Consider the following 54,383-nt stretch of genomic DNA (forward strand, 5'->3'; position numbering starts at 1 on the left):
GATGTACTGCTTGGCCCAGTAGAGCTCGTTCTCCGGCAGGCCCTTGGGGATCCACAGCCCGTCCGTGTCGAACTTGGCGCCTTCCTCCGGCACCACCCAGGCGAGGTCGATGCCGTTCTTCTTGGCCTCGCGTGCATTGGTGGAAATGGTGCAGGCCGCGTCGATCTCGCCCTTCTGGAACCAGGTGGTGAAATCGGGATCCTCGCCCAGCAAGGGCTGCTGCTCCTTCACCTTGGCGATGAAGTCCCAGGCGGCCTGCATGTTGGCCGGAATGTCCTCCAGCTTGCCGCCGCCGGCGACCTGGGCGGGGAAATGGAAGCCGATACCGTCATTGTAGAGCGCGATGCGGCGCTTCAGCTTGGGATCGAGCAGGTCCTTCCAGGATTTGGGCGCCCCGTTCGGGAAAGCCGACGGCCTGTAGGCCAGCACATAGACATAGCCATAGGTGTTGACGATCGGATAGCCGTCGAGGCCGACGGGCTTGGCGAGCTCGGTGGTGTTCTTGAGGTTGGGCAGATCGGACAGATCCTCGGTCACGCCGCGCAGCGCCGATTTGGTGGCGTTGGTGGTGGTGTCCCAGTTCACATGGATCGGCGGGGTGCGCTTCTGCGCCACGGCCGCCCAGAGCTTGGGCTGGATCTCGTTGTCCTCGGTCAGATCGTGGCGCACGGCGATGCCGGTCTTCTTGGTGAAGCTGTCCGAGACACCCGCCTTCAGGGCGTCGACCCAGCTGCCGCCCCAGGCGCGCACGATGAGTTCGGAGGGCTTTTCGGGCTCGTCGGCCATGGCCCGGCCCATGCCAAAAGTGGCCGAGGCGCCGGCTGCCAGCATCGAAGCGAGCAGGGTACGCCGGCGGATTTGCGCTGACAGGAACTGATCGTGTGACATCACTGGTTCTCCTCTGGATGGACCTTCTCGGGTCACTTTTTCACTTTTTGAAGATTCACTTCTTGAAGATTTGCATATCCTTGGCATTCCATCCCAGGCTGACGGTCTCGCCCGGGGCGAATTGCTGGTGGGCGACGGGATCGTGATCGAAGACCCGCAGCAGCGCGTCGCCGAGGGGCGAAACCCGTATTTCGTAGACGATGCGCTCGCCCTCGAAGATGGAATCCTCGACCACGCCGTCCACGATGGTTTCGAGGCCCTGGAGCCTCTCCGCGTTCGAAGCGATCCGGATCTGCTCGGCTCTGACGGCACCCTGGCAGGCCTCGCCGGGTACCGGCGGGACTGCGGGATTGGCTGATGTGCCGACCAGGCTGCGTCCCGCGCTGGTGAAGGTCAGGGTGGAGCCGCTCGCGGCACCGGCCACGCCTTCGATGAAATTGGTGACGCCGATGAAATTGGCGACGAAGGGGTTGGCCGGCGTCCGGTAGGTGTCGAGCGGACGGGCCTTCTGCTGGATCTGGCCGCCATCCATCACGATGATCTCGTCGGAGACCACGAGGGCCTCGCGCTGGTCGTGGGTGACGTTGATGGTGGTGACCCCGAGCTCCTTCTGGATGCGGCGGAATTCGAGCTGCATCTCCTCACGCAGCTTGCGGTCGAGCGCCGCCAGGGGCTCATCGAGCAGCAAGAGGTCGGGCTCGAACACCAAGGCGCGGGCGATCGCCACACGCTGTTGCTGGCCGCCCGACAATTCGTTGATGCGGCGCCCGCCATAGCCGCCCAGGCGCACCAGGTCGAGGTAACGCTCCACCTTGGCGGCGATGCCGCGGGCGTCATGGCGGCGCATCTTGAGGGGGAAGCCGACATTCTCGGCCGCCGTCATGTGCGGGAACAGCGCCAGTTTCTGGAACACCATGCCGATGGCCCGCTTGTGCGCCGGCACGGCGCTGACGGGCTGGCCGTTGATGAAGATCTCGCCCCTGCTCGGCGCATCGAAGCCGGCCACCATGCGCAGCAGCGTGGTCTTGCCCGAGCCGGAGGGGCCGAGAATGGTGAGGAACTTGCCCTTGGGCAGATCGAAGGAGGCGCTTTTGACCGCATGGACGTCGCCGAAGATCATGGCGACATCCTTGACGGACACGGCAAAGGGGCTCGTTCCGCCGGACGGGCTGATACCGAGGGGCGCAGATTCCATTTCGTTCCCCGTCTTCCCAAGCCGCCGCGCCCAGTCCCGCAGATCGATCTCACGGCAGCATGAACCTGTCTATACAGCTACATACAAATACGGTCAACGCAACATGCGTAATTCTTGCCCGGCTTGACATTCTGGCTAATTATTGTGCAGTGCACGAAGGTCGGGGTTGAGATGGCGATTGCGCCGAGCAGAAGTCAGGCAACAAGTGCGCCCGTCATCCCCGGCGGGGGCGAAGACCCCTTCCCCTCACCCTCTCTCGCTGCGCTCGCGAGCGGTTCGGCCGGGGATGACAGCTTCAGAGCAGCTTACTTATTCTCCCGAGCTTCCCTAGATCGAGGCGAGATAGCCGCCGTCGACCGGGATGCAATGGCCGGTGACATAGGCCGAGGCGTCCGAGCACAGGAACACCGCGACGCCTGCGACATCAGCCTGCTCGCCGAAACGGCGCTGCGGGATCTTCGCCAGCATCTGCCCCTGCCAAGCTTCGTCTTGGTAGAACACCTCGGTCATGGCCGTGCGGAAATAGCCGGGCGCGATGGCGTTCACCCGGATGCCATGACCGGCCCATTCGGCGGCGAGGGCATGGGTGACGCCGAGCAGGCCGGATTTGGAAGCGCCATAGGGAACCGCGGTGGGAATGCCGACGAAGGAGGTGAGGGAGCACAGATTGACGATAGCGCCCCCTTGCGCCCCGGCCATGATCCGGCCGGCGGCCTGCGCGCAGAAGAAGGCGCCCTTGAGATTGGTGGAGACGATGCCGTCCCACAGGGCCTCGTCCACCTCGAGGGAGGGGCGGACACTCTCGACGCCGGCATTGTTGACCAGGATGTCGAGGCCGCCGAGGGCTTCGGCGGCTTGGCCGATGACGGCCCTGCAGTTCTCGACGTCGGCGACGTCCTGCGCGAGGGCGATGCAGCGCTGTCCGGACGCTTCGACGAGGCTGCGGGTCTCGTCGAGATTGCCGAGCGCCCGCGCCGTCACGGCGACATCGGCGCCCGCTTCGGCCAGGGCGAGGGCGATGGTCTGGCCGATGCCGCGGCTGGCGCCCGTGACGACGGCGCGGCGGCCGGAGAGGTCGAAAATCGGGCGCGACATGGTGCTCCTCTCGCCATCGGGAAATGCCAATGCCGGCTGCTCTGCAATCGGGGCGGTGAAGGCTATCTTAATTTGATCAGACAGAATCGCGCAGATCGCAAGGTGCCGAGGCTTCTGGGCTAGGGCAATCGTTCAGCTTGAGCATTGTTGAAAGTAACCGATACGCCATCTTTGTCATGCCCGGGCTTGACCCGGGCATCCAGAAGCCCGCGATTTCGACGCATGGAGGAGAGGTTGGATTGCCGGGTCAAGCCCGGCAATGACAAACGTTGAGCCGATTCGCTGTTGTTAGGGAAGCGTTTGCCAGGTTCTGCCGGCGGCCTATAGTTCGGGCCAATGACACCGTGATGATCCGGGAGGAACAGATGGATTCGACGGAACTGCGCGCCATGCAGGCGCCGATCAAGGAGCGCTATCGCGCCGACCCGAAGACGGCCTTGATCACCTTGAAGGCCAAGGGCTCGATCGATGGCGAGGGCATTGCCTGCAAGGTCGAAACCGGGCGGGCGCTGGCGACCGCCGGCCTGCATCCGGCGACCGGCGGATCCGGGCTGGAACTGTGCTCCGGCGACATGCTGCTGGAAGCCCTGGTGGCCTGTGCCGGCGTGACGCTGAAATCGGTGGCGACGGCGATCGACCTGCCCCTGAAGGCCGGCCAGGTCAGCGCCGAGGGGGACCTCGATTTTCGCGGTACGCTCGGGGTCGACAGGGAGGCGCCGGTCGGCTTTGCCGAGATCCGGCTTCGCTTCGATGTCGACAGCGAGGCACCGCAGGAGCGGCTCGACCAATTGTTGAAGCTGACCGAACGCTACTGCGTGGTGTTCCAGACCATCAAGAACGGCCCGAAGACGAGCGTGTCGCTGCACCGGATGGCCTGAGGCGTCGGGCTGCTCGGGGGAGGCGTTCCCATGACCCAGTGACGGTTCCGGCGGTTGGCGGTCAATTAATTATATTAAGTCTATAAATTTAGTTGACATTATGTCGGCGACCATGTGTGCTTCGGTCAGGCCTCGACAGACGGGCCAAATCAAAGCTGGACCGACACGATGACGACGATATCCTCCACCCCGCTCGGGCGCCGCTCGCTACTCAAGATGGGCTCGGCCCTGGCTGCCGCCGCAGCCTTCGGCAGCGCCGCCCGGGCCGATGATACTGCCAAGCCTGAAGCGGGATTGCCCTCCCTCAAGGGCAAGACCATTGCGATCAGCGTCGCGGGCACCGACCATTTCTTCGACCTGAAAGCCTACCAGGCCCAGGTCGAGACCGTGAAGGAACTTGGCGGCACGCCGATCGGGCTCGATGCCGGACGCAACGACAAGACACTGGTCAGCCAGCTGCAGACCCTGGTGACGCAAAAGCCCGATGCGGTGATCCAGACGCTCGGCACCCTGTCGGTGGTCGATCCCTGGCTGAAGAAATTGCGCCAGGCCGGCATCCCGGTCTTCTCCGTCGACCTGCCCTCGACCAACGTCATCAACACCGCGACCTCGGACAATTTCTCCCTGGGTGCCCAGCTCGCGCTGCAGCTGGTCTCCGATATCGGCGGCAAGGGCAATGTCGTGGTATTCAACGGCTTTTCGGGCGTTCCGGTCTGCGAGATCCGCTACACCCAGTTGCGCAACGTGCTGAAATATTATCCCGAGGTGAAGATCATCCAGCCCGAACTGAGGGACGTCATCCCCAACACGGTGCAGGACGCCTATGCCCAGATCACCGCTTTGCTGAGCAAATATCCCGACAAGGGCTCGATCTCGGCCATCTGGTCGGCCTGGGACATTCCCCAGCTTGGCGCCACCCAGGCCCTGATCGCCGCGGGGCGCAGCGAGATCCTCACCTATGGCGTCGACGGCACGCCCGAGGTGCTGGCGCTGGTCAAGGATCCCAAGGCGCCGGCCGGCGCGGTGGCGGCCCAGCAGCCCTCGGTCATCGGCCGCCAGGCGGTCCTGAACCTCGCCCGCTATCTCAACGGCGATACCACGCTGCCCTCGCAGACCTTCTTGCCGGCCGTGATCGCCAACAAGAAGAACGCCGCCGAGGTGCAGAAGCAGCTCGGCCAGGCTTGATCGACGAGTATGCCGGTCGCCCCGTATCTGACCGACCCCGCAGGGTGCCCTCGTTGACACCATCCTGCCCAGCCACCCCATCCGAATGACGGATGGGGTGGCTCTTCCTCGTGGCCCGTGCCGCATTTCCTTGAGCAAGGGCTGAGCCGGCCGGTGTGCCGGCGAGGCTGACCAGTGATCGACGCCATGACCTCACCCCCTCCCGTTCTGGCCATGCGCGGCCTCGTCAAGACCTTCGGGCCGACTCGGGCCCTCGACGACGCCTCGCTCGTGGTCGCGCCCGGCACCGTCCACGGCCTGGTCGGGCAGAACGGCGCCGGCAAGTCGACCCTGATCAAGGCCTTGGCCGGTCTCGTCAGCCCGGAAGCCGGCAGCATCGAATTCGAGGGCCGGCCGCTCGATCATCTCTCGCCCAAGAAGGCCGAGCAGCTCGGCATCGCCTTCATTCACCAGGACCGGCTGCTGGTGCCGACCGCAACCGTTGGCGAAGCGTTGTTCCTGGGGCGCGAAGCCATGGCATCGCGCCTCGGCGTCTGGCAGGCGAGCCTGCAGCGCCGGGCCGACGAGGCCCTCAAGCATTTCTTCGGCATCACTTTGCCGCGCGGCGCGCTCATCCGCGACCTGTCGACCGCGCAGCAGCAGATCGTCCAGATCACGCGGGCGCTGCTGGCCAAGCCTCGCCTCATCATCTTCGACGAGCCGACGGCGGCGCTCGCCAAGCGCGAGGTCGAGAGCCTGTTCGCCGCCATCGCGCAATTGAAGGCGCGCGGCCTCACCAGCATCTACATCTCGCATTATCTCGCCGAGATCGAGCGCATCTGCGATGTCGTGACCATCATGCGCAATGGCCGGGACGTCGCCCATCTCGAGCCCTCGCGCACGACGATCGGCGAGATCACCCGCCTGATGGTCGATCGCGACGTCAAGGACCTCTTCCCCAAGCATCGCGCCGAGCGCGGCAGGCCCGTGCTGTCCCTTGCCGGCCTTGGCGCGCCGCCGGCCTTTGCCGATGTTTCGCTGACCGTGCATCGCGGCGAGGTGGTCGGGCTGACCGGGCTGCTCGGCTCCGGAGCCAAGGAGCTCGTCCAGGCCCTATTCGGGCTGCGGCCCACGCGGGCAGGCACGATCGAGGTCGACGGTCGCGTGCGGCGGCTCTCCAGCCCGGTGGCGGCGGCGCAGGCGGGTCTCGCTCTGGTGCCGGAGGATCGTCGCGCCCAGGGCGTGGCGCTCGGCCTCTCCATCCGCGAGAACGCCACCCTCGCCAGCCTCGGCCAGATCACGCGTCTGGGCTGGCTCGACCGCGCCGGCGAACGTTCGACGGTGTCCAGGCTGATCGAGGCGCTCAAGATCAAAGCCAGCAGCCAGGATGCAGCCGTGCGCACCCTCAGCGGCGGCAACCAGCAGAAGGTGGTGATCGCCAAATGGCTGGCCCGCCGCTCCGACGTCTATGTTCTCGACGAGCCAACGGTCGGGGTCGACGTCGCGGCCAAGGCCGAGATCTATCGCCTCATCGCTGAGCTTGCGGAGAAGGGCGCGGGCATCCTGCTGCTTTCGGCCGATCTCGACGAGCTCCTGGGCGTGTGCGACCGGGTCCTGGTGATGCATCGCGGCGGCGTGGTCGGCACCTATGAGACCTCGGCAACATCGTCCGACCAGCTGCTGGCCGCGGCCCTGACGGGCGCCGATCCCGGGGAAGGAGCCAGCCATGCCGCATGAAACCCTGGAGGCGATCGCCGCGGCGACATCGGCCTCGATCCACCCCGAGCCCCATGAAGCCAGGGCCCGCACGGGCTGGCGCGATCTCGCGGGCGGCGCCGGGACGCGCCTGGTCCGGGCCGGAGGTCTGCTGTTCTTTCTGGCCGTGATGGCCTTCTTTGCCGTCAACGTGCCCTCCTTCGTCTCGCCCGCCAATATCGGCCTCATCCTGTCGCAATCGGCGGTGCTGGGCATCTTGGGGTTCGGCCTGACGCTGGTGCTGATCACCGGCGGTTCGGATGTGATCGCCGGCGGCATCGACCTCTCTTTGGCCGGCACGCTCGGGCTTTCGGCCGCCGTTTTCGCCGTGCTCAACCAGGCCGGCTTCCCGGACCTTGCCTGCGTGGCGGCCGCGCTCGGCGTCGGCCTCCTCGTCGGCCTGGTCAATGCGCTTGCCGTGGTCTGGCTCAGGATCCTGCCTCTGCTGGCGACGCTGGCCGCCATGAATGTCTGCGCCGGGCTCGAACTGGTGGTGACCGAGAACACCACCATTCCCGCGGCGTCACCGCTGATCGACTGGCTCGGCCTGCCCGGACCGCTCGACATTCCCGTGCTTGGCTGGCTGCTCCTTGCACTGTGCGCGGTCCTGGCCGTGCTGCTGCATCTCACGCCCTTCGGTCTGCGTGCCTATGCGGTGGGCGGACATCGCGAGGCGGCCAAGGCCGCCGGCATCGCCGTCAACAGCTATGTCGCACTGTCCTATCTGGCCAGCGGGCTGCTGGGCGGGCTGGCCGGCGTCGTGTCTGCAGCCTTCCTCAACGGCGCGACCGGCGGTTCGGGCGACATGCTGCTGCCGGTGGTGGCAACCGCCTTTCTCGGCTTCATGTTTTCGCGCCGGCTGCTGCCGACCGTGGCCGGCACGTTGCTCGCCGCCGTTTTCCTGGGCGCGCTCACCAACGGCTTCCAGCTCCTCCATGTCTCGACCTACTGGGTCAACGGCATCGAGGGCGTGCTGATCCTGGCCGTCGTCGCCGCCACCGCCAATCTCGCACGCAGGAGGGCGACATGAGCGCCGTTGGGGCCGAAGGGCCGCGCATCCGGCCGGCATTCGACCTGCTGCGCTTCGGCATTCCGCTGGCGCTCGTGCTGGTGGTGGCCGTCTTCTCCGTGCTGGCCCCGGGCTTCCTGACGCTCGGCAACATCACCGGCGTGCTGGTCAACAATGTCGCGCTGACGGCCATCGTCGCCATCGCCATGACCCTGACGGTGGCCTCGGGCGGCACGGATCTGTCGGTGGGCACGGCGGTGGATCTCGGCAGCCTCGCCTTCGTCTCGGCGGTGTCCTCGGGCCAGCCGGTGGCGCTCGCCTGCCTCTATGGCGTCGGCGCGGGCATCGGCACCGGGCTCTTCAACGCCGTCCTGATCGCGCGGCTGTCGATCACGCCGTTCCTGGCGACCCTCGGCACGCTGTTCATCGGGCACAGCCTGCAGCAGCTCACCACCGATGGCGGCAATCCCGTCTATGTGCCGGCCGGCAGCATACCGCCCGCGCTCGCCTTCATCGGCCATGGCACCATTCTCGGCGTGCCGGTCTCGCTGCTTCTCGTCGCGGTGCTGGCACTCGGCGCCTGGCTCCTCCTGGAGAAATCGAGCTTCGGCCGCACCGTCCTCGCCGTCGGCACCCAGGAGGAGGTCGCGCGCTATTCCGGCCTGCCGGTGCGGCGGATCCTGGCGATCGTCTACATCCTCTCCGGGGCCGTCGCCGCCGTGACGGGCATCCTGCTCTCCTCCAACGTCAACGCCTATGTGCCCTATTCGGGCAATGCCTATCTGCTCAACGCCATCGGCGCGGCCTTCATCGGCACCTCGCTCAGCCGCAACCGGCGCGCCAGCATTGCCGGCACCATCCTCGGCGTGCTGCTGTTCGGCTTCGTCTCCAACGGCCTGCTCCTGATCGGCTGGAACTTCTACTGGCAGCAGGTCGGCGCCGGTGTCCTGATCTTCCTCGCTTTGCTGCTGGCCTTCGCCGGCCGGCGCGAGAATTGAGGGCCTCGATCGAGCCGGTCTCTCTCCTGCTTAGATCATTCAATCATATCCGGCTTCCCGACCATGTCGGATGGCGAGAATCACGACTTTGTCTCCATCGTATCGGTAGAGGGCCACATAACCATCGCGGCCGAAATTGATGACGAGCTCTCGCTCTTCGGCATCCTGGATCGGTCGCCCTATTTCAGGATGAGCCGTAAGCGTCTGAATGGTCTGGATGATTGCCGTTGCGGCTCGTTTGCCCGCCATTTGGTTTTTGGAGTGCAGGAAAGCCCGTAGCCTTTCGAGATCGCGAAGGGCAGCGGGCGAGAAGATTACCTGTGGCATACAGGCGAGGCTTTCTCGTCATCCGTGCCCCATGTTTCCAGCCAAGCCGCGACCTCTTCCCCGGTTACATGCAAGCCGGTTGCCTGGTACTCGTCCCAAGCCTTGCGAGCGTCGTCGTAGAACGCCTGGCGTTTTTCTTCACGCTCGACATATTGATGGATTGCTTCCTTCATCAGCCAATGCGGCTTGCGATGCCGAGCATCGGCCAGCCGTTGGAGGCGATCCTTGACCTTGGAATCCAGCTTGATGCTGGTCGTGGCGGAAGCGGGTGGCATTGAGGCACCTCATATGGGTGTTACATGGTGTTACCATATCGGAATTTGGTGCTCCGCGCCATAGTGACCGATCAGCTGCTGCCAAACTTGGATGCGCGATCCTAGCCCCCGCCAAGCGCCGTCGCGAGGGCCAGCACATGGTCGCGCGTCAGGGCGGCGAGGGGCAGCGGGCCGGGTGCCTTGGGATCGACCCAGGCGATCTCCTCGATCTCGGCGGTGGCGGCGACAGGCTCGGCGATGTCGAGGCGGAAGATCTCGGCCTCCACCATCCTGTTGTCCTCATGCGCCGCCGGGGCTTCGAACCGGCCGAGATAGACGGGGTGTGCTGGATCAACCGTGAGGCCGATCTCCTCGGCGAGCTCGCGGCACAGGGCCTGGCGGGGCTGCTCGTCGGGCTCGATCTTGCCGCCGGGCTGCATGAAGGCCGATGTCCCTCGTTTTCTGACCAGGAGTGTCATACCGTCGGGACGGACGATGACGGCGGCTGCAATACGAATCGCATCGGAGGAGGGCATGGCGCCATCCTAGGCGATATCCCGGCAGCCATCCATATTTTGGGAGATCCGGGGTGGAGGATGAAGGCCAGGCCGATGTCATGACGGGGCGCGGCGATGCGTAACCTGCCGCTCGGCGTGCTGCGCACCTTCGAGGCGGCGGCGCGCCATGAAAGCCTGACCCGGGCCGCCGGCGAGCTCGCTTTGACCGACAGCGCCGTCAGCCACCAGCTGCGGCGGCTGGAGGAGGCGCTGGGCTATCCGCTCTTCCACAAGGCTGGGCGCGGCGTGGTGCTCACCGATGCCGGCCGGATCTTCGCCAAGACGGTCTCGGCCGCGCTGCAGGACATCACCAACACGGCGCTGCGCCTGTCGGAGGCGGACCAGGATGGCGGGCGCATCGGCATTGCCTGCCCGCCGATGTTCGCCAGCGGCTGGCTCGCCAAGAACCTCGCCGATTTCTGCCAGGACCACCTTGCCGTCGAATGCCATATCAAGCTCACCGAGAACCACCGCATCCATGAGCTGGTGGATGCCGATATCGGCATCGTCTTCGGCGCCGGCGGCTGGGACGACAAATGGTCGGCGCAGCTCGCCCATGTCAGCATCATGCCGGTCTGCAGCCCGACCTTGTTCCAGCGCATCGGCCGGCGCATCACCAGCCCGCTGGAACTGCGCAGCGCCATCCTGCTGCACTGGGACGACGGCGCCGAATGGCGGCGCTGGCTCTCCGAGGCCGGCGAGCGCGATTTCAGCCCCTATAGCCGCCACCTCTATTGCAGCGATCTCGGCATGGCGATCGACCTCGCCATCAACGGCACCGGCGTCGCCCTGGCCAGTGACACGCTCTCGGGCGCGGATGTCAGGAGCGGCACGCTGCTGCGGCCCTTCTCCACCGCCATCGACGCCTTCGGCGGCTGGTATGTCGTCTCCACCCATGCCGGCCTGCAGCGCTCCGGCGTGCGGCTCTTTCTGCGCTGGCTGCTGGCGCGCTTCGGCAAGGATGCCGCCGCCTGGCAAATCGGTTGACTGGGTGGTGTACAGTTGAGATCTCTTCAGGAATTGGCCGGATAAGCCACTCGGCTATGCCTCCTTCGCAGGCAATCTGCCCGGGGAATGCACAATAGATGAAATGACGTCATCTATTTGATGATCAAATATCAATTGCCCCAGGCTGGCCTTCTGATTTTATGAGCACCGTCGCGATTGGACGGACAAGTCCGGCGCTGGAGAGGGGTCTTGGTGGCGGACGAACGCGGCCGGATTGGGAAGAAGCATGCACAAGCTGGCCGTGGACGGTATCCGCAAATCCTATGGCAAGGTCGAGGTCCTCAAGGGCGTCTCCCTCCAGGCCGCGGCCGGTGACGTCATCAGCATCATCGGGGCCAGCGGCTCGGGCAAGAGCACCTTCCTGCGCTGCATCAATTTCCTCGAGCGTCCGACCGCCGGCAGTATCGTCATCGACGGCGAGGCGCTGAAGACGGTCAGGGACGGCGACGGTTTCCTCAGGGCCACCGACAAGAGGCAGCTCCAGCGCATGCGCAGCCGCCTCGCCATGGTGTTCCAGAATTTCTGCCTGTGGTCGCATATGAGCGTGCTCGACAATGTCATCGAGGCGCCGATCAGCGTGCTCGGCGTCTCCAGGGCGGAGGCCACCGAGCGCGCCAGGGCCAATCTCGCCAAGGTCGGCCTCGGCCAGGAGGTGCTGCAGCGCTATCCGGCCCATCTCTCCGGCGGCCAGCAGCAGCGCGTGGCGATCGCCCGGGCCCTCAGCATGAACCCCGACGTCATGCTGTTCGACGAGCCGACCTCGGCGCTCGATCCGGAACTGGTGAGCGAGGTGCTCAAGGTCATGCAGGCCCTCGCCGAGGAGGGCCGCACCATGATCGTGGTGACGCATGAGATGGGCTTTGCCCGCCATGCCTCCAGCCGCGTCGTCTTCCTGCACAACGGCGCCATCGAGGAAGAGGGCCCGCCCGAAGCCGTTTTCACCGATGCCCGCAGCGACAGGCTGCGGCAATTCCTTGCCGGGCGTCTGCAGCATTAGCCGCAGCGGCCTGGCCAAAGCTGGTGGAAAACCGGCTCCCATAACCACAAACCCCATCCCGAGAGACCCATCATGAGCATTCGCATCAGAAACGCCGTCGCCGCCCTCCTGCTCGGCCTTGCCGCCTCCGGCGCCCAGGCCCTCAGCGCCCAGGCCGCCGACAAGATCAAGATCGCCACCGACGCCACCTTCCCGCCCTTCGAATCGATCGACGCCAACGGCAAGCTGGTCGGCTACGACGTCGAGCTGATGCAGGCGATCTGCGAGGCCGCCAAGCTCGACTGCGACATCTTCAACGCCGCCTGGGACGGCATGATCCCCGGCCTGATCGACGGCAAATATGACGCGCTGATCTCCCAGCTCACCGTCACCGAGAAGCGCCGCAAGGTGATCGCCTTCTCAGACATCTACAACCACCCGATCTTCCGCTTCGTGGCCAAGAAGGGCGCCTCCTTCGAGTTCACGCCCGAGGGCATGGCCGGCAAGACCATCGCGGTGCAGACCGGCACGCCGATGGACGCCTATGTCACCAGCCACTTCCCCAAGGCTGTGATCAAGCGCTACGACACCGGCAGCGCGCCCTATCTGGAGCTGAGCGCCGGCCGCGCTGAACTCCATATCAGCTACCAGGCCCAGATCAGCGCTAGCTTCCTGAAGTCGGATGCCGGCAAGGATTACGAGCTGGTCGGCCCGCAGCTCACCGGCAAGGATGCCAAGGAGTTCGGCGAGGGCGTCGCCATCGCCATCGGCAAGAAGAACACCGCTTTGGTGGCCGAGATCAACAAGGGCCTCGCCATCCTCAGGGACAACGGCACGCTCAAGGCGCTGGACGCCAAATATTTCGGCGAATGACCGGACATGATCCTCGATTTCGTCCGCACGATCCTGGCGGCAGGGGCGATCACCCTGCTGCTTGCCTTCGCCTCGCTGGTGGTGGCCGTCCTCCTCGGCCTCGGCGCGGCCCTGTGCAAGGTCTCGCGCCATAGGACGCTGGCGGCCATCGCGGGGATCTATACCTTCGTGGTGCGCGGCATCCCTGATCTCGTCATGATGCTGCTGGTCTTCTACAGCCTGCCCTCCTTCATCGGCCAGGTCGGCGAATGGCTCGGCTTCGACATCCAGGTCGAATTCTCCCCGCTCGGGGCCGGCATCGCCACGCTCGGCCTGATCTTCGGCGCCTACATGACCGAGACCTTCAAGAGCGCGCTCCTCAACATCCCCCGCGGCCAGATCGAGGCGGCGGAGGCCTATGGGCTCGGGCGCACCCGCATCTTCACCCGCATCGTGCTGCCGCAGATGATCCGCCTGGCGCTGCCCGGCTTCACCAACAACTGGCTGGTGCTGGTCAAGGCGACGGCCTTGGTCTCCCTCATCGGCCTGCAGGACGTGATGTTCCGCGCCAAGGGGGCCGCCGAGGCCACCGGCAAGCCCTTCACCTTCTACCTGGTCGCCGGCGGCTTCTATCTCGCCATCACCATCCTCTCCATGCTGGTGCTGGCCTGGCTGGCGCGGCGCTACGAGCTCGGCACAAGGAAGCTGGCGCCATGAACTGGGACGTCATTGCCGAGAATCTCGGCCTCTATGCCGAGGGTGCCCAGTTGACGCTGGTCCTCACCGTGGCGTCCCTGGCGATCTCCTTCTGCCTTGCCATCCCGCTTTCCTTCGCGCGCAACAGCGCCAACCGGCTGATCCGCAGCCTGGTCTTCGCCTATACGCTGGTGTTCCGCGGCACGCCGCTGCTGGTGCAGCTCTTCCTGATCTATTTCGGCCTCGCCCAGTTCGAGCTGGTGCGCGCCAGCCTGCTCTGGCCCTGGCTCTCCAGCCCGCTCGTCTGTGTGCTGATCGCCTTCGTGCTCAACACCACCGCCTACACCACCGAGATCTTCGCCGGCGCGCTACGCCACATCCCGCCCGGCGAGGTGGAGGCCGCCACCGCCTATGGCATGTCCGGCTGGACGCGGGCGCGGCGCATATTGGTGCCGGCGATGCTGACCAGGGCGCTGCCGCTCTACGGCAACGAGACCATCATGATGCTGCACGCCACCTCGCTCGCCAGCACCGTCACCTTGCTGGAGACCACCGGCGTCGCCCGCATGATCACGCTGAACTACTACATCCAGTTCGAGCCCTATGTCGCGGCCGCGATCGTCTACCTCGTCCTGACCTTCGTCCTGGTCGGCGCCTTCCGCCTCGTCGAGCGCCGCTGGGCCGGCTACCTCGACGTCCGCCCGTCCTGAGGCTCGCCGCCGGCCATCCCCCGCTTTTCCAACCCGATGCCGCCCGCGGGCGGCCCGCATAGAGGATCTCCATCATGAACCAGAAAGCCGATCTCGGCGCGCTGTTCGGCGCGGCAGCCGATACGCTCACCTTCCTCGGCCTGGAGGAATGCCGCGACCTTGCCACGCTCGCCGCCCCGATCGCCCTGATCGGCGCGCCTTGCGCCACGCCCTACCGCTCCGTCGGCGCCTATTGCCGCAACGCGCCGGATGCCCTGCGCCGCGCCACCGCCGCCTTCACCGCCAATGTCGACCGCCACGATTTCGACAATGGCGGCAAGGTCTTCCCGGAGCCGCGCCTGCGCGCCGTCGATTGCGGCAACCTGCCCTATGACGAGAATGACGGGGCCGCCAACCGCGCCGCCATCGCCGCCGCCGTCAAGGCCATCCGCGCCCGCGGGGCGGTGCCGATCGTGCTGGGGGGCGACGATTCCATCCCCATCCCCATGCTCGAAGCCCTGGGGGCGGAGGCGGGCGCCCGCTACACCATCCTGCAGATCGATGCCCATATCGACTGGCGCGAGGTGCATATGGACGAGCGCCTCGGCCTCTCCTCCACCATGCGCCGGGCGTCGGAAATGCCCCATATCGAGCGCATCATCCAGGTGGGCGCCCGCGGTATCGGCTCGGCCGCGACCAGCGACTATGAGGATGCGCTGGCCTGGGGCGTCAAATTCGTGCCGGCCCATGACCTGCACCGCCAGGGCGTCGAGGCCGCGCTCGACCTCATCCCCGAAGGCAGCCGCATCGTCATCTGCATCGACGCCGACGCCCTCGACCCGGCCTTGGTGCCCGGCGTCATCGGCCGCGCCCCGGGGGGCCTCACCTATTACCAGCTGGTCGACCTCATCAAGGGCGCCGCCCGCCGCGGCCGCATCGAGGCGATGGACTTCGTGGAATTCATGCCCGAGCGCGACGTGGACGGCATCGGCGCGCTGACCTTCGCCCGGGCGATCACCACGGCGCTGGGGGTGATCGCGCGGCAGCGGGCGTAAGGGAAGAAGGCGGCCGCCGGCGGGGAGCCGGCGGCAACCGTCTAGCCCCCGGCGTTGCGCATGAACTCGCCCGCGGCGGCCAGCGCACGCCGGCCGTCTTCCAGGCCGGCGTTCCAGAGCGGCCAGGCGTGGATCATATGCGGCCAGATCTCGAGCCGCACCGGCACATCCGCGCTGCCGGCGGCCTCGGCAAGCCGCGTGGCGTCCGACAGCAGCGTCTCGGCCGAACCGACCTGGATCAAGAGCGGCGGAAAGCCGCGCAGGTCGGCGAACAAAGGCGAGATCAGTGGGTCGCCAGGGTCCGTCCCCGCCGGGACATAGGCGGCGGCAAGCTCCTCCAGATAGGCCTTGTGGATGATCGGATCGATCGTGCCCTTGCCGGCGAGCGTCGCGCCCGACATTGTGAGATCGGTCCAGGGCGAAATCACCCAGGCGCAGCGGGGCAGGGGCTCGCCGGCGGCGCGCAGGCGGCCGATCAGGGCCAGAGTGAGATTGCCGCCCGCACTGTCCCCGCCGACCGCGATGTCTTCGGCGGCGATGCCCTGCCGCCGCAGGAAGCGCCATGCCGCGAGGGCGTCCTCGTGCTGGGCCGGAAAAGGCTGCTCGGGCGCGCGGCGATAGTCGATCGCCAGGGTTCGCATGCGCGCCGCGCGGCCGGCCTCCGTCACCAGCCGGCGATGGCTTTCGATGGAGCCCGAGCAGTAGCCGCCGCCGTGGAAGTAGAGCAGCACCTTCCCGGCGTCGCTGCCCGGCGCCATCGACCATTCGCCGGGGACGCCGTCGCACGCGATTTCCGTGCAGACGACATCGTCGGCAACAGGCCAGTGGGTGCCGACCTCGTCGAGCCGTGCGCGCCGCTCGCCCCATCCGACCGGCCGGGGCTTGGCGGCCAGCAGGTCGCGGATGGCGGCGATTTCCTCCAGGCTGCGCTCGTGCTCGGTCACGGCATGCTCCTTGATAAAGACTGGCGCATCGTGACACTATGCTTGGCAACCGGCGTTCGCAATCAGTCGTAATTTCCGTTACGGAAGCAAAATCGGGGTAAAAGCGAGGTTGTTTTTCGCAGCGTACATGCCGATCTTCTGAAACGGGTAAGGCGAAAGCCTCGTTATCTTACAAGAAACGCTCCCCATCCGAATAAAGGGGCGGTTGGTCGCCAGGCCGGCAGATCGAAGAGCGCCGATGGGGCTCCAGGCCAGGGCACGGCACCCGGCGATACGGGGCTGCCATCGCTCCCGGTCCGTCGGCGAGGGGAGGAGGCTGGGAACCACATGCTGCCGATGGCACATCCCGACGAGGCGAAGGCCGCCCCCGGCGTATCCCTTCTGATCGCCTACGCGACCGCGGTGCTGGGCTGGCTTCTTTCGGCCGGCGTCTACATCGCGGCCAAATGGGCGGCGCCGGAAATGGGGCCCTGGGCGCTCTGCTTCTGGCGGCTGCTGCTGGCTTGCGCCATCCTGCTGCCGATCGTGCATCGCCATTACGGCGCGATCATCGCCTTGCTCCGCTCGCGGCCGCTGGAGGTCCTCATCGTCGGCGCCATCGGCCTGACCCTGTGCCAGGGCATGATCTATACCGGCCTCCATTTCACCAATGCCACCACCGCCGGCATCATCATGGCGCTGTCACCGGTGATGACCATGGTGATTGCCCGCATCGTGCTCGGCGAGCCGCTCGGCCTGTGGAAGGCCATCGGCGCGCTGCTCGCTTTGGCCGGCATGCTGGTCATCGTGGCCCATGGCGATCTCGGCGCGCTGATGGGGCTGCAGGTCAGTGCCGGCGAATTGTGGATCGTCGGCAGCGCCTTCTGCTGGGGCCTCTACACCGTGCTCCTTCGCCGTGCCAGATTCGGCATCCCCCTGCTGCCCACGGTGGTGGTCCTGCTCGGCGCCGGCGCCCTGGCCGCTTTGCCTTTCTATCTGTGGGAGCTGACCGGCGGCGGCGGCTCGGCCCTGAACGCCAACGGCCTGCTGGCGCTCGCCTATCTGGCCGGGCCGGGCGGCGCGCTGATGTATTATCTCTACAATCGCAGCGTCGAGGCGCTCGACGCCGGCCGTGCCAGCATGCTGCTCTACCTGCAGACCGTCTTCGTGGCCCTGCTCGCCTATCTCCTGCTCGGGGAGAGCCTGCACGACCACGACATCTGGGGCGCGGCCTTTATTGTTGCCGGGCTGGTGTTGCCGGCGTTGGTCAAGCGAAGGCGCGACGTTGCGTAAGAAGGATAAAATGGGCACCGGAGAGCCGTCGGCGCCATTTGGCCCTTCGCCATCTTCCATCTTAATTAAATGCACTGTCACCGTAGTTCTAATTTCATGCGTCGGTACCAAATGGCTTCATCATATGACCCAGCTTCCGTGCTTTTGAGCGAAGATAGGCCTCATTAAGCGGTGTCGGATCGCTCATATGTGCAACACGTTTGGCTTCAATGCCTTGATCAACCAACCCCGCAACTTTGCGCGGATTGTTTGTCAGTAGCAGGCACGATGTTACGCCGAAATACTGCAATATGAAGGCTGCCCGTTTGTATTCACGTGGATCAAGGGGCGAGCCCAGCTTCTTGTAAGCCTCAGCCGTGTCCAACCCCTCTGTCGCGGTGATATTCATGCCCCTTATCTTGGTAAGCAGGCCCGCGCCTCGCCCATCGCACAGCATGTAGATGAAGATACCGCCCTCTTCGTGGATGCGATGAAGGCCGGTCTCCAACTGCCAATGACAGTCACAGTCCGTACTCTCGAAAATCTCGCCTGTGTAACAGGCACTTTGAATCCGAACTAAGGGCGTCTTACCCGTGAAATCCGACACAAGCGCAAGCACATTGTCCTGTTCGTTCTTGGACCAAGCAAAATCATAAAGGTCAAAGGGACCGTATTTGGTGTTAAGCGGTGATTTAGCTATTTCCGGTAGTGTCATCGATCTTCCGTCTATCAGATACTTTCTTTCCATGGTTGCCGGCGAGCATTTCGGGTTCGGGCACCAAGCCCTCCCATGAGTCATGAACCCAGCGCGCAACATGGGTCACTTTCCGTGCCAGCAGTTTATCCGGCTCTAGCGCTTCCGCGAAATCAGCGTTCTTGAAATCGTAGTTCGCTTTCTGCTCTTCTAATTCACGTTGTGCTCGCCGGTATAGTACCCACAGTCGTTGTGGTTTTCGAAGTTGAAGCCAACTTGTGAGGCCCCCTGCCAAAACCGAAAGGCACGATGGAACTACCTTCGCGCAGAACTGCCCAACACCAAGCGTTACAAACAGGGGCGCAACTAACGTGCAGAAGATGATGATGGCAAAGCACCATTGTGCTTCATGTTTATTGTGGTTGGCCTTTTCCCGCATGCCTTTCCGGACGGACGTGTAGTAATCGAGTACAGTATCGAATTTATCTTCGGGAATAGTCTTGTCATTGCGCCAGCCCATCCGGAGCCTCCATATGCATCGACTCTTACATAGATATATTGACCTGAAAAACAAAGCTCGATTGCGACGCTAAGTTGATAGAGGAATCGACAGATTGCATCTCAGGATGGATGCCAAGTGCGCTATATAAATGGATCGCAGCGCTATTATTGAGGCTGATATTGTCGGCGTCGCAGCCTAACACCGCCGCCTACGCTCACTTCTATGGTGCGTAGTGAGGTGGTGTGGGCGTAGGTTGTTTGGCAGTGATAGTTCCCACAAGATTCTACGATATTGTCGAATTTAGTCTATTGAAATAATAATGTACTACACTTGCCTGTTTCCTAAATCAAGAATGCATTCTATCATAGAAAGTAGTGCTGCGAGGTCGGTGGGCAAACGTGGAAATAAGTGCGTTAAAGAAGAAACTGCAGGAGCATCTTGGCGATGGCCTTGTCCTGGTAATTGGCTCCGGACTGTCCTGCGCAGAAGGTGTTCCCGGTATGGGGGCGCTCGGACACCACCTCGTTACGCACATTCCGGCCATTCTTTCGTCGGATGATCAAAAACACTGGGAGAAGATCCATCCCCTTATCGCGGCGGAGGGGCTGGAAGTTGCGTTGCTCAAGCACGTTCCAACGCCATCCCTTGAAGCAGCAATTGTGCAGAGTACGGCCGATTTTATTGCCACGGCTGAAGCGAGCATTATCGCTGAAGTCTTCAACAATTCGAAGACTCTTCGTCTGACCAAGCTCATCCCCCATCTGTTGAAACCAGATACCGGCATACCGATCGTCACGACGAATTATGACCGTCTCGCTGAACTTGCCTGTGAAGAAGCCGGATTGGGCGTCGACACCATGTTCTGCGGTCATTTCGCAGCGCGCCTTGCCCCGCAAGATAGTTACTGGAGCTTCTGCCGAAGCGTGCAACTGATGGGCAAGAATGTGCGATATAAGTTCGCCTCAAAGGCAAACGTCTTTAAGCCCCATGGTAGCCTCGACTGGTACCATCGCGAGGGCAATCCGGTTCGTTATGCCGGGGCGCTCCCGCTACCCCGTCTCATAATCACACCGGGGCTGAATAAATTCAGGAGTGGCTACGAAAGTCCGTTCGACAAGCACCGTGAGAAAGCGAACGACGCAATCGACAAGGCCCGCCGCTTCCTCATTATCGGCTACGGTTTCAATGACGATCATCTGGAAACTCATCTCACGCCCCGCATTAAATCAGGCGTGAAGACAGTGATCCTGACCTATGCCCTTTCTCCAAAAGCAAGAGAGATCGCTATAAAAAATAGAAATGTAGTTGCAGCCGAGTTCCGCGAAGAGGGCGGAACGGCTGGTGCCCGCTTCATTATCGATGGGGCAGAAATATTCTATCCAAGTGTCGACTATTGGGATCTAGGTGGATTTGTGAAGGGAGTTCTATCGGCATGACTGCCTCGGTACTGGAGTTTACGGATAACGATCAAATCGGTCGCGTAGCTGGTGTTGACACCAGCCGTGTCGCCATCGACGTCACGAATTCCGAGATGCTGACCCGAGTAGGAATTGGCCAGCTCATTGCCGTCAAGGGCGCAACGCAAGCTGAGTTCTTGATCGCGATGACCGATCGGGTCACCCGCTCTCTTCATGAAGAGCTTCCCGATCCCGAAGGCGGTGAGTTTGGAACTTTGACAGTTTCGCCTGCGGATCACATGCAGGCTTTCGTCATTGGCACGTATCGCACTGTCGATGGCGACAAGGCGGACACATTCAAGCGCGGTGCCGATAGCTTTCCCCAGATCGATCGAGCTTGCTTCGTCATAGAGGGCGGCAATCTCCAGCGTTTCATGGGCATCCTCGGCGCCGGCTTCTCCGCTGAAGAGCGATTGAAGCTAGGCACGTTCGTAGCCGATCGGAGCGCCGAAGCGATCGCTAGCGGCGACAGGTTTTTTCAACGACATGCGGCAATCCTCGGTAGTACGGGGTCGGGCAAGAGTTGGGCTGTGGCCCTCATTCTCGAAAGGGCAGCCAAGCTCAAGTTTCCGAACATCGTCGTGTTCGACATGCACGGAGAATACGCTCCGCTCGCAGACAAGAGTGAAGGCGGCTTCGCGCAGCGGTTTCGCATTGCTGGCCCTAGTGACCTGACCGCCCCAAAAAATGATGCGCTATTCCTGCCATACTGGCTGCTGAACCGAGACGAGATGCTATCTATGATCTTGGATCGCAGCGATCAGAACGCTCCCAATCAGGCCTCTCGCTTTACCCTCCACGTTCGCGAGTTAAAGGGCGCAACATTGGACGCATCGGGCAAGGCCAAAGTCAAAGAGACTTTCACGGTCGATTCTCCGATCCCATACGCGATCTCAGATCTGGTAGATCGCTTGAAAACCGACAACACTGCCAAGGGCGTTGGTGCAAAGGGGGCCCCTATCAAGGGAGATTGGGAGGACAAGCTGACCCGCTTCATATCACGGCTTGAGGCGAAGCTCGATGATCGTCGCTATGGCTTCATGTTCTCGCCGCCGCTTGAGGCGCTCGATTACGACTGGCTTGCTAAACAGATCGTAAAACTCCTACGCGCGGACTCCGGCAATGGGATCAAGATCGTCGATTTCTCAGAGGTTCCGGCCGATGTGCTCCCGGTCGTCACGGGTACACTGGCTCGCCTGCTCTACGATGTTCAGTTCTGGATGAGCGCGGAGGCTCGCACGCCAATTACGCTCCTGTGCGACGAGGCGCATCTCTATCTCCCTGTAAAGGACGATGCAGACACGGTCCAAAGACAAGCGCTGTGGTCATTCGAACGCATCGCGAAGGAAGGACGCAAATACGGTTTCTCTCTGCTCGTTGTGAGTCAGAGACCTTCAGACGTTAGTCGGACGATACTCTCCCAATGCAACAATTTCTTGGCGCTTCGGCTGACAAACGACAGTGATCAAAACGTCATTAAGAGGCTCATGCCGGACTCTCTTGTCGGCCTTACGGCGATGCTTCCGCTGCTCGATACAGGCGAAGCCCTTCTATTGGGCGACGCCGTCTTGCTACCGACCCGAATCAAACTCGATCAGCCCGCAGTAAAACCTAACAGCGCGACACGAGACTTCTGGAAGGAGTGGGGTTCGCTCATGCCTGATGAGAAGCTGCTTGAAGCAGCGGTCGAGTGCTTGCGGAGCCAGACGCGAGTGAGCTAAGTATTCTATTAACTGCGGGAGCGGTGTGCGCTTTCGCAGACCGCTTTACCGAAGAGGACAGACCGCTAGCGGCCTATTTCGGTTACTTGCTTAAGCCTGCATCTGTGATCACTCCTAGCGTAGAGTGATCGTCAGGATGTGGCTCATAAAAAGGCATATCGCACCTCGCCTTCCTCACCCCCTCGGCGTCAGATGCACCCCCGCCAGCGTACAGCGCACCGAACCCCCCGCGCGTTCGATGGTGGGGATGTCGAGGGCGACGCAAATGGCGCTTTGCTCGATGAGGGCGCGCTGCTCGGGCGTCAGGGCTGCCAGCGCCGTGGTCGAGAGGGCGAGGAGGCGGCCGTCCTTGCCCTGCAATTCGATTGCGTTGCCGGCAAAGTTCTCGATCTGGCGGTTGCTCAGCGCCAGCACGTCGCGGCCGGAGCGTTCGAGGCGGGCGACGATCTCGGCCTTGCGGGCGCGGTCGGCGATCATGTCGAGGCCGATCAGCACGAAGTCGGTGGCGATGCACATCAGGACATTGGTGTGGTAGATCGCGGCGCCCTTGTCGTCGCGGGCGTCGAAGGCCATCGGCTCGAAGTTGAAATGGGTGCAGAAGCGCTCGAGGGCGATCGGGTCGGTGCGGTCGGAGCGCACGGCGTAGGCGACGCGGTCGATGTGGTCGAGCACCATGGCGCCGGTGCCTTCCAGGAACAGGCCGTCGGGCTCCAGGCCCGAATAGTCGATGACCTCCTGCACGCGGTAATCGGTCTTCAGCATCTCGATGACGTCGGCCCGGCGCTCGCGCCGCCGGCTCGGCGCCTTCATCGGATAGAGGGCGACATGGCCGCCGGCATGGGTGGAGAACCAGTTGTTGGGAAACACCGAATCCGGGGTTGTCCGGCTTTCGTCCTCGAAGAGGTGCACGGTGACGCCGTGGGCCGCCAGGGTCTCGGCCGCCCTGGTGATCTCGGCATGAGCCAGCGGGGCGAGATCTTCGCCGCCATTGCCCGCGACCTGGAAATGATTGTCGGCGGCCGTCTCGGTGTTGACGGTGAAATGGTGCGGGCGAACCATCACCACGGCGGAGGGGGCCTGGACGGAGAAGGCGGGGCGCTTGGACATGGGGGCTCCGGGGGCTATCGCGTTGGTTCGGGTGGTGCGGTGGGATAGGGGGCAGGTTGGGTTTTGGGGCGATTGCGCATGGGGCTGTGCTGCCCCTCACCCTTACCCTCTCCCCGCAAGGGCGGGGCGAGGGGACTTCGGCGGCGTGCTCGTGCAGGAACGGTCTCATCTCGCCCAACCGTCGGGCGAGACGGGAGGCCGGAGAATGAAGCCGCGACGCTTGCGCCTCCTCGCCCCGTTCTTGCGGGGAGAGGATAGAGGTGAGGGGCAGCGCGACCTTCGTTGGACAAACGCTGGACCATGACGGCCCGCAGCGCAGCGGACGACCGTCTATCTCTGCCCGCCCCCTCAGCGGGCGCGCTGCAGCATGCCGAAGAGGTCGCGTGGATCGTCGGGGTCGGCGATCATGTCGAGTTCCTGGTAGAAATCGGTGCCGACGATCTGGTTGCGCAGATAGCGCAGGGCCGAGAAGTCCTCGATGGCGAAGCCGACGCTGTCGAACAGGGTGATCTGGCGCTCGTCGCGCCGGCCCGGCACCTGGCCGGTGACGACCTGCCAGAGCTCGGTGATCGGGTAGGAGCGATCCATCTGCTGGATCTCGCCCTCGATCCAGGTCTGCGGCGGATATTCCACGAAGCAGTCGGCGCGCAGGAGGATGTCCTTGTGCAGCTCGGTCTTGCCGGGGCAGTCGCCGCCGATGGCGTTGATGTGGATGCCGGGGCCGACCATGTTGTCGGTGAGGATGGTGGCGAACTGCTTGTCGGCGGTGCAGGTGGTGACGATGGCGGCGCCTTCGATCGCCTGCTGCGAGGAGGTGCAGGGGATGACGGTGAGGCCGCTGCCCTGAAGGTTGCGGGCGGTCTTCTCGGTGGCCCGGGGATCGATGTCGTAGAGCCTGACGGTGTCGATGCCGCACACCGCCTTCATGGCCAGGGCCTGGAACTCGGCCTGGGCGCCATTGCCGATCATCGCCATCACCTTCCCATCCTTGGGCGCGAGGTGACGGGCGGCCATGGCCGAGGTCGCGGCGGTGCGCAGCGCCGTCAGCAGCGTCATCTCGGTGAGCAGCACGGGATAGCCGGTGGCGACATCGGCGAGCAGGCCGAAGGCGGTGACGGTCTGCAGGCCCTCGGCGGTGTTCTTGGGGTGGCCGTTGACATATTTGAAGCCGTAGATGGTGCCATCGGAGGTCGGCATCAGCTCGATCACGCCGTCACGCGAATGGCTGGCGACGCGCGGGGTCTTGTCGAAGCTCTCCCAGCGGCCGAAATCTTCCTCGATCAGGTCGGTGAGTTCGGCCAGCACCCGCTCGATGCCGAGATGGTGGACGAGGCGCATCATGTTCTCGACGCTGACGAAAGGCACCATCGCCTTCTGCGAGGGCAGGGGAGCGGTCATCGAAAAATCCCTGAACGGTCATTGTTGGCCTTAGCCTAGGCCGTCCGGATGTTCACCGAAATCGCAATCCTGTGCTAGAATTGTCAGTTCATTGAACAGATTGCCAGGTCGGATTGTAAAAAATGTCAGTGACGGGGCGGGATGCCGAAACGGTCAAATATATTCCCGATGCGCTCGACCGCGGCATCATCGCGCATCTGCGCAGCGATGGCCGGGCCTCGCTCTCCAAGCTGGCCGATGCCCTGGGCGTGGCTCGCGGCACGGTGCAGAATCGGCTCGACCGCCTGATCGAGACCGGCACGCTGCTCGGCTTCACCGCCCGCGTCCGCGAGGATTACGACATGAACGCCGTGCATGCGGTGATGATGATCGAGGTGGTCGGCAAGTCGACCACGCAGGTCATCCGCAAGCTGCGCGGCCTGCCGGAGGTGCACACGCTGCACACCACCAACGGCAATTGGGACCTGGTCGCCAATATCCGCGCCGCGAGTCTGGCCGAATTCGACCGCGTGCTGCGCGAGGTCCGGCTGATCGACGGGGTCTCGAACAGCGAGACGAGCCTGCTGCTGAGCAGTGTGTGAGGGATGGCTGCGGGCTGTCGTGGTTGCCGCGGTACCCCGACAGAACGAGGCGCACCCAGCCTTCCCCACTTCGTGGAGAAGGCAGGTCGCGTGATACTCGGCGAGGTTGCGCTCCCTGACGGCGGGAGATGACAGGGCCGATCCACCCGCCATGCGGGTGCCGCGAGGTTCACACCGGCTTGTGATTGATTGAGCTCTTGCTCCCGCCGTCCTAGGCTGATTGTCTGGAACGACTCCAAGGAGGGGATATGCCCTTCCGACTCGCGGGAGACTGCCATGGCCTATACCATCAAGATCAACGGAACCGCCCACACCATCGATGCCGATGGCGACACGCCGCTTTTATGGGTGCTGCGTGACATTCTGGGCATGACGGGCACCAAGTTCGGCTGCGGTGCCGCCTTGTGCGGCGCCTGCACCGTGCATGTCGACGGCACGGCGACGCGCTCCTGCATCACGCCGCTGGAAAGCGTCGGCGAGAGCGCCGTCACCACCATCGAGGCGATCGGGCAGACCCCGCAGGGCAAGGCCTTGCAGAAGGCCTGGCTCGATCTCGAAGTGGTGCAGTGCGGCTATTGCCAGTCCGGCCAGCTGATGTCGGCCGCGGCCCTGCTCGCCGCCACGCCCAAGCCGAGCGACGAGGACATCGATGCCGCCATGTCCGGCAATGTCTGCCGCTGCGGCACCTATCAGCGTATCCGCGCCGCCATCCATCACGCCGCTGCTTGAGGGAGGAAGGGATCATGCCCGACGGTACCGATACACGTTCACACCTCGATCGCCGCGCCTTCCTGAAGGCGGGAGCCGCCATTGGCGGCGGCTTCGTTCTCACCCTCGCTCTGCCGCCGCTGGCCGGATCGCCGGTCGCCGCAGCGGAGGCCAAGGATTTCGCGCCCAACGCCTTCATCCGCATCGATCGCCAGGGCCTGGTGACGCTGGTGATGCCGATGGTCGAGATGGGCCAGGGCGTCTACACCGCCCAGGCCATGCTGCTGGCCGAGGAGCTGGAGGTCGGCCTCCACCAGGTCAAGCTCGAACATGCCCCGCCCGACGACAAGCTCTACGGCAATGCCCTGCTCGGCAGCCAGGCGACGGGCGGCTCGACCACCATACGCGCCTTCTGGCAGCCTTTGCGGCAGGCCGGCGCGGCCGCCCGCACCATGCTGGTCGCCGCCGCCGCCAAGCGCTGGAACGTCGATGCCTCCAAGCTGACGGCCCGCGACGGCGCCGTGCTCAATCCGGCCAGCAATGCCACGCTCGGCTATGGCGAGCTCGCCGACGAGGCCACGACCATGCCGGTGCCCGCCCCCGAGAGCCTCAAGCTCAAGGACCCCAAGGACTTCAAGCTCCTGGGCACCCCGGCCAAGCGGCTGGATACGCCGGACAAGGTGGTCGGCAAGGCCGAGTTCGGCATCGACGTCAAGCTGCCGGGCATGAAGGTTGCCGCCATCGCCATTTCGCCGGTGTTCGGCGGCAAGCCCAAATCCGTGGACGACAAGGCGGTGCTGGCCGTCAAGGGCGTCAGGCAGGTGGTCAAGACCGACGACGCCGTCGCCGTGGTCGCCGACCATATGGGCGCGGCCAAGAAGGGCCTCGCCGCCGCCAACATCAGCTGGGACGATGGGCCGAACGCCAAGGTCGACAGCGCCCAGATCGTCAGCCAGCTCACGGAGGCCTCCAAGCAGCCGGGGGCGGTGGCGCGCAACGAGGGCGACACCGCCAAAGCGCTCGCCGGCGCGGCCACGAAGCTCGAAGCCATCTACCAGGTGCCCTTCCTCGCCCATGCCGCTATGGAGCCGATGAACTGCACCGTGCATGTGCGCAAGGATGGCTGCGAGGTCTGGGTCGGCACGCAGGTGCCCACCATGGCCCAGGCGATCGCCGCCGAGATCACCGGCCTGCCCAAGGACAAGGTCAAGGTCTACAACCACCTGATCGGCGGCGGCTTCGGGCGCCGGCTGGAGGCGGACGGCGTGGCGCGCGCCGTCAAGGTGGCCCAGCAGGTGGACGGGCCGGTGAAGGTGATCTGGAGCCGCGAGGAGGATATCCAGCACGACATGTACCGGCCCTATTATTTCGACCGGATGTCGGCCGGGCTCGACGCTTCAGGCAAGCCGGTGGCCTGGACCCATCGCATTTCCGGTTCCTCGATCCTGGCGCGCTACTTCCCGCCGGCCTTCAAGGACGGCATCGATTCCGATGCGGTGGAGGCGGCCGCCGAGCCGCCCTATGCCCTGCCCAACATCCATGTCGACTATGTCCGGGTCGAGCCGCCGGGCATCCCGACCTCCTGGTGGCGCGGCGTCGGGCCGACGCACAACGTCTTCGTGGTCGAGAGCTTCATGGACGAGCTGGCCGCCGCCGCCAAGGCAGATCCGGTCGCCTATCGCAAGGAACTGCTCGCCCATAATCCGCGGGCGCTCGGCGTGCTGACGCTGGCGGCCGAGAAGGCGGGCTGGGGCCAGCCTCTGCCCAAGGGGCGCGGGCGCGGCATCAGCGTGCAGTTCGCCTTCGGTAGCTTCATGTCGATGGTGGCCGAGGTGGAGACGGCGCCTGACGGCACGCTCAAGGTGCATCGCCTCACCTGCGCCGTCGATTGCGGCCTGCAGGTCAATCCGGACACCATCGCCGCGCAGGTCGAGGGCGGCGCGATCTTCGGCCTCACGGCGGCGCTGCACGGCGCCATCACCCTGAAGGACGGCCGGGTGGAGCAGGGCAATTTCGACACCTATCTGCCCATGCGCATCGACGAGGTGCCGGTGGTGGAAACCCATCTGGTCAAGAGCGCCGAGGCCCCCGGCGGCATCGGGGAGACGGCGACGGTCGCGGTCGGCCCGGCCGTCGCCAACGCCGTCTTCGCCGCCACCGGCAAGCGCGTGCGCACTTTGCCGATCGACACGGATGCGCTGAAGACCGGGTGAGGACCCACAGGCGTTCGCGCCAGGGGAAGGGCGCGACGCTGGCCGCCCCTTCTCCCCGTCCTCACGGGGAGAAGGTAAGGATGAGGGGCAGCGCGACCTCTTATATTGAACACTTTGCGTAGCCCCTCACCCCTACCCTCTCCCCGTAAACGGGGCGAGGGGGCGCGTACGTGGCGTTAGTTCGGCAGGTCCGTCATCTCGCCCGGCCCTTGAGTCGATACCTACAGGGTTACCCCACCGCCGATCCCCAGCGTCGCCGTCAGCTCACGGGCGGCCGCGGCGCCGGCGCGGTTGGCGCCGATGGTCGAGGCCGAGGGGCCGTAGCCGACCAGATGGATCCGCGGATCGCGGGCGACCTCGGTCGCCAGGCGGCCGGTCATCACGATGCCGCCATCGTCCTCGCGGATCTGCAGCGGCGCCAGGTGGTCGAGCGAGGAGCGAAAGCCGGTGCACCACAGGATGACGTCGACCTTTTCTTCGCTGCCGTCGGCCCAGCGCACGCCCTCGGGCGTGATCGTGCTGAACATCGGCCGGCGCGCCAGCACGCCCCGCTCGCGTGCGGCCCGCAGGGCCGGGGTGAGGGGCAGGCCGGTGACCGAGACGATCGAGCCGGGCACGAGGCCGCGCCGCACCCGGTCCTCGACGAGGGCAACGGCGGCCCGCCCGTCCTCGGGCGTGAATGGTCTGTCGCGGAACTCAGGCTCGCGGCGGGTTACCCAGATCGTCTGCGTCACGCGCGAGATCTCGTCGAGGATCTGCACGGCCGAGATGCCGCCGCCGACCACGAGGACGCGCTGGCCGGCGAACGCCTCGGCGTTCCGATAGTCGCGGGTGTGGAGTTGCCGGCCCCCGAAACTCTCCCGGCCGGGATAGTCGGGAACATAGGGCGTCTCCCAGGTGCCGGTCGCGTTGATGAGGCCGCGCGCCGAAAAGGTCTCCCTATCAGTCTCGACCCGGAAGCGCCCGCCGCGCTCGCACACCACCTTGACCGTCACCGGCCGATAGATCGGCAGCTCGAATTTGCGCTCATAGGCCTGGTAATAGCGCGGCACCGCCTCCGCCGCCGGCACCTCGGTGAGGCCGGGATCGATGACGTCGGCAAAGGCCATGCCGGGCAAATCGTGCACGCGGTTGACGGTGCTCAGCGTCAAGGACGGCCAGCGATATTGCCAGGCACCGCCGGGCGCGGGCGCCTTGTCGACCACCAGGAAACCGCGCCCCGCCGGCAGGCCGAGCTCGTGCAAATGATAGGCGCTCGACAGCCCGGCCTGGCCGGCGCCGATCACGACGATGTCCACCTTGTAGGCGAGGTGGACGTCCCGCGCGGTTGCCGGATCGGTGGGGGGCGGAGCGGTCTTCGCTCCCTCTTCATCATGCTCAGCCATGCTGCGAGAGTGGCGGCCGGGTTGCCGGAATTCAAGGGGGCGGCGACGGCGCCATCGCGCGATTGCATCACGCTGTCCGCAACCGTATAAAGCAAGTACATGCTTTGAATATAGACTGCAGAGGGTCATGTCGACGCCGGAGCTGGAAAATTCGAGCCTGCAGGGACGGTCCGGGCCCGATCGCCTGCTGTTCCTCCTGAAGACGAAGGGGCAGCAGACGGCGGCCGAGCTCGGCAAGGCGATCGGCACGACCGGCGAGAACGCCCGGCAGCAATTGATCAAGCTCGCCGCCGAAGGCCTGGTCGAGACCGAATCGGTGGCTCGGGGCGTCGGCCGGCCCTCGCAGTTCTGGCGGCTGACGGCGCAGGGGCATGGCCGCTTTCCCGACGCCCATGCCGAGCTGACCGTCGGCCTGCTGCGCAACATCCGTGACCTGCTCGGGCCCGAAGCGCTCGAGCGCCTGATCGCGGCGCGCGAGGAGGAGATGCGCGCGGCCTACCGCGCCGAGCTCGGCCGGGTGGAGGGAACCGAGGCCCGCATCGCCGCGCTTGCCGGGATTCGCACCCGCGAAGGCTATATGGCCGAGCAGCGCCCCGCCGAGGATGGCGAGGGCTGGCTCCTCATCGAGAACCACTGCCCGATCTGTGCGGCGGCCACGGCCTGCCAGGGCTTCTGCCGTTCGGAACTGGCGATTTTCCGCGAAATGCTCGGGCCACGTTGCTCGGTTGAGCGAACCGAGCATATTGTCCACGGCGCCCGGCGCTGCGCCTACCGCATCCGGGAAGAAGCGCCGTAGCGGGCGGGCGCCGGCGCATTTTGTGATTTGACGGAATCAGCGGGAACCGCAAGGTCGCGTCAGAACAAGGCGTTGGGGTGAGAGCGTTCCGTCGTGAACGCGCTTGCCGCCGGCGTCGGAAAGGCGGTGTGCCGGCTCGGCGAACGAGGCCGGTCGCAAGCATCCGCCAGCAAAGGGGAGGATTGCCCGATGAGCGCCATGGCGGAGCGGGACGGGCAGGCGATCGAGGCGTCGACGGTGCGTGCCGTATCCTGGCGCCTGCTGCCGTTCCTGATGCTGGCCTATCTCCTGGCCTATCTCGACCGCGTCAATCTCGGCTTTGCCGCCCTGACCATGAACGACGAGCTGAAATTCTCGCCCCTGGTGTTCAGCTGGGGCGCCGGCATCTTCTTCATCGGCTATTTTCTGTTCGAAGTGCCGAGCAACGTCATCCTGCACAAGGTCGGTGCCAGCCGCTGGATCGCCCGCATCATGGTGACCTGGGGCATCGTCTCGGCGCTGATGGCACTGGTCGCCGGTCCCGTCAGCTTCTATGTGCTGCGCTTCCTGCTCGGCGTGGCCGAGGCCGGCTTCTTTCCCGGCATCATCCTCTATCTGACCTACTGGTATCCGGCCAAATACCGCGCCCGCATCCTCGCCGCCTTTGCCGTGGCGGTGCCGGTATCGACCGTAATCGGCGCCCCGATTTCAGGCTATCTGCTTGGCCTGGACGGCGTCGGCGGTCTCAAGGGCTGGCAATGGCTGTTCATTCTGGAGGGCCTGCCGGCAGCCCTGCTCGGCATCGTGACCTGGTTCTATCTCACCGACCGTCCGGCGTCGGCGGCCTGGCTGAGCCCCGAGCAGAAGCGCTGGCTTTCCGATCGCCTGGCGCGCGAGGAGGGCGCGAGGAAGGCCGCACACCATATGAGCCTGCGTCAGGCGCTGGCCTCGCCCAGGGTCCTGGTGCTGAGCCTGGTCTATTTCGGCTTCGTCGGGGCGCTCTATGGCATGCAGTTCTGGCTGCCGCAGATCGTGAAGGCCTTCGGCCTCAGCAACATCCAGACCGGCTTCGTCACCGCGATACCCTATGTGTTCGGCTCGGTCGCCATGGTGCTGTGGGCGCAGCATTCGGACCGCACCCGCGAAAGGGTCTGGCATGTCGCGCTGCCGTTGTTCCTGATCGCGCTATCCCTGGCCGCGGCCAGCGCGTTGAGCGATCCCGTGCTGACGATGATCGCCCTGACGGTGGCGGCCATCGGCGTGTTCTGCACCTTCTCGCTGTTCTGGACCCTGCCGACCGCCTTCCTGAGCGGCGCATCGGCGGCGGGCGGCATCGCCCTGATCAATTCGATCGGCAATCTCGCCGGCTTCGGCGGACCCTATCTGATCGGCTGGTTCAAGGACCAGACGGGAGGCACCGCCATGGGGCTTCTGGCCCTGTCGCTGCTGCCGCTGGTCTCGGCCCTGCTGGTCCTGGGCCTGGGGCATGATTCCAAGACGGAATTCGCTGCTGCCGAATGACGGCTGCGCGACCGGCGGGCGGGGCTGGACCCCATCCGCCTGTCGCGTTTTCAGTCTAGGTGTGCAGTGGTTGCCGCTCCCCTCAAGGTGCCTTCTTGCCGCTGGCGTCGAACTGCTTGAGATAGGCGATGACATTGGCGATGTCGTCGGGCTTCGACAGGCCGACAAAGGCCATCTTGTTGCCGGGCACCTTCTGTTTTGGGCTCTTAAGATATTCTGAGAGAGTGTCCTCTGCCCAGGTCAGGCCGGCACTCTTCATTGCTGGTGAATAGGTATAAGTTTCTACCGATCCGGATTTACGGCCGATTATTCCATTCAACTCAGGGCCTACGGCATTCTTGGCTGTCTCTCCAACCTGGTGGCAAACTTTACACTTGATGAATACTTTTTCGCCGAGCGCTGCATCTTGTGCGAGTGCAGCGCTCGATATCAGGATAGAGGCAAGAATTCCGACGGCGACCTGTCGCATTTTCTCTCCCTTTCGGCCATTCATCCGAAGTCATCGAAGATTAAGCTTAATTTCTGCTTATTTTGTTCTTCACATGTCGTGTTGTGTTGTGAATCAGTCTAGGCGCAACGTAAAGTGACTGGACAGCATGAAGAATGATGATCACACTCCTTGTCAAGAATAGATATTATCTGCACAAGGAGGATGCGTGCTTGATGTCCGGCGATTTCGGCTCGCTCCCGGTTCGGCAGCGGCAGCCTTTTCAGAAACAATTTGATGGGGTTGGTCGCGTCGTGGCGGGTTTCGACGGCGGTTTGCCGCAATGATGAAACGGCGACAATTTCTCGCGCTTGCGGGCGCCGGTCTGGGGGGAGGACTTCTTGGCTCTGCCGGAACGGCCTGGGCGCAACTGCCGCCGTTGCGCGTGGGTGTTCTATCCTTCGGTACGGTCGAGTGGGAGCTCGCTGCCATCCGGGCACTCGGCCTGGACGAGGCGGCGGGCTTGAGGATCGATCCCTTGAAGCTCGCCTCCAACGATGCGGCGCGCATCGCCTTTCTCGGGGATGCCGTCGACAGCATCGTCTCGGATCTGCTCTGGGCGGCGCGCATGCGCGGCGAGGGACGTGACATCGTGTTCCTGCCCTTCTCGGCCTCGGAGGGGGCGGTGATGCGGGCGCCGGGATCGACGATCGCCACGGTCGCCGACCTTGCCGGCAAGCGCATCGGCGTGGCCGGCGGGGCGCTCGACAAGAGCTGGATCCTGCTGCAGGCCTATGCCCGGCACCAGGCCGGCATCGACCTGGCCAAGGTGGCCGAGCCGGTGTTCGGGGCGCCTCCCTTGCTGAGCATGAAGCTGGAACAGGGCGAACTCGATGCGGCACTGCTCTATTGGAATTTCTGCGCGCGTCTCGAAGCCAAGGGCTTCAAGCGCCTGATCGGCGCCGACGAGGTCGCGCGCTCCTTCGGCGTCGAGGGGCCGATCTCCTTCATCGGCTATGTCTTCAAACGGGGCGACGAGCAACATGACAAGCGCATCGCCGCCTTTGCCGCCGCCTCCAGGCAGGCCAAGCAGGCCCTGGCGAGCCAGGAGGCGATCTGGGCGCAGCTCCGACCCCTGATGCAGGCCGATGACGAGGCGACCTATAACGTGCTCAGGCGTACCTTCCTTGCCGGCATTCCCAACCGGGCGATCGCCGATGAACGGGCCGATGCTGCCAAGCTCTACGCCAAGCTGGCCGAACTCGGCGGCGAGAAGCTGGTCGGCAAGACCGCCACCCTTCCGGAGGGGCTCTATTGGGCCGGACACTGACAGATTGGAGCAGTGGACGCCTAGCCGGCCTCACGGCCCGGTTGGTCTCGCTGCTTGCCCTGCTGGCGATCTGGGAGGTCGCGGCCAGGCTGGCCAACGGCCCGCTGCTGCCCTCGCCCGCGGCGGTGCTCGCCTTCATCGTCGCGGAGACCCGGCGCGGCGACATGGTCGCCAATATCGGCATCACGCTGTGGCGGGTTGCCGGCGCCTTCGGCGTGGCGATGCTGATCGGCAGCGTCATCGGCATCGTCCTCGGCCGCTGGCACCGGGCCAACGCAGCCTTCGATGTCTGGCTCCTGGTGCTGCTCAACATGCCGGCCCTGGTGATCGCCGTGCTGTGCTACATCTGGCTCGGCCTGACGGAAGCTGCGGCAGTGACGGCGGTCGCCCTCAACAAGGTCCCCAATGTCATCGTGGTGCTGCGTGAGGGCACGCGGGCCCTCGATCGCGATCTCGAGGAGATGGCCCATGTCTATCGCTTTCCGGCCGGAACCTGGCTGCGCCATGTCCTGATGCCGCAGCTGGCGCCCTACATCGCTGCGGCCGCGCGTTCGGGCCTGGCCCTGGTCTGGAAGATCGTGCTGGTGGTCGAATTGCTCGGCCGCTCGTCGGGGGTCGGCTACGCGATTTCACTTTATTTCCAGCTTTCGGATGTCACGGCGGTGCTGGGTTATGCTCTCGCTTTCACCTGCGTCATGCTCGCTATCGAATTCCTCCTGCTGCAGCCCCTTGAGAAGCATGCCCGACGCTGGCGCCCCGCTCTTGCTTGACCTCAGCATCGCCAGCAAGATCTATCGCGATGATCGCGGCAGGGCCGTGGAAGCCGTCAGGGGGCTCGACCTTTCGCTGGCCGTGGGCGAATTCACCTGCCTGATCGGGCCTTCAGGCTGCGGCAAGACCACGGCCCTGAAGATCCTGCTCGGGCTCGATCGTGATTTCGAGGGCAGGGTGGAGCCCGACATCACGGCGCTGACGGTCGGGGTGACCTTCCAGGAGCCGCGCTTGCTGCCTTGGCGGACGGTGGAACAGAATGTCCGCATCGCCTTGCCGCCGTCGCAGCGCCGGCGTGACCTCGACGCTCTGTTCGGGCGGCTCGGCCTCTCCGAGTGGCGCGCACATTATCCGCATGCGCTGTCGCTCGGCCTGCAGCGGCGCGTCGCGCTGGCTCGCGCCCTGGCGCTGGAGCCGCAATTGCTGGTGCTGGACGAGCCCTTCGTATCGCTCGACGACAAGGCCGCGCTGGAATTGCGCGCCTGCCTGCTGGCAGAAGTCGCCGACCATCGCATCACGGTTCTGATGGTAACCCACAATGTGCGCGAGGCGATCGGCCTGGCCGATCGGCTGCTGTTTCTGAGCCCCCGTCCCACCCGCATCCTCCATGAGGTCGCGATCGTGGAAGCGCGCCAGGACCGGCATTCGACCTGGATCGAAACGCGGCACCGGGAATTTGCCGAGCGCTTCGGCTTGTAAGGCCGGTGGCCGAGGAAGGAGCTTGCAGGATGCAACGGCTCGTGATGCTGGCCCGGCTTTGGATGACGGCCTGCCTTGTCCTGCTTCCCGGCTTCGCTTCGGCTGAGACGCTACCGACGCCCTTGCCGATGACGGAAATAGCCGAGGGCGTCTTCGTTTTTGCCGCCCCGCATGAACTGGCCGCGCCGGGCAATGCCGATGCTATCGGCAATGCCGGCTTCGTCATTGGCAATGAGGCGGTCGCGGTCATCGATACGGGTGGTTCGCGGCAGGCCGGTCTTGCCCTGTTGGCGGCCATCCGCGCCCGTACCGACAAGCCGATTCGCTATGTCATCGACACCCATGTCCATCCCGACCATCTGCTCGGCAATGCCGCCTTCCGCCTGCCGGGCGTGACGATCGTCGGCCATGCCAACCTGCCCGAGGCCCTGTCCGCGCGTGCCGGGACCTATCTGTCGGCGACGCGCCGGCTGATCGGGGAGGCTGCCTTCGCCGGCACCGAGGCGATCGCTCCCACCTTGCTCGTCAAGGACCGGCTCGATCTCGATCTCGGCGGCCGCCGCCTCCTGCTGGAGGCCTGGCCGACGGCCCATACCAACACCGATCTCACCGTGCTGGACGAGAAGACGAACACCTGGTTCCTGGGAGACCTGCTCTTTGCCGGCCACGTCCCGGCGCTTGACGGCAGCCTCATGGGCTGGATTGCCGTGATCGACACCCTGCGCTCGCGTCCGGCCGCCCGTGTCGTGCCGGGCCATGGTCCGGCCGCGATGCCCTGGCCGGCGGCGGCCGATCCGATGCGGCGCTATCTCACGCGCCTGCGCGACGACGTGCGCGCGATGATCGCCGAAGGACGGACATTGCGTGAGGCGGCGGAACGGGCCGGGCAATCCGAGCGCGACAACTGGCAGCTGTTTGACGAGTTCAATCCACGCAATGCCACAAGTGCCTTTCACGAACTCGAATGGGAATAGCCAGTACCCAGCCGAAGAACCGTATAGTACCGCCGTGGTTTTGCGGTGCACTCAATAAATGATGCGACGCACCATAATAAGGTAAAAATAAATCTAGTGTCATGTCAGTCAAATCTTGCATGAACTGAACACGTTGCATAAGGTAACGCATCTTCGACTTCCAACGGCACCGTGATGGGGATCGCAGTGTCGATTCGAAAGCCAGCGGCTTATGCCTATGGCTACGAGGCGGATCCGCCGGCTGTGACACGCTGTCGAAGAGACGAGGTATCCCCAAGGCTAGAAGAACGACATCAAGTTCGGCATGTGGTCCGGCGGGACGGCATGCGTGTGGCCACTCGGAGGAAGCCCAATGAAAATATTGATAGCGTGGCTGGGCGTGGTCTGCTCGCTGTTATTCGGCGCGCAGGCCTACGCCAATGACGAAGTACAAAAGCTGACGCAGGACCCCAATCAGTGGGTGCTGCAGACCGGCGATTATGCGAATACTCGATATTCGAAACTTGACCAGATTACTGCGGAAAACGTCAAGAAGCTCCAGGTTTCCTGGACATTCTCGACAGGCGTCCTGCGCGGCCATGAAGGCTCCCCGCTGGTCGTCGGCGACATCATGTATGTCCATACGCCGTTTCCCAACACGGTCTATGCCCTCGATCTCAACAATGAAGGCAAGATCATCTGGCGTTACGATCCCAAGCAGGATCCGAACGTCATTCCCGTGATGTGCTGCGACACGGTCAATCGCGGCCTGGCCTATGCAGACGGCAAGGTGTTCCTGCACCAGGCCGACACCACCGTCGTGGCGCTCGACGCCAAGACCGGCAAGGTGGTCTGGTCCGTCGTTAACGGCGACCCGAAAAAGGGCGAGACCAACACCGCGACCGTCATGCCCGTCAAGGACAAGGTCCTTGTCGGCATTTCCGGTGGTGAATTCGGCGTGCGCTGCCATGTCACCGCCTATGACCTGAAGACCGGCAAGCAAGCCTGGCGCGCCTATTCCATGGGCCCGGACGAGGAAATGCTGGTCGATCCGGAAAAGACCACCGAACTCGGCAAGCCGATCGGCAAGGATTCCAGCATCAAGACCTGGCAAGGCGACCAATGGAAGACCGGCGGTGGCTGCACCTGGGGCTGGTATTCCTATGATCCCAAGCTGAACCTGGTCTATTACGGTTCCGGCAACCCCTCGACCTGGAACCCCAAGCAGCGCCCGGGCGACAACAAGTGGTCGATGACCATCTTCGCCCGCGATGCCGACACCGGTATGGCCAAGTGGGTCTATCAGATGACCCCCCATGACGAATGGGACTATGACGGCGTCAACGAAGTCCCGCTGGTCGATCTCAAGATCGACGGCAAGGAGCACAAGGCCCTGGTCCATCTGGACCGCAACGGCTTCGGCTACACCCTCGACCGCGAGACGGGCGAGCTCCTGGTTGCCGAGAAGTATGACCCGGTCGTGAACTGGGCCACCAAGGTCGACATGGACAAGAACAGCAAGACCTATGGTCGTCCGCTGGTCGTGGCCAAATATTCGACCGAGCAGAATGGCGAAGACGTCAACACCAAGGGCGTATGCCCCGCGGCTCTCGGCTCCAAGGACCAGCAGCCGATGGCCTATTCGCCCAAGACCGGCCTGTTCTACGTGCCGACCAACCATGTCTGCATGGACTACGAGCCGTTCAAGGTGAGCTACACCCCGGGCCAGCCCTATGTCGGCGCTACCTTGTCGATGTATCCGGCCCCCAACAGCCATGGCGGCATGGGCAACTTCATTGCCTGGGATGCTGCCAAGGGCAAGATCGTCTGGTCGCTGCCCGAGCAGTTCTCGGTGTGGTCCGGACCGCTCGCGACCGCCGGTGGCGTCGTGTTCTACGGCACGCTGGAAGGCTATCTGAAGGCGATCGACGCCAAGACGGGTAAGGAACTCTACAAGTTCAAGACCCCCTCCGGCATCATCGGCAACGTGATGACCTACACCCACAAGGGCAAGCAATATATCGCCGTGCTCTCGGGTGTCGGTGGCTGGGCCGGCATCGGCCTGGCGGCAGGCCTGACCGATCCGAATGCGGGTCTGGGTGCCGTTGGCGGCTATGCAGCCCTCAACAACTACACGGCGCTCGGCGGACAGCTGACGGTGTTCGCGCTGCCATGAGCACGTGATGCAGCAGCCAGGGCAAGGCGCGTTCCGCCGTGAATGCGCGTTTGCCCTGGCATGCTGTCTCAGGTGTCTTTGCGCCCCTTGTCGATATCGGCAAATTGCAAACACTTTGGCCGATCATCCCGTCGGGGCTGGGGAGACGTCGTCTTTCCCAGCCCCCTCGCCAGACAAAAACGAAGACTTCCGGCTTTCGGTGCCCTTCGGCCCGCGAAATGGTGGTCTGTGCCCTGAGTGGGAGACAAACGATTGCTTGTTCAAGCCAATCCAACGAAATCACGAGCCGGGAACCGCCCCGCCCCCCTGCATCGCAACGCGCTCTTCGGCCTGACGGCGTTGGCGCTGGGCCTCTTCGCAGCGACCTCGGCCTTCGCCGACCCGGCCAAGCCGGCCAGCAGTGAAGACGGCAAGTATAGCGATGCCGAGGGTGCACCGACCTATAACATCACTGCAGATGGCAATGTGGATTGGTATACCTTCTCCGGCTATCGGCGCTACCATTCCGAATGCACGGTCTGCCACGGCCCCGACGGGGCAGGCTCGACCTATGCGCCGGCGCTCACCGATTCCCTGAAGAAGATGAATTATGAGCAGTTCACCACTGTCGTGGTCCAGGGTCGCAAGGATGTGAGCACGTCGAGCCAGAAGGTGATGCCGACTTTTGGCACGAACCGGAACGTGATGTGCTATCTTGATGACATCTATGTTTATCTGCGGGCGCGCAGCGATGGTGCCCTCGCACGTGTCCGTCCCGAAAAACACGACCCCAAGCCGCAGAGTGCCAAGGATGCCGAAACGGCCTGCATGGCAAACTGAGTCCAGCCTGCTTCTTGTTCCCGGCCTTGTCCTGGCCGGGATGGTGCTCGGTTTGAATCCCGCCAATGCCCAGCAGGTGCCGGAACTCGTCGACAAGGCCAATCTGCGCGTCTGCTCGGACCCTGCCAACATGCCGTTCTCGAACCGCCGCCAGGAAGGGTTCGAGAACCGCATCGCCGAGATCGTCGCCAAGGAGTTGCAGCGGCCGGTGCGCTATTACTGGCTGCAGCAAGGCATGGGCTTCGTGCGCAACACGCTGGGCACCGGCCTGTGCGACGTGATCATCGGGGCCGCCTCGGGCTCCGATCTCACCCAGCACACCAATCCCTACTATGCGTCGACCTATGTCCTCGTGGTCAAGGCGGACGGGCCGCTGGCCGGCGTCACCAAGCTGGAGGATCCCGCCCTCAAGGGCCGTCGATTCGGCATCATCGCCGGCACCCCGCCGGGCGACCACCTGCAGCGTCTTGGCTTGATCGCCAACGCCAGGAGCTATGGGCTGACGCTGGATCAGCAGGACAATGCGGCGGGCAAGGAAGCCATCGACGATCTCGTCGCCGGAAACACCGACGGTGCGCTGCTTTGGGGGCCGATCGCCGGCTATTACGCCGGCAAGGCGGCCAAGCCTCTCAAGGTCATTCCGCTCGTACAGGAAAGCGAGCGCCCGCTCCTGGCCTATCGCATCACCTTCGGCATCCGGGCCAACGAGACGCAATGGAAGCACACGCTCAACGCTGCCATCCGCAAGCATAGCAAGGAGATCGCGCAGGTGCTGTCCGACTATGGGGTGCCGCAGGTTTCCGTCGACAGTCTGCCGGCCGAGCGGCCCAATCTCGCCGCGGGCCAGGTGCAGGAATAAGGCGATGATCAGGCCGATCGCGCGCAGTGCTGTCTTTCTGGTCCTGGCCCTTGCGACACTGCCCGCCCATGCCGGTTCCCCGCCCGAGCCGAGCGGCTATCGTCTCGACGACTACAGGGCACCGACACCGGCGACGCTCGCCGGAGCCACGGTCCTGGATACGGCGCGGGCCGAGGCACTCTGGAAGCAGCGAGGGGCCATCTTCGTCGATGTCCTGCCGCATCCCCCGAAGCCTGCCGAGCTTCCTGCCGGTACGCTATGGCGCGATCCGCCGCATGAAACCATTGTCGGCGCGGTATGGCTGCCGGAAGTCGGGCGCGGTGCGCTGGCGGCGGCGACGGAGGATTATTTCAAGCGTAGCCTCGCCGAGTTGACCCATGGCCGCCGTGAGGAGGCGCTGGTGTTCTTCTGCAAGAAGGACTGCTGGATGTCGTGGAACGCCGCCAAGCGGGCGCTCGGCTATGGCTATGGCCGGGTCTATTGGTATGCCGACGGCGTCGATGGCTGGAAGGGCGCAGGCCTGGCCCTGGAGACGGTCAAGCCGCGGCCGTGAACGGCTGTCTTCGTGCCGCCGGCATCAGAAAGGGAGATGGACGATGACCTTTCTTGAAAAACGGGCAGGATCGTGCCCTTCGCGCCGCCGCTTCCTGGGTGGGACGGGGCTGGTCGCGCTCATGCTCCTCGCCATCCCGGGCTGGGCCGAGGCCGGTGACACACCGAGCGAGGCGAGCTGGGAGTCGATCCGCCCGGATCTCTTCGGCGAAAAGACCATCGATGCCGAGCCGGTCTTGCGATTGAGTGCGCCGGTCAGGGCCGAGGATGCGGCGCTGGTGCCGATCGAAGTGCATGTCGACCTGCCGGCGGATGACAGCCGCACGATCAGGGCGATCACCCTGGTGGTGGACGAGAATCCCTCGCCGCTGGTCGCTGCCTTCAAACTCGGCGAGGGGCGCAGGCAGTTCAGCCTGTCGACGCGCATCCGCGTCAACTCCTATTCCTATGTCCGGGCGGTCGGTGAGACCAGCGACGGCAGGCTGCACATGACCAAGGCTTTCGTGAAAGCGGCCGGCGGCTGCTCGGCTCCGGCCGGCAAGGATCCTGTGGAGGCCAAGGCCAATCTGGGCAAGATGCGCTTTCGCGACTTCTCCGGGACGGGCAGCAAGGAAGCCCAGATTCAGATCCGCCACCCCAATTATTCCGGCATGCAGATGGATCAGGTGACGCGGCTCTACACGCCGGCCTGGTTCGTGCAGACCCTGGCGGTCACCCAGGGGCAGAGACCGATCTTCTCCATGGAGGGCGGCATCTCGCTCAGCGAGGATCCGACCTTCCGCTTCAGCTATGACAAGGACGGCCAGCCGATCTCCGTCGATGCCAAGGACACGGAAGGGAACGAGTTCAAGCGCGCCTTTCCCGCGGATGGAGGCAGTTGAGGAACTCTTTGACGTGCCTCCTCGGATCGATCACATAGCGTGTCGTGCGCAACATTGCCGCTGAAACACCGCGATGTGATCAGGCCATGACCGAAAGCCCGGAAACGCAGGATACCGTCGAAATCGGTCTCGATGCCAACGAGGCCGTCGTCCTGTTCGAACTGCTGTCGCGCTGGTGCGATCCAAAAACAGATGCCACGCCGGCAGGCACCTGTTTCCAGAGTACAGCCGAATGTGCCGTCCTTCTCGGGCTTCTCGGCCATCTCGAAAAGCAATTGGCTACGCCCTTCAAGCCCGATTACAGGGAGATCGTCGCGCAGGCCCGGCAGCGTCTGGAACCGCTGTGGGATGGCGCGACCCTGAACGGCTGAGTGCCTGGAAATCCTATTTGAAGCAGCGGATCTCGGCTTCGGCCTGGGTGCGCCGGAGATTGGCGACGACATCGTCGAACTGCTTGGTGCTGCGGAAGATGGCGGACTGCTGGCCGACACCCTGGCGCATGGACAGGATGGTTTCGGCCCTCTCATAGCCGTCATAGGGCAGGATGGAGGCAATCACGTCGATCGAGCAGGCGCACCGTTCCATGGCTTCCCGCGTCTCGCCATTGGCGGCCATGCAACCGATCACATAGTCGACTCGCGCCTTGGTCGGATAGTCGTTCTCGACCTCAGCGGCGAACGCGGGAGCGGCCGTGGCTGCCAGCATCAGCAATGCCAGAAGCGTGTCAGTCAGGCTTGGCCTCATAGGAAATTCCTTCGTCGAGCAGCGGGCTGTTCTTTCCTGGCGCCGAGACTTCGATGCGGGCGATCTCGCCGGGCAGGTCCCTGGCCACCAGGAATTCGTAGCGCAGCGTGTCCAACCCGTTGAGCCGGGCCTTGTTCGGGTCGTCGCTGAAGGGCTGGATCGAGACGCGCCAGCCGGGAAGGGAGCGGCCCTCGAAGGGGATTTCAGCCGGCTTCACCTCGGCCTTGTCGCGCAGGGCCGTACGGATGGCCGTTTTGAAATAGCGCGGATTGGCCTGGTAGGCCTCGGCGAGCACGCCGATATGATGCTCGAGGAAGAGGCTCAGCACCGGATTGCCGCTCATGTTCTCGAACGGCCCGGCGGCGCGTCGGTGCGCACCGCTGAAGAGCTGGACCTGCACCGTGCGGGTCTGCTCCGTCTCGCCCTTGTCGAGGGTGAGGCGGATGGTGTCGTCGAAGGAGGCACCGTAGAGTTTGTCGTCGGCGCTCTTGCGGTGGTAGGCGTAGGTGAGCACCTGGTTGACGGCGGTCTTGTCGAGCTGGGGTTCTTCGAACAGTAGGGTGGCGGCGTCCGGCGTCGCCGCGGCCGCATGGGCAGCACCGGCGAGGACCAGGAGGGCCGGGGCGGACAGCCATGCTCTTCCCGGCTTGCGACGTGCACGATCATTCATGCCGGCTGTCCTTCCATCGGTCGGGGAGCGGCCGTCATGACGCGGTAGTCATAGGCCGGCGGTGAGGAAACGGCCGATTCGCTGGCGGCCAGGGCCTGCATGCGGTCGTGCCAGGGCGATTTGTGGCAGGCTGGATCGGTCACGCCGGCATCGCCGGTCAGGGCCAGGGCCTGGCAGCGGCAGCCGCCCCAGTCGCGTTCCCGGCGCTCGCAGCTGCGGCAGGGATCCGGCATCCAGTCGGTGCCACGATAGGCATTGAAGGCCGGCGAGTTCAGCCACGCCTCTGCCAGCGTATGCTCACGCACCGACCAGAATTCGAGGTGGGGGATGGTTTCGGCAGCATGGCAGGGCAGGATCTTGCCCGATGGCGTGACGTTGAAGGTCCGCCGCGCCCAGCCGCCGTTGCAGGGCTTGGGATAGGCTGAATAATAGTCGGGCACGACGAGGTCGATGACGATGCGGCCTTTCAGCCTTTCGCGTGCCTCCTCCACCAAAGCGATCGAGGCATCGGCCTCGGCGCGCGTCGGCATCAAGGCGGCGCGGTTGCGCTGCGCCCAGCCGTAATACTGGGTGTGGGCGATTTCGACGCGCTTGGCCTGCATCTCGACGGCAAGATCGATGATGTCGCCAACCTCGCCGATATTGGCGCGATGGATCACGGCATTCACCGTCAGCGGCAGGCCGAGCGCCACCACATGTCGGGCGAAGTCGCGCTTCCTGGCATGGGCTCCGGCCAGGCCGCCGATATGTTCCGCCGTTTGCGCGGTTGCAGCCTGGATCGACAGCTGCACATGGTCGAGACCGGCCTCGGCGAGGGCCTCGAGCCGGGCATCGGCCGCGCCGACACCGGCCGTGATCAAATTGGTGTAGAGGCCGAGTTCGGCACAATGGGCGGTCAGCTCGACGATGTCGGGCCGGGCCGTCGGCTCGCCGCCGGACAGATGCACATGCAGGACGCCGAGGGCGGCGGCCTCCGAGAACACGCGCTTCCAGGTCGCTGTGTCCATTTCCTGCGCGCGGTGGTCGAGTTCGAGCGGGTTGGAGCAATAGGGGCAGCGCAACGGGCAGCGATGGGTGAGCTCGGCCAGCAGGCCGATCGGATTGGGGATGCGGGCGTGGTTCGTCATCGCTCGATCACCCGCTTGGTGAGGAGATCGTCGAGCATGGCGATGACATCGCCCTCGATCACCTCGCGCTTTTCGCCATAGCGTTCGGCGAGCAGATCGCAGATCGCGCCGACGCTGCGTTGGCCGTCGACCAGTTCCACCACGCTGGCGGCCACCGCATCGAGGCCGAAGGCACGCTCGGGCGCCAGCAGCATGTGCTTGTTGCGGACGCTGTCGAAGCGGAGCCTGACCCCGCGCGGCAGGCTGGGGACGTCCTCGGCGGAGAGCGTGCTCATGATGCCAGCTCCATGCCTGGAATCCAGGCGCCGGGCGGCGGCAGGCCGGGTGTCACATAGGCGTGATGCAGGCCGTCGAGCTGCGCCCACAGCACGTCACATTTGAAGGCGAGGGCGGCGAGGACGGATTGCTGCAGGGCGATGCTGGTGGCGTGGCGCTTGACATAATCGAGCGCGAAATCGGCATCGCGGGGGGCCTGCGACAGGCGCTTGTCGAAATAGGCGAGGGCCTGAGGGGAGATGAAATCATAGCTCGCCAGCATGCCGGCAAGGCGTTCGGAAATGATGGTGGGCGCGAACAGCTCGGTGAGGGAGGAGGCGATCGCCTCCAGGAGCGAGCGGTCGCGCACGAAATCGACATAGGCTTGCACGGCATAGCGGGTCACCGGCAGCAGGCCGCGGGTGGAGACGACGTAATCGCGCGGGAAATCCAGGCTGTCGGTCAGCTTGAGCCAACGCTCCAGCCCGCCATCGCCATCACCGGTGCCGTCATGATCGACGATGCGCTGGCGCCAGATCCGCCGCAGCCCCGGGTCCTGCATGCGGGCGAGGATAGTGGCGTCCTTCACCGGGATCATGGCCTGGTAGAAATAACGGTTGAGGGCCCAGGCCCTGACCTGGTCGCGGCTCAGCCGGCCGCCATGCAAGGCGGCATGGAAGGGATGGAGATTGTGGTAGCGCCGATGGCCGATATCGCGCAAGGCAGCTTCCAGCGCGGCGGGGGAAAGGAGCGTTGTCATAGCGAAAATACCATGCCGTCATGGGCGACCTGCCAACCCGCCGTCTCGACCGCCTGCCTTTGAGGCGAATCCTCCACCAGGACCGGATTGGTATTGTTGAGATGGATGAAGACCCGCTGTTCCACGGGCAGGCCGGCGAGGGCGGCCATCGATCCGTCGGGGCCGGCAATCGGCATATGACCCATGCGCCGCCCCGTCTTGGTGCCCAAGCCGTGCCGGATCATCTCGTCGTCCTCCCACAGCGTACCGTCGAACAACAACAGATCGGCACCGGCAATGGTTTCGCGCAGCCAGGGCGGCACGTCGGCGCAGCCCGGAATATAGGCGATCCGCCTGCCGCCGCCGGCCAGGATCACGCCCACCGTCGCTTCGCTCTCCTCGCCCAGACGCATCGGTTCGTTCTCGCGCCAGAGCGGCAGTTTTCCCGGAACCGGTACCAGGGTCACGGTCAGGCCCGGCAGGGCCTCAAAGCTCTGGCCCGGCCTTACCGCCTTTCGGTCGACGAGGTCGCGCGCCAGCACGTCGAAGATCCGGTTGCCGGCGAGGCTATCCAGCGTCTCGGCCGTGCCATAGAGCGTGAAAGCCTGGCGCTCGCGCAGGCCCAGCAGGCCGGCAACATGGTCGACATCACCGTTGGTCAAAAGCACCGCAGCAATCGGCGAGTGGCGCGCGGACCCCTTGTGATGCGATGGATCCCCGGGCTGGAGCGCAGGCACAGCCTGGAGTTGCTGGCGGATGTCAGGCGAGGCATTGAGCAAGAGCCAATCCTCCCCGTTTACCGAAACCGCGATACTCGACTGGGTGCGCGGCCGGACCCTAGGATCCCCGGCCCACGCCAGACGGCAGACCGGGCAAGCACAGTTCCATTGCGGAACCCCACCCCCGGCCGCCGCCCCGAGAACGATGGTATGCAAGCTTGCCTGCACGACCCCGATTCCGTTGCTGTCGCCGGTTCAACTTAGAATTCCGGCGGCAGGTCCTCATCGGACATATAGCCCGTCACTTCCATTCCAACGCAGAACTCGATGATTTCAGGTTTGGTCCAGCGCATTTCAATTCCTCCGTTGCTTGGTTTGTGAGCTTTTTCATAAGGAATTTATAAGTATTAATCTTGGATGATACCAAGATCATTACCAACAACACTATCCACGTCTTCCATCAATACCGCAAGTGAAAACGATTGGGTTTTGTGACGCACCGTTTTTGAGGCACAAGGAATCATGGGGACCCGCCGGTGCGGATCCACCGCGTGCAACATCGTGGCAGCCGCTGCTCAGCGTCCGGACCGATTGCCTGCCATGTCGAGCATGAAGCCGCGGCCGCGAACCGTACCGATCAGCGGTCCGCCGACGCGGGTGATGTCGGCGAATTTGGTTCTGAGATAGCCGACATAGACATCGACGACATTGAGCGAGACGCCCCCCTGCGTGGCCCAGAGGCGGTCGAAGATCTCGCCGCGCGAGACGGGATGGTTGGCGCTCTGCATCAGCAGGGCGAGCAATTCAGCCTCCCGCTGCGTCAGGCGCACATGCACGGTGCCGTAATGGGCCTGGCGCGTCTCGTGATCGAGCACGAGGCGCCCGACGATCAGGCGCTCATGTTCATCCGAGGTGCCGGACCGATGCAGGAGGTGGGTGCGAAGCCGCGCCACCAATTCATCGAACTGAAAAGGCTTGACGATGTAGTCGTCCGCGCCGGCGGTGAGGCCGTCGACCCGATCCTGCACTTCGTCCTTGGCGCTGACGAACAGGATCGGTCCCGTATAGCCGGTCTCGCGCAAGGCCCGGCAGACATCGAGCCCCGAACCGTCGGGCAGGATCATGTCCAGCACCACCGCGCAGGGGTTGATGTCCCGGGCAGTGTCGAGGGCCTGGTCCGCCCGTTCCACCGTGGTGACGTCGAATCCCTCGACCTTGAGGCCCCTGCTGAGCATCGAGCCAATGTCGGCATCATCTTCGACGAGCAATACATTCATGATGCAAATCCTGTGTGCGTATTCCCTTCGGCAGCTCGAGGCAGCGTGATCGCCACCCGCGTACCGCGCTCGGTGTTTGGATCCGATGCTATAACGATGCTGCCGTGATGTCGCGCGATAACCCACTGGGCCAAGGCCAGGCCGATGCCGAAGCCTGAAGAGGCAGCGCCGTTGCGGCTGACGAAACGCTCGAACACCTGCTCCCGTGCCTCGGCGGGAATGCCGCAGCCATTGTCGCTGACGAAGATGCCGGCGGCGTCCGGGCTATCTTCCAGGCGCACCTCGATGCGTGTGGCGCCCTTGGCATGGCGGATGGCATTGTCGATCAGCCCCTCGATCACCTGGCGGATCCAATCGCCGTCGGCGACGATGTCGCCGGGCGATTCGGGCAGGACGAGCGCAATTTCGAGCTGGTGGCGCCTGGCCACAGGCGCGTAGCTCTCCACGGTGTCCGCCAGCAGGCGCGCCAGGTCGATGCGGCGGAAATCGAGGGTGATCTCGCCGCTTTCCGAGCGCGCGACGCGCAGCATGTCCTCGACGCGCCGATGCAGGCGGAAGGCGCGCTGACGGATGGTGGTGAAAGTGGTGCGGGTTTCCTCGGGGCTGATCGAGGGCGCTCGCAGGGCGATGTCGCATTCGCCCAGCACCACGGTGAGCGGGGTGCGCAGCTCATGGCTGACATCGGCAAAGAAGCGCCGGCGCGAACGGTCGATGCCGGCCAGCCTCTCATTGGCGGTGGTGAGATCGGCCGTGCGCTCGGCCACGATGCGTTCGAGTGCCGCCCTGTCCAGCGACAATTTATGTTCGCGTCTGGCCAGCGAGGCCGCCATGCGGTTGAAGCGCGCCACCAGCAGGCCGAGTTCGTCGCGCGCCCCGACGGCGAGCCTGGTATCGAGCTTGCCGCGACCGATGGCGATGGCGGCGTCGTCGATGGCGCTGATTCGGCGCAGCAGCGGCCGGATGATGCGCTGGTGCAGCAGGATCGCGATCAGAATGGCCAGGATCGCCGCGGCGATGGCCGCGATGGTCAGGCGCTGGGAAGTGCGGGCGATGTCCTCGCGCGCCAGCTTGACGGCCTGCCGCTCGGCCTCGACCAAGGCGGACAAGCGCGGACCAGCGCTGAGGCCGAAGCCGTTGAGGGCACCGCGGATGGTATCGCCGCGGGCCGCACTATCCGATTGCTCGAGCCCGGCGGTGATGGACGCGTCCAGGCCGGCGATATCCGCGCGCAGCAGTGCCAGCATGCGCTCCGGCGTCTCGACGCGGCCGGGGATGGTTTCGCCCTGCCAGGGGTCGGCGCCGGCCGCCGTCAGCACGGTGTCGATCTGGTTCTTCAGGGCAGTCAGGCGCAGGCGGCTGGAGGCTGCGGTCTGGGCGCTGTCGATGGCGGCAAAGGCGTAGTCGGTCAGACGTCCGGAGGCTTCGGCCAGCAGGTCGAGCCGGCGCTGCGACACGGTGAGACGCTCGACCGCGAAATCGGAAGTCCGCACCGCGAACAGCAGGCCGGCCGCCGCCAGCAGGGTCAGCATGGCGGCGCCGGCGATCAGAAAGGAGAGAGAGCCTCGAATCGATCCCATGCCGCCACGAACCACAATTGTTCCGACCATTGTAGTCGGTAGACGATGCACACTTGCCCAGCTGAGGCGCCGACGCAAGGCTGCGGCACCTTGGGCAAAGCGCGTTTTGGACGGAAACGCTTATTTGCTCCGGCTTCCTGCCAGCGCGTCCCCGTTGTTCCTGCCGGATGTCGCAAATCGCAAAACGCTGTTGGGAGTGCCGTTTTCAGATGTCGGTGGGCAGGTCCCGCTTGGTGACGCAGCGCCAGTTGCGTATTTTCCATTGCCGGTGCGTGGATTGCCACTGGGCGATGGTTTCCTGTGCATGCAGCAAGCAGGCCATGCTGTCCCGCGTATCCATAGACCAGCTGATACGCTCCTCGCGGCAGGAGTCGGGCGCGCTCATCAGGCAGACGGTCAGGAGAATCCACATGGGGTGCCTCTTGCTGCAGCAAGCGATATTAGCCTGTTCCGGTTTGCAGCTCCAATCAAGCTGCACTTGTGAGCTACCTCCCAGGCGGTAGCCGCGCACCCTCGGAATGCTGCCTGCCCGTTCATGCCGCGGGCATCAGGATCTCGCCCTTGCCGAGCGTGGCTAGGTCGCCGGCCAGGCGCTCGGCCTGCTGGGGGATGAGCTCGGCCGATTGGGGGCGGATGCGTGCTACGGCGCGGCGCAGCAATTCGCCAACCACGAGGCGATGCGGGCCGGTTGCTACGAAGCTCGGCAGCAGGGCGCCATGCGAGGTAGCGATGATGGTGCCTCGTCGCATGCCATAGCCGGGATTGTCACCGACTTCCGGGGCTATGATGGTGCCGGCTATCAGGCCCGAGCCCGCATAGTCGCCCGCTCGCCCGCCGACGAGGATCAGCCCTCGCCGCATGCGTTCGCCCAACCTGTCGCCCGCATCGCCCTCGATGACGAGGGTCGCGCCGTCGAGGCCATGCATTGCGCCGTGGATGGCGCCGCCCGCCCGTTCGTCCGCGTGGCCGGCGATACGGACGAGCCCACCCCTTGCCGCACTGGCCGCAAACGGACCGGCATTCCCGGTGACCTCGATCGTGCCGCCGCGCATCGCCTGGCCCAGCCGCTGGCCGACGTCGCCGTCCACCACGAGGCGGCCGGATTCCAGCCCAGCGCCCGCGAGGTCGAACCGAGGCGAGCCGCCCTCGAAGCGGATCTCCTCGCGTTTGCCGTCCTCGACCGTGAAGATATCGGCCACGACGACACCGAAGCGCGAAGTGCCGATCGGGAGTCTTTCGATGTCCGAAAGCGACAAAGCACCGATGCGATGCGGCACCAGGCCCGAAAGGTCGAGGCGTTCGGGCGGGGCTTCGCGCAGGCGAAAAGTGAGGGCGCTCATGCCAGCAACTCGCGCAGATGAAAGTGATATTTGCCGAGCTTGCCGCCGTAATTGCCGGCGGTGACACGCAGGAGACCGTGCCGCGGTCCCGCTTCGACGGCCGCGTGGAGACCCTGTCTCATCGAGGCGCGCACGGCCTCGGCCGAAAATCCGTCGATGACGATCTCGAGCACCGCTCCGACCTCGGGCGCCAGGGCCGACCGGGCCCGGCCCTTCAATGTCGGGCAGTAGGAATCGTTGGTCGAGGCGATCATGCCCTTGGTGCGCCCGCCGACCTTGGAACCGGAGCGCACGATACCGCCCGGAAAAGGCAGGATCGCATCGGGCACGGCTGCTGCGGCGCGGGCCGCGGCTTCGGCCACCGCCAGGGTGCCGGCCTGGTCGCGGCCTAGAAACAGGAGATTGCCGCCACCGACGGCACCCTCGACCAGGCCGGTATCGTGCTCGCAGACGAACTCGCCATCCATCACCGGCACGCGCCAATAGCGATGGCCCCCGATTCGCTTGGCCGTTTCATAGCCGTCGCCGAAATAGCGGATATTGGCGCCTAGCTTGAGGCGCCGCTTGCCGTCGGAACCGGCATAGCAGGCCGAGCCGGGACTGGTCAGCACACACTGGCCGACACGACGCGCCAGCTGCTTGCCGAGTCCGTCGGCATCGAAGCCGAACAGGAGGACGCGCAGGCCCGGCCTGCCGTCCGGCGTCTCCTCCGGCGAGAGGCTGCGGTCGATGCCGGCCTCGACGCCGCAGCCGATCACCGACGTGGCAAAGCCCGTCAGGCTCGCGGCCGCGATCTCGGCCCAGTGCGGGGTATCGGCCGTCAGCACGATCGCGGTCGCGGCCATGCCGAAGGCCTCGGCGAAAGTATCGTCGATGGCGATGCCGTTGAGCATCAGGTCGGAGCTGGGCGTCAGATCAGAGTTGGGCGTCAGATCAGACATGGCTCGACCTCGAAAACATCTCTTTCGCCAAAGGCCTCCTGGGGCACGGCAAAGCTCTCCAGGCCGGCACCGAAGCGGTCCTCGAGATACCGGTCGGCATGGCGCGTCATGGCCGGATCGAAGCCCGGCGCCAGGGTCAGGGTGCGGCCGGCTCGCCATCCCAGCGGCTCGCCCTGGCGCAGCACGACCGCTCCGTCCTTCAGGACCAGCTCGGCCGAGGCGAACATGGCGGTGCGGTCGGCATCCTCGCGGTAGATGGCCACGTCTGCGCGGGCGCCCGGCTTGAGATGGCCGCGATCGGCCAGTCCCAGCAGGCGTGCCGGCGCGGCGCGGGTCATGATCGCGATTTCTGCCAGGGTATATTCACGCTCGATCGCGGCAAGACCGCTGCGCTCGCGCACGATGTCCGGCAGGCTCGCCAAAGTGCGATCCCGTTCCGCCTTGTCCATGAGCAGATGGATCAGGCGGGGATAGGCGGTGAACGGACCGCCATTGGGATGGTCGGTCGTCAGCAGCACCCGCCAGGGGTCCGGCGAAAGCAGGAAGAGTTCGAGGCCGATGGCAAATTGCAGCGCGTTGATGCCGGAGTTGCGTCTGTAGCGATAGGGCACGATGCCGCCACCCTCGGCATCGCCGTCGACCAGGATCCACTTGCGTGGCCGGCCGGCCTTGCGGCTGGAGAATTGCCGGAGAATGTCGAGGGAGATCGTGCAGGTCTGGCCGAACACCACCTGGCCGACATCGATGGTTGCGTTGGGGTTCGCCGCCAGGGCCGCGCAGACCTCGGCGGCGGCCGAGACGATCCCGCCGCTCTCGTGCCGGCCATAGCTGTAGAACTGGGCATGGGCGAAATGGACGGGGCGTCCCTCCGCTGCCTTGATGGTCGCGATCAGCGTATCGACGGCACCGGGCAGGCCGAGATTGTTGCAATGGACATGGAGGGGATGCGGCACGCCGATGGCCGTGGTCGCATCGAGCAGGGCCGTGAGGATCTGGCGCGAGGTCAGGCCATAGCTCGGCACCTCGTCGTCGAGCCCGAAGGTGCGGACATTCTGCTTGAACGCCGCTGCCCCGCCGGCATTGATGACCTTCACCCCGAGCCCGCGCGAGGTCGCCAGCGTCAAGGCCGTGAGGTCGCGCACCGCCTGGGCGCCTTCCTTGCGCCGGAGCAGGGAGAGCAGCTGGTCGTCATTGCCGAGCACGCTGAGCGCGCCGCGATCGATCAGGGGAATGTCGTCGAGCTCGAGATGGGTCGCCAGGGCGGCGCTCGGCGCCAGCGCCGGCTCGATCACCGTGGTATAGCCCATGCGCGTGTAGAGGCGACCGGTCTCGAAACCCGACCAGCGCGCGGTCGAGAAGGGCAGGGCCGGGTCGCCGGCGGTTTCGCTGACATGGAGTTCGGGCAGCAGCAGGCGCGCCAGGGTCACGTTGCCGCCGGCAATATGGGAATGGACGTCGATACCGCCGGCCATCACCACGCAGCCGCGCGCGTCGATCACCGTGTCTGCGACGGCCTGCACCGGCTTTTCGACGATGCGCTCGTCCTGGATCCACAGATCCGCCTTGCCGTCCCGACCGGAGACGGGATCGATGATGCGGCCGCCCGCGATGCGCGTCAGCATGATCCCGGTCCCTTCTCGCCGATTGCGGTGTGAATGGCGTCGAGGATCTCGGCGGCATCGGTGTTTCGAGGAGAAGGGCCGCTCCCGATGGTTGTGAGCGTGCCGCGACGTTCGTCGAAGCAGACGGCCGTACCGGACTCGCCCGGAACGGCGACCTCGATCACGATGCCGGCCTGCGCCTCGTCGGGGCGCCCGGCGAGCACGATGGCGGGAATGCCGGCCGGCGGCGTCTCGCCATGGGCCTGGGCACAGAGCCACAGCGCCGCATCGGCTTCCCCGCTGGCCACCAGGCGGCGAGCGTCGAAGCGCCAGGGATCGTGCTCGGGATAGCCGCGTCCCAGCCCGACACGCGGCGCATCGCCGGTCGTCCAGCTGCCGACCGCCAGGGCCAACCGCGCCGCGGCGGGCACGCCGAGCGGCAGGCTGGAGAAGCGGGTCTCGTCATTGAGGTCCTTGACCAGACCCTGCAGCATGCCGACGGCCGGTTCGCCCAATTCCTGGGGATCGTAGACCGCGACCCCGAAATGGGCGGCCTTGATCTTGCCGGCAAGGCCGTTGAGTTCTGCCGTTTCCGGGCTTGGCGCCAGTCGGCCGGCCGCGAGGGCGCGCAGCAGCGCAAGCTGCCCGGCGAGGGCGTCAGGGGCCGCTTCCAGCCGGAGGACGTCGCGTTCGGCTACGCCGGCCAGGGGAGCGGGGGCCGCCACGAGCTCGGCAAACAAGGGGTTGGTGGCGACCCGGCGCCCGACCACCAGCAGCCGGTCGGCGCGGGCACGCGCCTCGGCCCAGGTGGTGGTCATCGCGCCACGGGCGGCAAGGGCGCCGAGATCGGCATAGAGCGCATCCGAGCCCTCGCAGTCGATCGCAGCGCCGATATGGAAGGCAAGCCGGTAGGCTGCGCGCACCGCCGCCACATCGCCGGACAGCCCGCCGACGATGGGCAGGCGCGCCCCGCCCAGCATGCGCGCCGCAGCGGCGATGGCCTCGTGCTGATCAACCGGTTGGCCTTCGATCCAGGCGCGCATCCGTGTGCCGTCTCCTGCCTTTCATTTTCGCTATAGCTAACAACCACCTCAGCGTTCGGCCAAGTACCTCGATGCTCTCTGGCAAATTTATAAGAATAATATGGATTATTTCTAAGAAATCGCTGCGTTGCCAACGATGTTTATTTGTTATGATATTTTCCTATTGGGGAGGCCGCGCCGATGTACCAGCAGAAGGGAACGACCTTACCCGGATTCGAGTCCGCCTCCCTGGCAAGTCCCGCTTCGATCCGGGTAAGGGCGAGTGCGCGCCTGCATCTCGGTTTTCTCGATCTCCATGGCGGTCTCGGTCGCCGTTTCGGCAGCCTGGGGCTGGCCGTGAGCAGCCCTGCCGTGGATCTCGTCGTATCGGATGCCGAACGCCTGATCGCCGAGGGGGAGGAAGCCGAACGCGTGCTGCGCTACGCGGAAGCGGCGGCACACCATCTCCAGGTCGAGCCGCGCGGCCATTTTCGGCTGCGGCGCAGCATCACGCCCCATGCCGGCCTCGGCTCTGGGACGCAGATCGCCCTGGCGGTCGCGGCGGGCCTTGCCAGACTGCGGGGGCGGCCCTTTCAGGCGCGCGACGCCGCAGAGGCGCTCGACAGGGGCAATCGTTCTTCCGCCGGCCTGGCCGCGTTCGAAAAAGGCGGCCTGGTTCTCGATGGCGGACGCGGCGAGGATGATCGCGCGCCTCCGATTCTGGCCCGCCTGCCCTTTCCCGAGGATTGGCGGGTGCTGCTGGTCTTCGACACCTCATCCCACGGCCTGCATGGCGAGGCCGAGGTCAGCGCCTTCCGGCAGTTGCCGCCCTTTCCCGAGGCGGCCGCAGCACATCTGTGCCGTCTTGCCCTGATGCGCATCCTGCCGGCCGCGGCCGGCAGGGATGTCGAGGCTTTCGGTGCCGGCGTGGCCGAGCTGCAGCGCGTGGTGGGTGATCACTTTGCGTCGGCGCAGGGCGGTCGCTTCACCAGTCCGATCGTCACCAAGGTGCTGGCCGCCTGCGAGCAGCGGGGCTTTGGCGGCATCGGGCAAAGTTCCTGGGGCCCCACCGGTTTCGTGATTATCGGTTCCGACAGCGAGGCACGCCGGCTGGTCGCCGAACTGAAGGCCGACGGGTTGCCGCCAGGCATTCGCCTGGAGGTCGTCCGCGGACGCAACCAGGGTGCTCAGGTGCGGATCAACCGTGACCATGCGCTCAAGAGGAGGCTCGCGTTCTGATGGCCCGATCGA

57 protein-coding genes and 1 pseudogene (1 of these 58 running past the window's edge) are annotated in these 54,383 nt (G+C 64.9%); 32 read left to right on the forward strand and 26 right to left on the reverse strand.

What is annotated here, in order from left to right:
- The 3 genes from QM672_RS17520 to QM672_RS17530 all read right to left on the reverse strand — a co-directional run.
- A partial coding sequence (locus QM672_RS17520) for an ABC transporter substrate-binding protein (protein ID WP_415084080.1) occupies positions 1-888 on the reverse strand: 888 nt, incomplete at its 3' end.
- 55 nt (positions 889-943) lie between these two features.
- Positions 944-2,083, reverse strand: a complete 1,140-nt coding sequence (locus QM672_RS17525) for an ABC transporter ATP-binding protein (protein ID WP_415084082.1) — start codon at positions 2,081-2,083, stop codon at positions 944-946.
- 327 nt (positions 2,084-2,410) lie between these two features.
- Positions 2,411-3,178, reverse strand: coding sequence for an SDR family NAD(P)-dependent oxidoreductase (locus tag QM672_RS17530; protein ID WP_415084084.1), 768 nt, complete (start codon positions 3,176-3,178; stop codon positions 2,411-2,413).
- A gap of 365 nt (positions 3,179-3,543) precedes the next feature.
- Between QM672_RS17530 and QM672_RS17535 the strand changes: the two genes are divergently transcribed.
- The 5 genes from QM672_RS17535 (at position 3,544) to QM672_RS17555 (ending at position 8,982) form a co-directional block, all read left to right on the forward strand.
- Positions 3,544-4,056 carry an OsmC family protein gene (locus QM672_RS17535; RefSeq protein WP_394313284.1) on the forward strand — a complete coding sequence of 171 codons (513 nt, stop codon included), beginning with the start codon at positions 3,544-3,546 and terminating at the stop codon, positions 4,054-4,056.
- Between the two features lie 168 nt (positions 4,057-4,224).
- Entirely contained in the window at positions 4,225-5,241 is a 1,017-nt protein-coding gene (locus tag QM672_RS17540) for a sugar ABC transporter substrate-binding protein (protein WP_311940440.1), read from the forward strand.
- A gap of 186 nt (positions 5,242-5,427) precedes the next feature.
- Positions 5,428-6,957: a sugar ABC transporter ATP-binding protein gene (locus tag QM672_RS17545; RefSeq protein ID WP_415084087.1), complete on the forward strand. Its 1,530-nt coding sequence runs from the start codon at positions 5,428-5,430 to the stop codon at positions 6,955-6,957.
- Positions 6,947-8,005, forward strand: coding sequence for an ABC transporter permease (locus tag QM672_RS17550; protein ID WP_415084089.1), 1,059 nt, complete (start codon positions 6,947-6,949; stop codon positions 8,003-8,005). Before QM672_RS17545 ends, QM672_RS17550 begins: the two co-directional genes overlap by 11 nt.
- Positions 8,002-8,982 (forward strand): ABC transporter permease, encoded by a 981-nt coding sequence (locus QM672_RS17555; protein WP_367624971.1) that lies wholly within the window; start codon positions 8,002-8,004, stop codon positions 8,980-8,982. The genes QM672_RS17550 and QM672_RS17555 overlap by 4 nt, the downstream gene beginning before the upstream one ends.
- 39 nt (positions 8,983-9,021) lie before the next feature.
- Here the strand turns inward: QM672_RS17555 and QM672_RS17560 are convergent, their stop codons facing one another.
- The 3 genes from QM672_RS17560 to QM672_RS17570 form a co-directional block, all read right to left on the reverse strand.
- Entirely contained in the window at positions 9,022-9,309 is a 288-nt protein-coding gene (locus tag QM672_RS17560; RefSeq protein WP_311940629.1) for a type II toxin-antitoxin system RelE/ParE family toxin, read from the reverse strand.
- Positions 9,297-9,584, reverse strand: coding sequence for a CopG family ribbon-helix-helix protein (locus QM672_RS17565; protein ID WP_311940448.1), 288 nt, complete (start codon positions 9,582-9,584; stop codon positions 9,297-9,299). The genes QM672_RS17560 and QM672_RS17565 overlap by 13 nt, the downstream gene beginning before the upstream one ends.
- 101 nt (positions 9,585-9,685) lie before the next feature.
- A complete protein-coding gene (locus tag QM672_RS17570) occupies positions 9,686-10,099 on the reverse strand; it encodes an NUDIX hydrolase (RefSeq protein ID WP_415084093.1) in 414 nt (137 codons plus the stop codon).
- 96 nt (positions 10,100-10,195) lie between these two features.
- Between QM672_RS17570 and QM672_RS17575 the strand changes: the two genes are divergently transcribed.
- The 6 genes from QM672_RS17575 (at position 10,196) to QM672_RS17600 (ending at position 15,396) form a co-directional block, all read left to right on the forward strand.
- Positions 10,196-11,107 carry a LysR substrate-binding domain-containing protein gene (locus tag QM672_RS17575; protein ID WP_415084095.1) on the forward strand — a complete coding sequence of 304 codons (912 nt, stop codon included), beginning with the start codon at positions 10,196-10,198 and terminating at the stop codon, positions 11,105-11,107.
- Positions 11,108-11,354: 247 nt separating this feature from the next.
- Complete coding sequence (locus QM672_RS17580; protein ID WP_415084097.1) at positions 11,355-12,125, forward strand: ABC transporter ATP-binding protein; 771 nt, start codon at positions 11,355-11,357, stop codon at positions 12,123-12,125.
- A 72-nt stretch (positions 12,126-12,197) separates the two neighbouring features.
- Positions 12,198-12,977, forward strand: a complete 780-nt coding sequence (locus tag QM672_RS17585) for a transporter substrate-binding domain-containing protein (protein WP_415084099.1) — start codon at positions 12,198-12,200, stop codon at positions 12,975-12,977.
- 6 nt (positions 12,978-12,983) lie between these two features.
- Positions 12,984-13,673: an ABC transporter permease gene (locus tag QM672_RS17590; RefSeq protein WP_415084101.1), complete on the forward strand. Its 690-nt coding sequence runs from the start codon at positions 12,984-12,986 to the stop codon at positions 13,671-13,673.
- Positions 13,670-14,362, forward strand: a complete 693-nt coding sequence (locus QM672_RS17595) for an ABC transporter permease (protein WP_149250574.1) — start codon at positions 13,670-13,672, stop codon at positions 14,360-14,362. Before QM672_RS17590 ends, QM672_RS17595 begins: the two co-directional genes overlap by 4 nt.
- Positions 14,363-14,436: 74 nt before the next feature.
- Complete coding sequence (locus QM672_RS17600) at positions 14,437-15,396, forward strand: arginase family protein (RefSeq protein WP_415084104.1); 960 nt, start codon at positions 14,437-14,439, stop codon at positions 15,394-15,396.
- 41 nt (positions 15,397-15,437) lie between these two features.
- Here QM672_RS17600 and QM672_RS17605 read toward each other — a convergent pair whose 3' ends face one another.
- The gene (locus tag QM672_RS17605) at positions 15,438-16,340 is read right to left on the reverse strand and encodes an alpha/beta hydrolase (protein WP_415084106.1); all 903 of its coding nucleotides are present in this window, start codon (positions 16,338-16,340) and stop codon (positions 15,438-15,440) included.
- Between the two features lie 336 nt (positions 16,341-16,676).
- On the opposite strand from QM672_RS17605, the gene QM672_RS17610 reads away from it, so the two are divergent.
- Positions 16,677-17,612, forward strand: coding sequence for a DMT family transporter (locus tag QM672_RS17610; protein ID WP_415084224.1), 936 nt, complete (start codon positions 16,677-16,679; stop codon positions 17,610-17,612).
- 94 nt (positions 17,613-17,706) lie between these two features.
- Here the strand turns inward: QM672_RS17610 and QM672_RS17615 are convergent, their stop codons facing one another.
- Both QM672_RS17615 and QM672_RS17620 read right to left on the reverse strand, forming a co-directional pair.
- Entirely contained in the window at positions 17,707-18,306 is a 600-nt protein-coding gene (locus tag QM672_RS17615; protein ID WP_415084108.1) for a GTP cyclohydrolase II, read from the reverse strand.
- On the reverse strand, positions 18,284-18,805 hold the full coding sequence (locus QM672_RS17620; protein WP_415084110.1) for a DUF4231 domain-containing protein: 522 nt from the start codon (positions 18,803-18,805) through the stop codon (positions 18,284-18,286). The genes QM672_RS17615 and QM672_RS17620 overlap by 23 nt, the downstream gene beginning before the upstream one ends.
- A gap of 380 nt (positions 18,806-19,185) precedes the next feature.
- Here QM672_RS17620 and QM672_RS17625 point away from each other — a divergent pair, with 380 nt between their 5' ends.
- Together QM672_RS17625 and QM672_RS17630 are read left to right on the forward strand one after the other, a co-directional pair.
- Positions 19,186-20,223, forward strand: coding sequence for an SIR2 family protein (locus tag QM672_RS17625; RefSeq protein ID WP_415084112.1), 1,038 nt, complete (start codon positions 19,186-19,188; stop codon positions 20,221-20,223).
- Positions 20,220-21,965 (forward strand): ATP-binding protein, encoded by a 1,746-nt coding sequence (locus QM672_RS17630; protein WP_415084114.1) that lies wholly within the window; start codon positions 20,220-20,222, stop codon positions 21,963-21,965. The genes QM672_RS17625 and QM672_RS17630 overlap by 4 nt, the downstream gene beginning before the upstream one ends.
- A 174-nt stretch (positions 21,966-22,139) precedes the next feature.
- Here QM672_RS17630 and ctlX read toward each other — a convergent pair whose 3' ends face one another.
- The gene (ctlX, locus tag QM672_RS17635; RefSeq protein ID WP_415084116.1) at positions 22,140-23,072 is read right to left on the reverse strand and encodes a citrulline utilization hydrolase CtlX; all 933 of its coding nucleotides are present in this window, start codon (positions 23,070-23,072) and stop codon (positions 22,140-22,142) included.
- Between the two features lie 348 nt (positions 23,073-23,420).
- Positions 23,421-24,470, reverse strand: a complete 1,050-nt coding sequence (locus QM672_RS17640; RefSeq protein ID WP_415084118.1) for an ornithine cyclodeaminase — start codon at positions 24,468-24,470, stop codon at positions 23,421-23,423.
- Between the two features lie 122 nt (positions 24,471-24,592).
- Between QM672_RS17640 and QM672_RS17645 the strand changes: the two genes are divergently transcribed.
- The 3 genes from QM672_RS17645 (at position 24,593) to QM672_RS17655 (ending at position 27,972) form a co-directional block, all read left to right on the forward strand.
- Positions 24,593-25,051 (forward strand): Lrp/AsnC family transcriptional regulator, encoded by a 459-nt coding sequence (locus QM672_RS17645; protein WP_311940477.1) that lies wholly within the window; start codon positions 24,593-24,595, stop codon positions 25,049-25,051.
- 276 nt (positions 25,052-25,327) lie between these two features.
- The gene (locus tag QM672_RS17650; RefSeq protein WP_394313256.1) at positions 25,328-25,780 is read left to right on the forward strand and encodes a (2Fe-2S)-binding protein; all 453 of its coding nucleotides are present in this window, start codon (positions 25,328-25,330) and stop codon (positions 25,778-25,780) included.
- 14 nt (positions 25,781-25,794) lie between these two features.
- Positions 25,795-27,972, forward strand: a complete 2,178-nt coding sequence (locus QM672_RS17655) for a molybdopterin cofactor-binding domain-containing protein (RefSeq protein WP_415084121.1) — start codon at positions 25,795-25,797, stop codon at positions 27,970-27,972.
- Positions 27,973-28,193: 221 nt separating this feature from the next.
- Here the strand turns inward: QM672_RS17655 and QM672_RS17660 are convergent, their stop codons facing one another.
- Entirely contained in the window at positions 28,194-29,357 is a 1,164-nt protein-coding gene (locus QM672_RS17660) for an NAD(P)-binding domain-containing protein (protein ID WP_415084123.1), read from the reverse strand.
- Positions 29,358-29,484: 127 nt separating this feature from the next.
- Between QM672_RS17660 and QM672_RS17665 the strand changes: the two genes are divergently transcribed.
- Positions 29,485-30,153, forward strand: a complete 669-nt coding sequence (locus QM672_RS17665) for a helix-turn-helix transcriptional regulator (RefSeq protein ID WP_415084125.1) — start codon at positions 29,485-29,487, stop codon at positions 30,151-30,153.
- A gap of 189 nt (positions 30,154-30,342) precedes the next feature.
- Positions 30,343-31,653: an MFS transporter gene (locus QM672_RS17670; protein WP_415084127.1), complete on the forward strand. Its 1,311-nt coding sequence runs from the start codon at positions 30,343-30,345 to the stop codon at positions 31,651-31,653.
- 82 nt (positions 31,654-31,735) lie between these two features.
- Here QM672_RS17670 and QM672_RS17675 read toward each other — a convergent pair whose 3' ends face one another.
- Positions 31,736-32,122, reverse strand: coding sequence for a c-type cytochrome (locus tag QM672_RS17675; RefSeq protein ID WP_068289025.1), 387 nt, complete (start codon positions 32,120-32,122; stop codon positions 31,736-31,738).
- 134 nt (positions 32,123-32,256) lie between these two features.
- On the opposite strand from QM672_RS17675, the gene QM672_RS17680 reads away from it, so the two are divergent.
- From QM672_RS17680 to QM672_RS17730, 11 genes are all read left to right on the forward strand, one after another.
- The gene (locus QM672_RS17680) at positions 32,257-32,427 is read left to right on the forward strand and encodes a hypothetical protein (RefSeq protein ID WP_415084129.1); all 171 of its coding nucleotides are present in this window, start codon (positions 32,257-32,259) and stop codon (positions 32,425-32,427) included.
- Positions 32,424-33,410 (forward strand): ABC transporter substrate-binding protein, encoded by a 987-nt coding sequence (locus tag QM672_RS17685; RefSeq protein WP_311940492.1) that lies wholly within the window; start codon positions 32,424-32,426, stop codon positions 33,408-33,410. The genes QM672_RS17680 and QM672_RS17685 overlap by 4 nt, the downstream gene beginning before the upstream one ends.
- Positions 33,395-34,180, forward strand: coding sequence for an ABC transporter permease (locus QM672_RS17690; RefSeq protein WP_415084131.1), 786 nt, complete (start codon positions 33,395-33,397; stop codon positions 34,178-34,180). The genes QM672_RS17685 and QM672_RS17690 overlap by 16 nt, the downstream gene beginning before the upstream one ends.
- Positions 34,149-34,880: an ABC transporter ATP-binding protein gene (locus tag QM672_RS17695; RefSeq protein WP_311940496.1), complete on the forward strand. Its 732-nt coding sequence runs from the start codon at positions 34,149-34,151 to the stop codon at positions 34,878-34,880. Before QM672_RS17690 ends, QM672_RS17695 begins: the two co-directional genes overlap by 32 nt.
- 29 nt (positions 34,881-34,909) lie before the next feature.
- On the forward strand, positions 34,910-35,854 hold the full coding sequence (locus QM672_RS17700) for a quinoprotein relay system zinc metallohydrolase 2 (RefSeq protein ID WP_415084134.1): 945 nt from the start codon (positions 34,910-34,912) through the stop codon (positions 35,852-35,854).
- A 352-nt stretch (positions 35,855-36,206) separates the two neighbouring features.
- A complete protein-coding gene (gene xoxF5, locus QM672_RS17705) occupies positions 36,207-38,009 on the forward strand; it encodes a lanthanide-dependent methanol dehydrogenase XoxF5 (protein ID WP_311940499.1) in 1,803 nt (600 codons plus the stop codon).
- Between the two features lie 339 nt (positions 38,010-38,348).
- Entirely contained in the window at positions 38,349-38,828 is a 480-nt protein-coding gene (locus tag QM672_RS17710) for a c-type cytochrome, methanol metabolism-related (RefSeq protein ID WP_376717733.1), read from the forward strand.
- A gap of 43 nt (positions 38,829-38,871) precedes the next feature.
- On the forward strand, positions 38,872-39,687 hold the full coding sequence (locus tag QM672_RS17715; RefSeq protein ID WP_415084226.1) for a substrate-binding domain-containing protein: 816 nt from the start codon (positions 38,872-38,874) through the stop codon (positions 39,685-39,687).
- 4 nt (positions 39,688-39,691) lie between these two features.
- On the forward strand, positions 39,692-40,240 hold the full coding sequence (locus QM672_RS17720; RefSeq protein ID WP_394313240.1) for a PQQ-dependent catabolism-associated CXXCW motif protein: 549 nt from the start codon (positions 39,692-39,694) through the stop codon (positions 40,238-40,240).
- A 43-nt stretch (positions 40,241-40,283) separates the two neighbouring features.
- Positions 40,284-41,120, forward strand: a complete 837-nt coding sequence (locus QM672_RS17725; protein ID WP_311940503.1) for a quinoprotein dehydrogenase-associated SoxYZ-like carrier — start codon at positions 40,284-40,286, stop codon at positions 41,118-41,120.
- 86 nt (positions 41,121-41,206) lie between these two features.
- Complete coding sequence (locus QM672_RS17730) at positions 41,207-41,491, forward strand: hypothetical protein (protein ID WP_311940504.1); 285 nt, start codon at positions 41,207-41,209, stop codon at positions 41,489-41,491.
- Between the two features lie 13 nt (positions 41,492-41,504).
- Here the strand turns inward: QM672_RS17730 and QM672_RS17735 are convergent, their stop codons facing one another.
- The 13 genes and pseudogenes from QM672_RS17735 to QM672_RS17795 form a co-directional block, all read right to left on the reverse strand.
- The gene (locus QM672_RS17735) at positions 41,505-41,864 is read right to left on the reverse strand and encodes a hypothetical protein (RefSeq protein ID WP_394313236.1); all 360 of its coding nucleotides are present in this window, start codon (positions 41,862-41,864) and stop codon (positions 41,505-41,507) included.
- The gene (locus QM672_RS17740) at positions 41,845-42,534 is read right to left on the reverse strand and encodes a hypothetical protein (RefSeq protein ID WP_311940506.1); all 690 of its coding nucleotides are present in this window, start codon (positions 42,532-42,534) and stop codon (positions 41,845-41,847) included. The genes QM672_RS17735 and QM672_RS17740 overlap by 20 nt, the downstream gene beginning before the upstream one ends.
- The gene (pqqE, locus tag QM672_RS17745) at positions 42,531-43,661 is read right to left on the reverse strand and encodes a pyrroloquinoline quinone biosynthesis protein PqqE (protein WP_415084138.1); all 1,131 of its coding nucleotides are present in this window, start codon (positions 43,659-43,661) and stop codon (positions 42,531-42,533) included. The genes QM672_RS17740 and pqqE overlap by 4 nt, the downstream gene beginning before the upstream one ends.
- Positions 43,658-44,676, reverse strand: a pseudogene (pqqC, locus tag QM672_RS17750) (pyrroloquinoline-quinone synthase PqqC). The gene pqqE and the pseudogene pqqC overlap by 4 nt, the downstream one beginning before the upstream one ends.
- Positions 44,673-45,590 carry a pyrroloquinoline quinone biosynthesis protein PqqB gene (gene pqqB / locus QM672_RS17755; protein WP_311940509.1) on the reverse strand — a complete coding sequence of 306 codons (918 nt, stop codon included), beginning with the start codon at positions 45,588-45,590 and terminating at the stop codon, positions 44,673-44,675. The pseudogene pqqC and the gene pqqB overlap by 4 nt, the downstream one beginning before the upstream one ends.
- Positions 45,591-45,634: 44 nt before the next feature.
- Complete coding sequence (pqqA, locus tag QM672_RS17760; protein WP_068288997.1) at positions 45,635-45,727, reverse strand: pyrroloquinoline quinone precursor peptide PqqA; 93 nt, start codon at positions 45,725-45,727, stop codon at positions 45,635-45,637.
- A gap of 222 nt (positions 45,728-45,949) precedes the next feature.
- On the reverse strand, positions 45,950-46,651 hold the full coding sequence (locus tag QM672_RS17765) for a response regulator transcription factor (protein ID WP_367624942.1): 702 nt from the start codon (positions 46,649-46,651) through the stop codon (positions 45,950-45,952).
- Positions 46,648-48,228 (reverse strand): sensor histidine kinase, encoded by a 1,581-nt coding sequence (locus QM672_RS17770; protein ID WP_311940515.1) that lies wholly within the window; start codon positions 48,226-48,228, stop codon positions 46,648-46,650. The genes QM672_RS17765 and QM672_RS17770 overlap by 4 nt, the downstream gene beginning before the upstream one ends.
- Positions 48,229-48,433: 205 nt before the next feature.
- Positions 48,434-48,640 (reverse strand): hypothetical protein, encoded by a 207-nt coding sequence (locus tag QM672_RS17775; RefSeq protein ID WP_311940517.1) that lies wholly within the window; start codon positions 48,638-48,640, stop codon positions 48,434-48,436.
- A gap of 121 nt (positions 48,641-48,761) precedes the next feature.
- Complete coding sequence (locus QM672_RS17780) at positions 48,762-49,568, reverse strand: formylmethanofuran dehydrogenase subunit C (protein ID WP_415084142.1); 807 nt, start codon at positions 49,566-49,568, stop codon at positions 48,762-48,764.
- Complete coding sequence (gene fhcD, locus QM672_RS17785; protein WP_311940520.1) at positions 49,565-50,509, reverse strand: formylmethanofuran--tetrahydromethanopterin N-formyltransferase; 945 nt, start codon at positions 50,507-50,509, stop codon at positions 49,565-49,567. Before fhcD ends, QM672_RS17780 begins: the two co-directional genes overlap by 4 nt.
- On the reverse strand, positions 50,497-52,131 hold the full coding sequence (locus tag QM672_RS17790; protein WP_415084144.1) for a formylmethanofuran dehydrogenase subunit A: 1,635 nt from the start codon (positions 52,129-52,131) through the stop codon (positions 50,497-50,499). The genes fhcD and QM672_RS17790 overlap by 13 nt, the downstream gene beginning before the upstream one ends.
- A complete protein-coding gene (locus QM672_RS17795) occupies positions 52,125-53,153 on the reverse strand; it encodes a formyltransferase (protein ID WP_415084146.1) in 1,029 nt (342 codons plus the stop codon). The genes QM672_RS17790 and QM672_RS17795 overlap by 7 nt, the downstream gene beginning before the upstream one ends.
- 180 nt (positions 53,154-53,333) lie before the next feature.
- On the opposite strand from QM672_RS17795, the gene QM672_RS17800 reads away from it, so the two are divergent.
- On the forward strand, positions 53,334-54,371 hold the full coding sequence (locus QM672_RS17800; protein WP_415084148.1) for a beta-ribofuranosylaminobenzene 5'-phosphate synthase family protein: 1,038 nt from the start codon (positions 53,334-53,336) through the stop codon (positions 54,369-54,371).
- Positions 54,371-54,383, forward strand: the beginning of a protein-coding gene (locus QM672_RS17805) for an NAD(P)-dependent methylenetetrahydromethanopterin dehydrogenase (RefSeq protein WP_311940526.1). Its footprint extends 881 nt past the window's final position; the window shows 13 of its 894 coding nt (coding positions 1-13); it begins with the start codon at positions 54,371-54,373; the stop codon falls past the right edge of the window. The genes QM672_RS17800 and QM672_RS17805 overlap by 1 nt, the downstream gene beginning before the upstream one ends.

This window comes from Labrys sp. (in: a-proteobacteria), assembly GCF_047605565.1.
Lineage (GTDB): Bacteria > Pseudomonadota > Alphaproteobacteria > Rhizobiales > Labraceae > Labrys > Labrys neptuniae.

What these genes read in the sequence shown, in the direction of transcription:
- QM672_RS17665 (WP_415084125.1), top strand. Translation starts at nt 29,485, where the DNA reads ATGTCGACGCCGGAGCTGGAAAATTCGAGCCTGCAGGGACGGTCCGGG.
- QM672_RS17735 (WP_394313236.1), bottom strand. Translation starts at nt 41,864, where the DNA reads ATGAGGCCAAGCCTGACTGACACGCTTCTGGCATTGCTGATGCTGGCA.
- QM672_RS17770 (WP_311940515.1), bottom strand. Translation starts at nt 48,228, where the DNA reads ATGGGATCGATTCGAGGCTCTCTCTCCTTTCTGATCGCCGGCGCCGCC.
- QM672_RS17660 (WP_415084123.1), bottom strand. Translation starts at nt 29,357, where the DNA reads ATGGCTGAGCATGATGAAGAGGGAGCGAAGACCGCTCCGCCCCCCACC.
- pqqA (WP_068288997.1), bottom strand. Translation starts at nt 45,727, where the DNA reads ATGCGCTGGACCAAACCTGAAATCATCGAGTTCTGCGTTGGAATGGAA.
- QM672_RS17585 (WP_415084099.1), top strand. Translation starts at nt 12,198, where the DNA reads ATGAGCATTCGCATCAGAAACGCCGTCGCCGCCCTCCTGCTCGGCCTT.
- QM672_RS17670 (WP_415084127.1), top strand. Translation starts at nt 30,343, where the DNA reads ATGAGCGCCATGGCGGAGCGGGACGGGCAGGCGATCGAGGCGTCGACG.
- QM672_RS17645 (WP_311940477.1), top strand. Translation starts at nt 24,593, where the DNA reads ATGTCAGTGACGGGGCGGGATGCCGAAACGGTCAAATATATTCCCGAT.
- QM672_RS17795 (WP_415084146.1), bottom strand. Translation starts at nt 53,153, where the DNA reads ATGCGCGCCTGGATCGAAGGCCAACCGGTTGATCAGCACGAGGCCATC.
- QM672_RS17700 (WP_415084134.1), top strand. Translation starts at nt 34,910, where the DNA reads ATGCAACGGCTCGTGATGCTGGCCCGGCTTTGGATGACGGCCTGCCTT.
- QM672_RS17640 (WP_415084118.1), bottom strand. Translation starts at nt 24,470, where the DNA reads ATGACCGCTCCCCTGCCCTCGCAGAAGGCGATGGTGCCTTTCGTCAGC.
- QM672_RS17800 (WP_415084148.1), top strand. Translation starts at nt 53,334, where the DNA reads ATGTACCAGCAGAAGGGAACGACCTTACCCGGATTCGAGTCCGCCTCC.
- QM672_RS17765 (WP_367624942.1), bottom strand. Translation starts at nt 46,651, where the DNA reads ATGAATGTATTGCTCGTCGAAGATGATGCCGACATTGGCTCGATGCTC.
- QM672_RS17610 (WP_415084224.1), top strand. Translation starts at nt 16,677, where the DNA reads ATGGCACATCCCGACGAGGCGAAGGCCGCCCCCGGCGTATCCCTTCTG.
- QM672_RS17685 (WP_311940492.1), top strand. Translation starts at nt 32,424, where the DNA reads ATGATGAAACGGCGACAATTTCTCGCGCTTGCGGGCGCCGGTCTGGGG.
- QM672_RS17540 (WP_311940440.1), top strand. Translation starts at nt 4,225, where the DNA reads ATGACGACGATATCCTCCACCCCGCTCGGGCGCCGCTCGCTACTCAAG.
- QM672_RS17535 (WP_394313284.1), top strand. Translation starts at nt 3,544, where the DNA reads ATGGATTCGACGGAACTGCGCGCCATGCAGGCGCCGATCAAGGAGCGC.
- QM672_RS17780 (WP_415084142.1), bottom strand. Translation starts at nt 49,568, where the DNA reads ATGAGCGCCCTCACTTTTCGCCTGCGCGAAGCCCCGCCCGAACGCCTC.
- QM672_RS17620 (WP_415084110.1), bottom strand. Translation starts at nt 18,805, where the DNA reads ATGGGCTGGCGCAATGACAAGACTATTCCCGAAGATAAATTCGATACT.
- QM672_RS17650 (WP_394313256.1), top strand. Translation starts at nt 25,328, where the DNA reads ATGGCCTATACCATCAAGATCAACGGAACCGCCCACACCATCGATGCC.
- pqqE (WP_415084138.1), bottom strand. Translation starts at nt 43,661, where the DNA reads ATGACGAACCACGCCCGCATCCCCAATCCGATCGGCCTGCTGGCCGAG.
- QM672_RS17550 (WP_415084089.1), top strand. Translation starts at nt 6,947, where the DNA reads ATGCCGCATGAAACCCTGGAGGCGATCGCCGCGGCGACATCGGCCTCG.
- QM672_RS17725 (WP_311940503.1), top strand. Translation starts at nt 40,284, where the DNA reads ATGACCTTTCTTGAAAAACGGGCAGGATCGTGCCCTTCGCGCCGCCGC.
- QM672_RS17590 (WP_415084101.1), top strand. Translation starts at nt 12,984, where the DNA reads ATGATCCTCGATTTCGTCCGCACGATCCTGGCGGCAGGGGCGATCACC.
- QM672_RS17740 (WP_311940506.1), bottom strand. Translation starts at nt 42,534, where the DNA reads ATGAATGATCGTGCACGTCGCAAGCCGGGAAGAGCATGGCTGTCCGCC.
- QM672_RS17720 (WP_394313240.1), top strand. Translation starts at nt 39,692, where the DNA reads ATGATCAGGCCGATCGCGCGCAGTGCTGTCTTTCTGGTCCTGGCCCTT.
- QM672_RS17580 (WP_415084097.1), top strand. Translation starts at nt 11,355, where the DNA reads ATGCACAAGCTGGCCGTGGACGGTATCCGCAAATCCTATGGCAAGGTC.
- QM672_RS17560 (WP_311940629.1), bottom strand. Translation starts at nt 9,309, where the DNA reads ATGCCACAGGTAATCTTCTCGCCCGCTGCCCTTCGCGATCTCGAAAGG.
- QM672_RS17545 (WP_415084087.1), top strand. Translation starts at nt 5,428, where the DNA reads ATGACCTCACCCCCTCCCGTTCTGGCCATGCGCGGCCTCGTCAAGACC.
- QM672_RS17730 (WP_311940504.1), top strand. Translation starts at nt 41,207, where the DNA reads ATGACCGAAAGCCCGGAAACGCAGGATACCGTCGAAATCGGTCTCGAT.
- QM672_RS17695 (WP_311940496.1), top strand. Translation starts at nt 34,149, where the DNA reads ATGCCCGACGCTGGCGCCCCGCTCTTGCTTGACCTCAGCATCGCCAGC.
- QM672_RS17570 (WP_415084093.1), bottom strand. Translation starts at nt 10,099, where the DNA reads ATGCCCTCCTCCGATGCGATTCGTATTGCAGCCGCCGTCATCGTCCGT.
- fhcD (WP_311940520.1), bottom strand. Translation starts at nt 50,509, where the DNA reads ATGTCTGATCTGACGCCCAACTCTGATCTGACGCCCAGCTCCGACCTG.
- QM672_RS17555 (WP_367624971.1), top strand. Translation starts at nt 8,002, where the DNA reads ATGAGCGCCGTTGGGGCCGAAGGGCCGCGCATCCGGCCGGCATTCGAC.
- QM672_RS17595 (WP_149250574.1), top strand. Translation starts at nt 13,670, where the DNA reads ATGAACTGGGACGTCATTGCCGAGAATCTCGGCCTCTATGCCGAGGGT.
- QM672_RS17575 (WP_415084095.1), top strand. Translation starts at nt 10,196, where the DNA reads ATGCGTAACCTGCCGCTCGGCGTGCTGCGCACCTTCGAGGCGGCGGCG.
- QM672_RS17615 (WP_415084108.1), bottom strand. Translation starts at nt 18,306, where the DNA reads ATGACACTACCGGAAATAGCTAAATCACCGCTTAACACCAAATACGGT.
- QM672_RS17600 (WP_415084104.1), top strand. Translation starts at nt 14,437, where the DNA reads ATGAACCAGAAAGCCGATCTCGGCGCGCTGTTCGGCGCGGCAGCCGAT.
- QM672_RS17655 (WP_415084121.1), top strand. Translation starts at nt 25,795, where the DNA reads ATGCCCGACGGTACCGATACACGTTCACACCTCGATCGCCGCGCCTTC.
- QM672_RS17630 (WP_415084114.1), top strand. Translation starts at nt 20,220, where the DNA reads ATGACTGCCTCGGTACTGGAGTTTACGGATAACGATCAAATCGGTCGC.
- QM672_RS17675 (WP_068289025.1), bottom strand. Translation starts at nt 32,122, where the DNA reads ATGCGACAGGTCGCCGTCGGAATTCTTGCCTCTATCCTGATATCGAGC.
- QM672_RS17790 (WP_415084144.1), bottom strand. Translation starts at nt 52,131, where the DNA reads ATGCTGACGCGCATCGCGGGCGGCCGCATCATCGATCCCGTCTCCGGT.
- QM672_RS17775 (WP_311940517.1), bottom strand. Translation starts at nt 48,640, where the DNA reads ATGTGGATTCTCCTGACCGTCTGCCTGATGAGCGCGCCCGACTCCTGC.
- QM672_RS17565 (WP_311940448.1), bottom strand. Translation starts at nt 9,584, where the DNA reads ATGCCACCCGCTTCCGCCACGACCAGCATCAAGCTGGATTCCAAGGTC.
- QM672_RS17525 (WP_415084082.1), bottom strand. Translation starts at nt 2,083, where the DNA reads ATGGAATCTGCGCCCCTCGGTATCAGCCCGTCCGGCGGAACGAGCCCC.
- xoxF5 (WP_311940499.1), top strand. Translation starts at nt 36,207, where the DNA reads ATGAAAATATTGATAGCGTGGCTGGGCGTGGTCTGCTCGCTGTTATTC.
- QM672_RS17530 (WP_415084084.1), bottom strand. Translation starts at nt 3,178, where the DNA reads ATGTCGCGCCCGATTTTCGACCTCTCCGGCCGCCGCGCCGTCGTCACG.
- QM672_RS17680 (WP_415084129.1), top strand. Translation starts at nt 32,257, where the DNA reads ATGATGATCACACTCCTTGTCAAGAATAGATATTATCTGCACAAGGAG.
- ctlX (WP_415084116.1), bottom strand. Translation starts at nt 23,072, where the DNA reads ATGTCCAAGCGCCCCGCCTTCTCCGTCCAGGCCCCCTCCGCCGTGGTG.